This is a genomic window from Pedobacter sp. TM02 (assembly GCF_059705275.1).
In genome coordinates this window covers 2,996,124-3,053,794 of record NZ_AP046530.1, presented here as the reverse complement: position 1 = coordinate 3,053,794, position 57,671 = coordinate 2,996,124, and the positions used below count along the sequence as shown (strand labels likewise).

At 44.4% G+C, this 57,671-nt stretch carries 49 protein-coding genes (2 of these 49 cut by a window edge); 19 read left to right on the top strand and 30 right to left on the bottom strand.

Annotated elements, in window-relative coordinates; translation table 11 throughout:
- The 11 genes from pafA to pyrR form a co-directional block, all read right to left on the bottom strand.
- On the bottom strand, positions 1-233 hold the 5' end (the start) of the coding sequence (pafA, locus tag AC6H1S_RS13015) for an alkaline phosphatase PafA (protein ID WP_497563892.1). It extends 1,435 nt beyond the left edge of the window; 233 of the gene's 1,668 nt are visible here — the first part of the coding sequence; its start codon is at positions 231-233; its stop codon lies beyond the left edge, outside the window.
- 78 nt (positions 234-311) lie between these two features.
- On the bottom strand, positions 312-1,598 hold the full coding sequence (locus AC6H1S_RS13010; protein ID WP_497563891.1) for a bifunctional folylpolyglutamate synthase/dihydrofolate synthase: 1,287 nt from the start codon (positions 1,596-1,598) through the stop codon (positions 312-314).
- Positions 1,599-1,807: 209 nt separating this feature from the next.
- Positions 1,808-2,272 (bottom strand): hypothetical protein, encoded by a 465-nt coding sequence (locus AC6H1S_RS13005; RefSeq protein WP_497563890.1) that lies wholly within the window; start codon positions 2,270-2,272, stop codon positions 1,808-1,810.
- A 542-nt stretch (positions 2,273-2,814) separates the two neighbouring features.
- Positions 2,815-3,621 carry an energy transducer TonB gene (locus AC6H1S_RS13000; protein ID WP_497563889.1) on the bottom strand — a complete coding sequence of 269 codons (807 nt, stop codon included), beginning with the start codon at positions 3,619-3,621 and terminating at the stop codon, positions 2,815-2,817.
- The gene (locus AC6H1S_RS12995; RefSeq protein ID WP_497563888.1) at positions 3,621-4,022 is read right to left on the bottom strand and encodes an ExbD/TolR family protein; all 402 of its coding nucleotides are present in this window, start codon (positions 4,020-4,022) and stop codon (positions 3,621-3,623) included. Before AC6H1S_RS12995 ends, AC6H1S_RS13000 begins: the two co-directional genes overlap by 1 nt.
- Positions 4,022-4,732, bottom strand: a complete 711-nt coding sequence (locus AC6H1S_RS12990) for a MotA/TolQ/ExbB proton channel family protein (RefSeq protein WP_199141175.1) — start codon at positions 4,730-4,732, stop codon at positions 4,022-4,024. Before AC6H1S_RS12990 ends, AC6H1S_RS12995 begins: the two co-directional genes overlap by 1 nt.
- A 1-nt stretch (position 4,733) precedes the next feature.
- Entirely contained in the window at positions 4,734-6,053 is a 1,320-nt protein-coding gene (locus tag AC6H1S_RS12985; RefSeq protein WP_497563887.1) for an HU domain-containing protein, read from the bottom strand.
- A 125-nt stretch (positions 6,054-6,178) separates the two neighbouring features.
- Positions 6,179-7,882 (bottom strand): TonB-dependent receptor, encoded by a 1,704-nt coding sequence (locus AC6H1S_RS12980; protein WP_497563886.1) that lies wholly within the window; start codon positions 7,880-7,882, stop codon positions 6,179-6,181.
- Positions 7,883-7,891: 9 nt separating this feature from the next.
- Positions 7,892-10,909: a tetratricopeptide repeat protein gene (locus AC6H1S_RS12975; protein WP_497563885.1), complete on the bottom strand. Its 3,018-nt coding sequence runs from the start codon at positions 10,907-10,909 to the stop codon at positions 7,892-7,894.
- Positions 10,910-11,211: 302 nt separating this feature from the next.
- On the bottom strand, positions 11,212-12,144 hold the full coding sequence (locus tag AC6H1S_RS12970) for an aspartate carbamoyltransferase catalytic subunit (protein ID WP_199141171.1): 933 nt from the start codon (positions 12,142-12,144) through the stop codon (positions 11,212-11,214).
- A 7-nt stretch (positions 12,145-12,151) separates the two neighbouring features.
- Positions 12,152-12,697, bottom strand: coding sequence for a bifunctional pyr operon transcriptional regulator/uracil phosphoribosyltransferase PyrR (gene pyrR, locus AC6H1S_RS12965; protein ID WP_199141170.1), 546 nt, complete (start codon positions 12,695-12,697; stop codon positions 12,152-12,154).
- A 213-nt stretch (positions 12,698-12,910) separates the two neighbouring features.
- Here pyrR and AC6H1S_RS12960 point away from each other — a divergent pair, with 213 nt between their 5' ends.
- Positions 12,911-13,306: a thiol-disulfide oxidoreductase DCC family protein gene (locus AC6H1S_RS12960; RefSeq protein ID WP_497563884.1), complete on the top strand. Its 396-nt coding sequence runs from the start codon at positions 12,911-12,913 to the stop codon at positions 13,304-13,306.
- Here the strand turns inward: AC6H1S_RS12960 and AC6H1S_RS12955 are convergent.
- The 9 genes from AC6H1S_RS12955 to cmk form a co-directional block, all read right to left on the bottom strand.
- Positions 13,303-13,503, bottom strand: coding sequence for a hypothetical protein (locus AC6H1S_RS12955; RefSeq protein WP_199141168.1), 201 nt, complete (start codon positions 13,501-13,503; stop codon positions 13,303-13,305). The genes AC6H1S_RS12960 and AC6H1S_RS12955 overlap by 4 nt on opposite strands.
- Positions 13,504-13,518: 15 nt before the next feature.
- Positions 13,519-14,274, bottom strand: a complete 756-nt coding sequence (locus AC6H1S_RS12950) for a CPBP family glutamic-type intramembrane protease (protein ID WP_497563883.1) — start codon at positions 14,272-14,274, stop codon at positions 13,519-13,521.
- Positions 14,275-14,799, bottom strand: coding sequence for a hypothetical protein (locus AC6H1S_RS12945; protein WP_497563882.1), 525 nt, complete (start codon positions 14,797-14,799; stop codon positions 14,275-14,277).
- 71 nt (positions 14,800-14,870) lie between these two features.
- Positions 14,871-16,538 (bottom strand): beta-N-acetylhexosaminidase, encoded by a 1,668-nt coding sequence (locus AC6H1S_RS12940; protein WP_497563881.1) that lies wholly within the window; start codon positions 16,536-16,538, stop codon positions 14,871-14,873.
- Between the two features lie 5 nt (positions 16,539-16,543).
- Positions 16,544-17,536: a S41 family peptidase gene (locus tag AC6H1S_RS12935; RefSeq protein WP_497563880.1), complete on the bottom strand. Its 993-nt coding sequence runs from the start codon at positions 17,534-17,536 to the stop codon at positions 16,544-16,546.
- Positions 17,537-17,683: 147 nt separating this feature from the next.
- Positions 17,684-19,618 (bottom strand): 30S ribosomal protein S1, encoded by a 1,935-nt coding sequence (gene rpsA, locus AC6H1S_RS12930; RefSeq protein WP_497563879.1) that lies wholly within the window; start codon positions 19,616-19,618, stop codon positions 17,684-17,686.
- 227 nt (positions 19,619-19,845) lie between these two features.
- Positions 19,846-21,330, bottom strand: coding sequence for a TPM domain-containing protein (locus tag AC6H1S_RS12925; protein WP_497563878.1), 1,485 nt, complete (start codon positions 21,328-21,330; stop codon positions 19,846-19,848).
- Between the two features lie 26 nt (positions 21,331-21,356).
- Positions 21,357-22,193: a 3-keto-disaccharide hydrolase gene (locus AC6H1S_RS12920; RefSeq protein ID WP_497563877.1), complete on the bottom strand. Its 837-nt coding sequence runs from the start codon at positions 22,191-22,193 to the stop codon at positions 21,357-21,359.
- An 82-nt stretch (positions 22,194-22,275) separates the two neighbouring features.
- Positions 22,276-22,956 carry a (d)CMP kinase gene (cmk, locus tag AC6H1S_RS12915; RefSeq protein WP_199136388.1) on the bottom strand — a complete coding sequence of 227 codons (681 nt, stop codon included), beginning with the start codon at positions 22,954-22,956 and terminating at the stop codon, positions 22,276-22,278.
- 162 nt (positions 22,957-23,118) lie between these two features.
- Between cmk and arfB the strand changes: the two genes are divergently transcribed.
- The gene (gene arfB, locus AC6H1S_RS12910) at positions 23,119-23,526 is read left to right on the top strand and encodes an alternative ribosome rescue aminoacyl-tRNA hydrolase ArfB (RefSeq protein WP_199136390.1); all 408 of its coding nucleotides are present in this window, start codon (positions 23,119-23,121) and stop codon (positions 23,524-23,526) included.
- Between the two features lie 136 nt (positions 23,527-23,662).
- Positions 23,663-24,700: an MAC/perforin domain-containing protein gene (locus AC6H1S_RS12905; RefSeq protein ID WP_497563876.1), complete on the top strand. Its 1,038-nt coding sequence runs from the start codon at positions 23,663-23,665 to the stop codon at positions 24,698-24,700.
- A gap of 79 nt (positions 24,701-24,779) precedes the next feature.
- Here AC6H1S_RS12905 and AC6H1S_RS12900 read toward each other — a convergent pair whose 3' ends face one another.
- On the bottom strand, positions 24,780-25,745 hold the full coding sequence (locus AC6H1S_RS12900) for a lipid A deacylase LpxR family protein (RefSeq protein WP_497563875.1): 966 nt from the start codon (positions 25,743-25,745) through the stop codon (positions 24,780-24,782).
- On the bottom strand, positions 25,746-28,223 hold the full coding sequence (gene lon, locus AC6H1S_RS12895) for an endopeptidase La (protein ID WP_199136396.1): 2,478 nt from the start codon (positions 28,221-28,223) through the stop codon (positions 25,746-25,748).
- A gap of 304 nt (positions 28,224-28,527) precedes the next feature.
- Between lon and AC6H1S_RS12890 the strand changes: the two genes are divergently transcribed.
- Positions 28,528-29,151: a tetratricopeptide repeat protein gene (locus AC6H1S_RS12890; protein WP_497563874.1), complete on the top strand. Its 624-nt coding sequence runs from the start codon at positions 28,528-28,530 to the stop codon at positions 29,149-29,151.
- Between the two features lie 52 nt (positions 29,152-29,203).
- Here the strand turns inward: AC6H1S_RS12890 and AC6H1S_RS12885 are convergent, their stop codons facing one another.
- Entirely contained in the window at positions 29,204-29,728 is a 525-nt protein-coding gene (locus AC6H1S_RS12885) for a hypothetical protein (protein ID WP_233165611.1), read from the bottom strand.
- Positions 29,728-31,248, bottom strand: coding sequence for a 2,3-bisphosphoglycerate-independent phosphoglycerate mutase (gene gpmI / locus AC6H1S_RS12880; protein WP_497563873.1), 1,521 nt, complete (start codon positions 31,246-31,248; stop codon positions 29,728-29,730). The genes AC6H1S_RS12885 and gpmI overlap by 1 nt, the downstream gene beginning before the upstream one ends.
- A gap of 170 nt (positions 31,249-31,418) precedes the next feature.
- On the opposite strand from gpmI, the gene AC6H1S_RS12875 reads away from it, so the two are divergent.
- The 5 genes from AC6H1S_RS12875 (at position 31,419) to AC6H1S_RS12855 (ending at position 34,859) form a co-directional block, all read left to right on the top strand.
- On the top strand, positions 31,419-31,823 hold the full coding sequence (locus AC6H1S_RS12875; protein WP_233165612.1) for a DUF4783 domain-containing protein: 405 nt from the start codon (positions 31,419-31,421) through the stop codon (positions 31,821-31,823).
- 41 nt (positions 31,824-31,864) lie between these two features.
- Entirely contained in the window at positions 31,865-32,707 is an 843-nt protein-coding gene (gene nadC, locus AC6H1S_RS12870; protein ID WP_497563872.1) for a carboxylating nicotinate-nucleotide diphosphorylase, read from the top strand.
- 50 nt (positions 32,708-32,757) lie between these two features.
- Positions 32,758-33,405: a glycerol-3-phosphate 1-O-acyltransferase PlsY gene (gene plsY, locus AC6H1S_RS12865; protein WP_199136406.1), complete on the top strand. Its 648-nt coding sequence runs from the start codon at positions 32,758-32,760 to the stop codon at positions 33,403-33,405.
- A 100-nt stretch (positions 33,406-33,505) separates the two neighbouring features.
- Positions 33,506-34,321, top strand: coding sequence for a M48 family metallopeptidase (locus AC6H1S_RS12860; RefSeq protein ID WP_497563871.1), 816 nt, complete (start codon positions 33,506-33,508; stop codon positions 34,319-34,321).
- Between the two features lie 94 nt (positions 34,322-34,415).
- Positions 34,416-34,859 (top strand): DUF4844 domain-containing protein, encoded by a 444-nt coding sequence (locus AC6H1S_RS12855; RefSeq protein WP_497563870.1) that lies wholly within the window; start codon positions 34,416-34,418, stop codon positions 34,857-34,859.
- Positions 34,860-35,205: 346 nt separating this feature from the next.
- Here AC6H1S_RS12855 and AC6H1S_RS12850 read toward each other — a convergent pair whose 3' ends face one another.
- Positions 35,206-36,456: an anthranilate synthase component I family protein gene (locus tag AC6H1S_RS12850; RefSeq protein WP_497563869.1), complete on the bottom strand. Its 1,251-nt coding sequence runs from the start codon at positions 36,454-36,456 to the stop codon at positions 35,206-35,208.
- A 195-nt stretch (positions 36,457-36,651) separates the two neighbouring features.
- Here AC6H1S_RS12850 and AC6H1S_RS12845 point away from each other — a divergent pair, with 195 nt between their 5' ends.
- Both AC6H1S_RS12845 and AC6H1S_RS12840 read left to right on the top strand, forming a co-directional pair.
- Complete coding sequence (locus tag AC6H1S_RS12845; RefSeq protein WP_497563868.1) at positions 36,652-37,521, top strand: alpha/beta fold hydrolase; 870 nt, start codon at positions 36,652-36,654, stop codon at positions 37,519-37,521.
- Between the two features lie 61 nt (positions 37,522-37,582).
- Positions 37,583-38,185 (top strand): tetratricopeptide repeat protein, encoded by a 603-nt coding sequence (locus tag AC6H1S_RS12840; RefSeq protein ID WP_497563867.1) that lies wholly within the window; start codon positions 37,583-37,585, stop codon positions 38,183-38,185.
- A 39-nt stretch (positions 38,186-38,224) separates the two neighbouring features.
- On the opposite strand, the gene AC6H1S_RS12835 is transcribed toward AC6H1S_RS12840, so the two are convergent.
- From AC6H1S_RS12835 to AC6H1S_RS12825, 3 genes are all read right to left on the bottom strand, one after another.
- On the bottom strand, positions 38,225-39,502 hold the full coding sequence (locus AC6H1S_RS12835; RefSeq protein ID WP_199136418.1) for an adenylosuccinate synthase: 1,278 nt from the start codon (positions 39,500-39,502) through the stop codon (positions 38,225-38,227).
- Positions 39,503-39,543: 41 nt separating this feature from the next.
- On the bottom strand, positions 39,544-40,035 hold the full coding sequence (locus AC6H1S_RS12830; RefSeq protein ID WP_199136420.1) for a Fur family transcriptional regulator: 492 nt from the start codon (positions 40,033-40,035) through the stop codon (positions 39,544-39,546).
- A gap of 364 nt (positions 40,036-40,399) precedes the next feature.
- Positions 40,400-42,610, bottom strand: a complete 2,211-nt coding sequence (locus tag AC6H1S_RS12825) for a RelA/SpoT family protein (RefSeq protein WP_199136422.1) — start codon at positions 42,608-42,610, stop codon at positions 40,400-40,402.
- A 109-nt stretch (positions 42,611-42,719) separates the two neighbouring features.
- On the opposite strand from AC6H1S_RS12825, the gene AC6H1S_RS12820 reads away from it, so the two are divergent.
- The 3 genes from AC6H1S_RS12820 (at position 42,720) to bshB1 (ending at position 44,656) form a co-directional block, all read left to right on the top strand.
- Entirely contained in the window at positions 42,720-43,340 is a 621-nt protein-coding gene (locus tag AC6H1S_RS12820) for a DUF4294 domain-containing protein (RefSeq protein WP_199136424.1), read from the top strand.
- Between the two features lie 4 nt (positions 43,341-43,344).
- The gene (locus AC6H1S_RS12815; RefSeq protein ID WP_199136426.1) at positions 43,345-43,863 is read left to right on the top strand and encodes a glutathione peroxidase; all 519 of its coding nucleotides are present in this window, start codon (positions 43,345-43,347) and stop codon (positions 43,861-43,863) included.
- A 76-nt stretch (positions 43,864-43,939) separates the two neighbouring features.
- Positions 43,940-44,656 carry a bacillithiol biosynthesis deacetylase BshB1 gene (gene bshB1, locus AC6H1S_RS12810; RefSeq protein ID WP_497563866.1) on the top strand — a complete coding sequence of 239 codons (717 nt, stop codon included), beginning with the start codon at positions 43,940-43,942 and terminating at the stop codon, positions 44,654-44,656.
- Positions 44,657-44,728: 72 nt separating this feature from the next.
- Here the strand turns inward: bshB1 and AC6H1S_RS12805 are convergent, their stop codons facing one another.
- Complete coding sequence (locus AC6H1S_RS12805; protein ID WP_497563865.1) at positions 44,729-46,099, bottom strand: RagB/SusD family nutrient uptake outer membrane protein; 1,371 nt, start codon at positions 46,097-46,099, stop codon at positions 44,729-44,731.
- Between the two features lie 19 nt (positions 46,100-46,118).
- Positions 46,119-49,115 carry a SusC/RagA family TonB-linked outer membrane protein gene (locus AC6H1S_RS12800; protein ID WP_497563864.1) on the bottom strand — a complete coding sequence of 999 codons (2,997 nt, stop codon included), beginning with the start codon at positions 49,113-49,115 and terminating at the stop codon, positions 46,119-46,121.
- 151 nt (positions 49,116-49,266) lie between these two features.
- Between AC6H1S_RS12800 and AC6H1S_RS12795 the strand changes: the two genes are divergently transcribed.
- The 5 genes from AC6H1S_RS12795 to AC6H1S_RS12775 form a co-directional block, all read left to right on the top strand.
- Positions 49,267-50,628 (top strand): acyl-CoA dehydrogenase family protein, encoded by a 1,362-nt coding sequence (locus tag AC6H1S_RS12795; RefSeq protein WP_497563863.1) that lies wholly within the window; start codon positions 49,267-49,269, stop codon positions 50,626-50,628.
- A gap of 929 nt (positions 50,629-51,557) precedes the next feature.
- Positions 51,558-54,539: a SusC/RagA family TonB-linked outer membrane protein gene (locus AC6H1S_RS12790; protein WP_199136437.1), complete on the top strand. Its 2,982-nt coding sequence runs from the start codon at positions 51,558-51,560 to the stop codon at positions 54,537-54,539.
- A 106-nt stretch (positions 54,540-54,645) separates the two neighbouring features.
- The gene (locus AC6H1S_RS12785; RefSeq protein WP_497563862.1) at positions 54,646-56,196 is read left to right on the top strand and encodes a RagB/SusD family nutrient uptake outer membrane protein; all 1,551 of its coding nucleotides are present in this window, start codon (positions 54,646-54,648) and stop codon (positions 56,194-56,196) included.
- A gap of 24 nt (positions 56,197-56,220) precedes the next feature.
- Complete coding sequence (locus AC6H1S_RS12780; protein WP_199136441.1) at positions 56,221-56,895, top strand: hypothetical protein; 675 nt, start codon at positions 56,221-56,223, stop codon at positions 56,893-56,895.
- A 6-nt stretch (positions 56,896-56,901) separates the two neighbouring features.
- A protein-coding gene (locus AC6H1S_RS12775) for a DUF5007 domain-containing protein (RefSeq protein ID WP_497563861.1) crosses the window boundary here: on the top strand, positions 56,902-57,671 show its 5' portion. It continues 256 nt past the right edge of the window; the window shows 770 of its 1,026 coding nt (coding positions 1-770); the start codon lies at positions 56,902-56,904; its stop codon lies off the right edge, out of view.

Below are 57,671 nucleotides of genomic sequence, written 5' to 3'. Positions count from 1 at the left end.
GCCGAAAAACCCTCGTTGATCAGACGTTTAAATCCGCCTTTGCTGTAACGGTCGTAAAAACGGTAAAGGTAGTCCCAGCGCATCTGGTCTATTACGAGGCCCACTACCAGTTTGGGGCGGGCAACGGTTGCCGGATAGTTGGTTGTAGTTGTGCTTGGCTTAGTCCACTTTTGTGCGAAAACCTGCACATTGAGTAATGCTAAGCCCAAAATTAGGGAATATTTGAATTTCATATGAGTTAAGTTATGCCGTAAAAGTAGCAATTGATGTGTGAAGTATGAATGAATTTAAGGTAAATAATGTATCATTTGTTATATCATTTCTGCTACAACAAAGGTACTCCCGCCTACAAATACCAAGTCTTTTGGGCCTGCGTTTTGCTTGGCATCGGCCAGGGCCAGGGCAACGTTGTTATAGGCCTTTCCCTTTAAACCAAACACTGCAGCCTGTTGGGCCAGTTCGTTGGCAGCCAGCGCCCTTTCCAATTGCGGTTGGCAGAAATAATAAATGGCATCTTTTGGCAGTAGTGCCAGTACGCCCGAAATATCTTTGTCTTTTACCATCCCTATAACCAGGTGCAACCTTTGGTGAGGCGTGTTTTTGATATTTTGCATCACTTCGGTAATTCCGGCTTTGTTGTGGCCGGTATCGCAGATAACCAATGGATTTTTGCTGATGGTTTGCCACCTGCCCTGTAAGCCGGTAAGCTTTTTTACGTTTTTTAGCGCTTTGTAAACAGCAGCATCGCTTATGGTATAGCCCTGTTTTCGAAGCTGTATAACGGATTCGATAACATTGAGCACATTTTTGAGCTGATAGGTGCCCGTAAGATCGAGCGCTAATTGGGTAAAGATAACGTTGGCGCCTTCCAGTACATCAATAACCAAGTGCTGACCTTTTTGATGGCTATTGGCTACATGAAGATGAGTATCGGCAAAATAGATAGGTGCATTTTCGGCTGTTGCTTTTTGGATGAAAACAGGTTGGGTTTCAGGGTGGCTTTCGCCGATGACAACCGGAATGTTTTTTTTGATGATCCCTGCTTTTTCGAAAGCAATTTCCGGTAGGGTATCTCCCAAGATATTGGTATGGTCTAAACTGATATTGGTAATGACCGAAAGCTCTGGGGTAATGATATTGGTCGAATCCAGTCGGCCACCCAAGCCCACCTCAATAACAGCAATGTCTACTTGCTCTTGCGCAAAATAATCGAAGGCCATGGCTACGGTTACTTCAAAGAAAGAAGGCTCGATGGTTTCGATCAGTTGCTTTTGGCTTTTTACAAAGGCTTGCACAAAGGCTTTCGAAGCCATTTTGCCATTTACCCGGATACGTTCCCTAAAATCTTTGAGGTGTGGCGAAGTATATAGGCCTGTTTTGTAGCCGGCTTCTTGCAAAACGGCCGCCAGCATGTGCGAGGTAGAACCTTTGCCGTTGGTACCTGCTATATGGAGCGTTTTATATTTGTTTTGCGGATTGTTGAGTGCATTGCATAAAGCAATTGTGTTATGCAGGTCCTTTTTAAAAGCTACAGCGCCAACGCGGGTAAACATGGGCAGTTTGCTGTATAAAAAATCAAGGGTTTTTGGATAGGTCATTGTCTTGCGATGAAGAGCAAAAATAGAAATAATTTCTTTCCAGTTCCTGAAGGGGATAAAGATCAAAGTATAAAGCGCAAAGAAGACAGCTGATCTGAGTTAACGAAAAACCCTGTCCCCCTTTGGAGGGGAAGGGAGAGGTGAGATTAGCTTTTCTCCCGTCTGTGAGCTATAGGCCGAGGAACAAGAAGGGCCAACAGCCATTTCATTTACTTCACCTCTTCGATTATTTTTGAGTCGATCAGCTTTTGGTAGTGTTTGGCATAACGTTTTAGTACTTTCCAATCGCTTAGTTGGGTTTTATCCTTAAACGTTACACTGTTTACGACCATCACCTTGCGGAAAAAACTGATTTGAATTTGTGGGATGGTATCTTTCTCGAGGACCACGTTTTTGATCAGGTAATAGCTGATGCTGCTGTCGCGATCTTTTTTTGTAGCATTGCTATCGAGCGTAACGTTAAAGCCTCGTTTCTCCAGATTTCTAATGACGTCTGACTTGCTATTTTTAATGTGGTATATTTTACCGATCTGCACGTCGCCGCTGGGTTTGATGTAGTAGCTTAGCGGGGGCGAAGTAGCCATGAAAGCAAAGGAGGTGCAGAGTAAAATCAGTTGCGAACCCAGTTTGATGGCCCGAGAATGATTGACTTTTTGATGGTCTATTTGCCACAATAGTCTTTGTGAAAAAGGCAGGATAAGCAACGCCAGAAAATCGGAAAGATCTACAACGCGCGTAAGTGGTATCGGCGCGATTTGATTATAAAGGTCAATGACAGGCTGCGAAATGGGCAATTTCCAACAGACAAAGAAAAGCCCACTGATAAGCGGAGCCTTTGATCTAAGCTTCGGGAATAAAAATGCAACAAAGAGGGGCAGGATCAATAAGCCGGCAAAATCAGATAATTTTCCAGTGAGCCAATTTCCATATTGCCATTTTAGCCAATGGTCGTTAAGTATTAAAACAATGACTCCGATTCCAAAAAACGGATTAACTATGAATGATGGATTGCGATTGCTGTACATAGGGATTGCAAATGCTTAAAAATAAGCAATCTGGCAACATCAATCTGTTAATTTTTGTTAATAACCACAGTTTAATGGCTATGTTTTCGACCAGCTTAAATCCTGCATGTTATGGCAAATCGTTCTCAACTCATGGGTAAGGAAAATTGAGAAAACGTTATGAAAGGCTAGCCACAATGGCCAAAAATGGCCTACTTCACCTTAAAGTTGAAAACCACTAATGCGGTTCTTAATTCTGGACCGTTTTCGATGGCGTCAAGTCTTGCATTCATCACGGCGCTTTCACATTTGCGGAAAAGTTCGGCATCAGAAAAGGTGGTGCCTTTGGCGCCAGCCGTAGCCGAAACTACCCTACCTTGACGGTTGACCTGAATTTTTACGACAATTTTGCCCGTTTTTTGGCCATTGTCTTCAGGGGCCACCAAATTGGTGAATTTGCTTAACGGAATAGGGGTATTGCCATTTCCAGAGCCGCCTTCGCCATAGTTGGGTGCCAAGGGATCGCCATTGATGCTGCCCTGGTTGCCTGGCGTATTGCCGGTGCCGTCGCCCTGCCCGGTGCCATTGTTCTTTTTGCCGGTGTACAGCGCATTTGGATTAATGGCTGGTTTGGAAGGCTTTTCTTCCTTGGTAGCCGCGGCTACCGTGGTTTTTTCCGTTTTGGTATTCACGGCAATGGCATCTTCGGTATTTTGGGTCTGTATGTCCTTGCTGGTGGCTGTAGGCGTATTGGGTGTCACCTTGGTTTCGGGAGTTACTTTATCTGGTAGTTTTTGGTTGGCATTTGGATCCATTGAAGGCTCCTCGATACTGGTATAGTCATCGCCCATACCTTCAGCGGCTGTGCCATAGTTTACCACCATGCCGCCCATGCCAAATTCCTCTTTGGGCTGGAAGCTGCCGATTACGATAAAAAAGCTAATCAAAAGCAGAAAGCCCATGATCCCTACGGAAATGGCTATCGCTTTCGGATAATTATTTTCTTCTTTATGTACCATTATTTTTTAGGCTCAACTGCTACAACAAGCTTTAATTTCAATTTGTTTGCAATGTCGTTTACTACGAATCCATCCTGGTAGGTTACATTGCGCGCAACATATAAAAGAATGGTCAAATCAGGTGCCATTTTTTGATATTCCGCTATCACAGGCTCCAGCTGCTCGATGGTTACCGGTTTTTTCTCTACGAAATATTTTAGGTTTTCATCTATGGTTACCGTTACGGCTTTTTTGGCAGTTGATTGCTGTCCGCTAGACGATTGCGGCAAGAGCAATTTAACCACCGTTGGATTGACTACGGCAGAAGCCAATAAGAAGAACAGCATCAGGAAGAACATGATGTCGTTCAGCGCCGATGTATGTACTTCTACACTTCCTCTTGTTCTCTTGCGTAAGTTCATTATTTGCCCGGTTCTTCTAATAGGTCAATAAAATCAATGGCATCGGTTTCCATCTTCAAGATGATCTTCTCTACCATGATATTCAAAATGTGGTATAACACATAGGCAATGATACCAATGATCAAACCCGTAGCCGAGGTAATCATTTTGGTATATAAACCGCCAGAAATGGTGCCGATTTCGATAGCACCCTTGATAGATACCTGATGGAAGATGGTGATTACCCCCACAATGGTACCCACGAAACCCAGCATCGGTGCGATACCGGCTATGATGCCCAGGATGCCGATATTCTTTTCGAGCTTGGAAACCTCGAGCTTTCCGGTGTTTTCGATGGCGCCTTCAATATCCTTGATTGGTCGGCCGATACGTTTCAGGCCTTTTTCGAGCATGCGGGCCAAAGGCGATTTATTGTTTTTGCACAAGGCGATAGCTGCTTCCAGGCGTCCTTCGTGTATGTTCTGTCTGATTTGGAACAACAGGTTCGATTCGTCTTTTGACGATTTGCGGATGGTCAAATACCTTTCGGTAAAAATAACCAGCGCCAAAAAGGCCAGGAAAGCCAAGGGGATCATTACCCAGCCCCCTTTAAATAAAAGGTCGATAAAATGGAGTTCTTTTTCGGTAGGAACGGCATTGGCCGCTGTATTGTTTGCACTATCTAAAACTTTTTGTAAGGTGTCTTGTGCTGCTAGAAGCAATGTCATCATGTTACTGTTTTTCGTTTTTTAATTTGATCGACTGTGTATAAATTCCTGGGTCTTTGAGTGCCTTTTGTAAACTGTCTTCGTATTTTTTGGCCAGTACAGGATTGGTAAATGTACCTGCGCTGATATTGATTCTTGTCTTGGAGAGCCTTACTTTTTTGCCTGTGATTTTTCGGGTGGCCAGGTTGGCAATAATTTTATCGGCAACCTTGTCGGTTTTTACCGAAGCAATCAGTACCTCGTAAACCATTACATTGCTATCGATGGCCACGCTGTCTTTGCCTAAGGTTACCAAGGCATTGTTTTTGGCCAAGCTATCGGCTTTTGCCGTGTCTACTTGCTTCTTTAACGTATCGAGTGGCGCACTTGGTACATTTTGGTCGTGGGCGCCTTCAAAATTCTTCTTCAAATATCGGTTAAAGAATACCGGATTGATAAAATAGGCAATCGCCCCCAAGGCTACGATAACGAGCAGTATAATTAAAATCTTCATGAAGAAAGACATGCCTTTTTTGGGCTCTTCTTCTTCGGTATAAACTTCGGTGTGTTGGTTGGTGGCAAACTGTACTTCGGCTTGTTTATCGGCCACTTCAACGGTTTCGATTTTTGGTGCTTCATCAACCGTCACCGGCTCCCTTACCGTTTCTGTAGTTTGTTCTTCTTCCCGAATATAAGCAGGAGGCGTTACTGCTGTTATTTCCTCGTGAACGGATTGTTCGTCGCTTTCGGCTTCAATACTATTTTCTTGAACAGACGCTCCTGCTCCAACCTCGCTATCGTCAACTACGGTTTCGATATGGGCTAGGGGCTGATCTGTTGTTCCATCGCCGGGATTTTCTTCTTCCAGTCTGTTTTCTTCTTCAATCTGTGCCAGGTCATCAGCTTGGACTAGTGTTTCGGCGGGTGCAACATCCTGTTGCTTGAGGTCGGTTAGCGTGGGCAAGCCATAAAATTCAAATCCAAAGCTGCTTTCGGCTTCCGGTTCGAAAACAATTTCACCATTCACCAGCTTCAGCTTGCCTATGGGTTCCAGATCAGCTTCCTGATGGTCGTGCAGCTTGGCCTGGAGCTGCTCGGCAAACTCGCCAATAAAGTAGTTGCTCGATTCGATGCTGATGTTTCGTCGCTGACTGATAAAATTGGCCAGTTCTTCCTGTTCCTTTAGCTCGGTGGTAAAGGCCAGCGTGTAGCTAGGAGGTATGAAAGCATGCTGGGTGGCATCGTATTTACCAGGCGTCTTCTTTTTATACAGCGTACCCAAACCCACAATGCCCACGGTTTTGCGGGTTTGTAAAAGTTCGGTAAGGTATAATAGTATATCCATTCTGGTAAAAATAGACTTTAATATTTAATTTTCAATGAATGAATGAGTGAATGACTGAATTTGAATAAGTAAAAATAATTTATCACTCCTTCGTTCTCCCATTCAACTATTCTTTCATTCAATCATTATTTAAACGAATAGCTTACGCCGCCAAAAATGTTAAAGCCATTGGTGCGGTAATATAAAAACCTACTGTAATTGGTGTTCAAGATGTTATTGGCTTTTGCAAAAACCGACAACCTGTTGTTGATTTTGTAATCAGCACCCACGCCAAGGTCAACAAATCCCTTTACGTTAACCACGCTTTCTTTGGCCAGATCAGGAACTGGTGGATAAGTGCCGTCCGGATTTAGCGGATTAGCGTTGTATACTTTGGCTTTGCTGTCGTCTTGGATCACCACATTGGCGTTCAAGGTAAGCTTCTTGTTAAAGGTGTAGGCAAAGTTAGAGCTGATGCGCAGCTGTGGCTTAAAATAGCTGTCCTGCTCTGTAGCCGGTTTATAGTCTTCCATGTTCAGCTTTCCTGTCCATTTGAGCTCGTCGCTCACCTGTACCGAAATTTCGCCTTCCAAGCCCAACAGTTTCATGTTGCCAAAATCGTAGATGACATCGAATTTGTTGAAGTTGGCAAAGCTGTTCACGAACAAAGGCATATCGGTTATCTTTTTGCTATAAAACCTCGCTTTGTAGCCAAAGCCTGGTCCGCCAGTACCTTTGATGCCCCCACTGATGCTCAGTTTTTCTACACTATTGCGAATGGCGATATTGCTGTTCAGGAATGGGTTTTCGTCGCTAAAGTTTTTCAGGGTATTGCGGTTTACATCGCCTTTTACCTCTCCAAATACCTGCAAAAAGTCTGGAATTAAAGTGAAATCGGCAGTTACGGCAGGGAAGATGCGGGTATCTGAATAATCGCCAAACTCCTGTACAAAATTAATTCCGGCGGTAATCTTTACGCCTTTGGTTTGCAGTTTGATGTAAGGATTTAAGCGTAACAGGTTATTCGATACGCTGGTGTTGGCGTCTTTGGTATTGCCGATTTCCGTGTTGGCGGCCAAGCCCAGGTTAAAACCGCTGATCCTTTTGTTGAGGTAGCCGGTAATGCTTACTGCCTTTTCGTTGGCGTCAAACTTATCGTTTAGCAAATAGGCATTGACCTTGGCGGCATAGCTCAGGGCATTTTCGTCGCTGGTAAATTTGTTTACTACTTCGCCCTCGGCCTCGAAAAAGTTGAATACCTGTCTTTCGGGATTTGGATTTAAGCTAGGGTTGGCATTGTCGATGCCGTAGAAAAACAAACCATGCCTTTCATAGTTCAAGCGGCCACTCAAAGTAGCCTTGTCGCCAATGCTGCGGCCAAAAACGCTCAGTTGCTGGTTGTTTTCGTTTTGCTTGTTCAGTTTGCCTTCTTGACTGAAATGCCTGAAAAACGCGCCTGCCTGCAGGGCTTCATCGCGACCGATGTTGACATAGGCTTCGCCTAATAGCGTGGCCAGAGAACCTACCCCGCCTTTTACATAGCTATTCATCAGCTCGGCCTGGCGCTCATCTGCCAGTTGTTGTGCCTGTAGCTTTTGGATATCGGAATTCAATTCCAGCTTCCGGTCGGTTAAGCTGTAGTTGAATTTGGCCTTGTAGGTTTTAACGTTGCTCAAATCTGGGCTTCTTCTCAGTTTTACCGCTTCGGCCAATACAGGTTTGTAGGGTCTGATCACTTCAATTTCTTCGCTTACTGCTTTTTCTGGTGGCTTTACATCCTGTGCCATCAAAGTCGTAGCGCTTGCCGTTAAGAGTAGTAGGGTAGTATATAGGGTTTTATATGATCTCATCTTCATCTGCTAGTTTATTTTTGCTAATTTTTCTTTGGCGGTAGGCACAATGTCGTCCTTGCCTTCGTAATTGTCAATGATGCTTAAAAGCGTGCTTTTGGCCTGTAGCTTATCTTTAAGGGCCAAATAGTTGTCGGCCAATAAAATAAACGACTTGGCTACCCAATAATCATACGATGGCATGTTATTGATCAGGTCGAAACAGGTTTTCTGCGATGTTTTGTAGTCACCTTTGGCATATTGAACGGCAGCCAGGTTGTATTTGGCTTCGGCAGCGGCAACGGTTTTGGTTTTGGCCACTACGTTGTTGAAAGCCTTAACCGCTTGTACCGTATCGGCCTTGAGCAAGTAGGCCTTGCCGGCAAACAAATCTGAGCTGTTTTTTTCCTCTTCGGAAGCTTTATCTGCATTTTTGATGATGTCGGCATATTTGATCATATCGTCGGCCATGCCCAAAGCGTTGTAGGCTTTGATGAGGTTGTTGATGGCATAGTTGTAATGTACTTTGTAATCGGCCGTAGTTTCGAGCCTTTTCAGGTAAACGATGGCTTCGTTGTATTTTTTCTCGTCCATCAGCACCTTCGATACGCTCATGAGCGAACGCTCGGTGTAGTCGCTGGTCCAATCGTTCAGAATGTAATCGTAATCGGCAATGGCTTCTGATGAACGGCCCAACTTAACCAGCGATTCGGCTCGGATAAATTTGGCTTCTTTGTCGTGGATCGGCTTAGGGAATTTCTCTAAATAGGCATTGATGGCTTCGTAGGTGCCCTGTGCATCGCCTTTGAGGTACCTGTTGTTGGCCGCCTGGAACATGATGTTGTCTTGTTCGCTCATCGAATAGTTGCCCAGTGGCGTAGTGGCCGCATAGGCAATAAAGCCGTTGGCATCGCCTTTGTCTACATAAATATTCTTGATCGATTCTAGCGCCTGCTTGGCCTCTGGCACGCTTGGATAGTCACGGATTACCTTTTTGAAAGATTCGAGCGCCGAATCATCCTGGTCCTGATTGTACTGTACCAAGCCAATGGTTACCAAGGCACGCGGCACGTAACTGCTTCGCGGATATTTCGCTACCAAATCAACCAAGTCCGATTTCGATTTATCGAAGTCGCCTTTGTTGAAGTAAGTATAAGCGATTTCAAAACCGGCATCGTCGGCATAGTTCGAGTTGGGGAACTTGTTTAACAGGCTCTGCATGGTGGCGATTTTGGTATCATCTTGCTTTTGCAGGCCATAAATCATTCCTTTTTGGAACAAGGCATAATCTTCGCCGGTAAGCTTGCCGTTGATGATCTTATTGTAGTTGGCCATCGCTTCGCTGTAGTTTTTGTTCACGAAATACGAGTCGGCCAAGCGCAAGGTGGCGTCGTTAACGGTTTTGGCGTCTTTATCGTTGCCTTTTAAGAAACGCTCGAAATAAGTGGCTGCCTTCGGATATTTTTCATCTTCGAAAGCGGCATAGCCTAGGGCATAATTGGCGAAATTGTATACTTCGGTTTGGTCGGCGTCGGGTAGGGTCAGGAATTTCTCGAAAGTTTTAACGGCTTCGCCAAATTTGCGCAGCTCATACATCGATTCGGCCATCCAGTATACGCTTAGGGCATAGATTTCCTTGTCTTCGTTAAAATTGCCCGAACGTAAGAACATGGACAAGGCGTTAGGAAAGGCTCTTTCGTTATAAAACTCCAATCCACGGAAGTAAGTTACTTTTTGGTAAGCCGCTTTGGCCTCTGGAGTTTTGTTCTGGATAGGTTCCAGAATATCGATCGCGGCCTGGTAGTTCTTGCTGGTCAGTAAGATTTCGCCCAACAAGGTTTTGGCTTCGTTTATTTTTCTGGAATTGGGAAACTGTTTCAGGAAGTTTTGCGTAGCTTCTAAGGCTTGCGAGTTGAAATCCAGTTCATAGCTCAGCTTGGCATAATTGTACCAGGCTTCTTCTTGAATTACTTTGTCGAAATCCAATCGCGAAGCCCTAAAAAATGCGCTTCTTGCTTTTTCCTTGTTGTTCAGCTTTAGCGACGACTGGCCCAAGGTGTACATCCCGTTTTGCAGGTACACATCATCTGTATTGAGTTTTTCCAATACGCCTACCGATTCTTTGTATTTGCCGTTTTGAAATAAGGCATAGCCGTACTGGTAAATGAAAAGATTGTTTTTGGTTTGGTTCTTGTCTTTGGCGTAGAACTCGGCAAAGTATTTTTCGGCGTTTTTGAACTCCGATTTGGCAAAATAAGAAGCCGCTACCAAGCTGAGCATTTCTGGCTCATATTGTTGCTTGGTTTTGGCCATGGCCGGAATGGCATAGTCGATTACATCGTCATAGCGCTCGTCCAAATAATACATCGAAGTGATGTAGTACGGATAGCTAGCCTCGTAAGTTGGCGAGCCTTTGAGCTTTTCGAAATTGGCCAAAGCGGTTTTATACTCCTTGTTCAGGTAGTTGATGTAGGCAAAATAGTAGGTGGCACTTTCTTTAAAAGGCGAATCTTCTTTTTTTACGGTTTCGAACAAGGGCTCAGCCTTGTCGTAGTTTTTAAGCTCAAAATACGAATAGCCTTGTTTAAACTGGTATTCGACACGTTCTTTCTGCGAGAGGGAACCAGGTTCTGTTTTTTCGAACCACTCTAGAGCTTTTGCATAGTTTTTTTGCGCGAAATAAGATTTGCCTACATGGAAATAGGCCAGTTTGGTATTCGGATTGAGTGGGTATTCTCTGATGAACTCCTGAAATAAGGCTTCGGCATCGGCATTGCCCAGTTCTAGGGCGCAAACGGCGGTATAAAACTTGGCATTTTCTTTCAGCAAGCTCAGTTCGGCATTGCTTACCTGTTGGGTACTGCTTTTGCTCCTTACTTGTTCTACCAGCTTAAATTGTTGGGCAGCGGCAACGTATTTTTCGTTCTGCAACAGCTCCAGGCCGGTTTGGTAGTTCTTATTGAGGCTGACTAACGGACTGATTTGGGCAAAACCGGCGCTTATGCCGCCAACTAAAAAGAGGGGAACAAAGAGAAATTTCTTCTGCATAGATTTCAAATATGGTTGCTACTAAAGTAAGGCATCTAAAAGTACATATCAACATAAGAAATTAACATCTGTTGATAACACAGGTTTAACGAATGGTTTTTTGAAATGGTATAGCTAAGACGGCGTTGTGGAAAAATTTGGGGATTTTAGAGAGGCGGAAGGTAGATAGCATGAAGGCTGAAGGCTGAAGGTCGTGCTGGCAATTCAACAACGAAATCAAAGCATGGGATAAGTGAAGGCCAAACCCATTAACTACTCCGTATTACCTTATTTACTGTAAACCGCAGGCTATGAACTAATAACTAATCCTTCTGACTAGCCAGTAAATACAGCACTGCCATACGTACCGCTACGCCGTTTTCTACCTGGTCGAGGATGATCGATTGCTTGCTGTCGGCTACGTCGCTGGTAATCTCCACGCCACGGTTAATCGGGCCGGGGTGCATTACTACGATTTCTTTGTCGAGATTGTCGAGGATTTGTTTGTTGAGCCCATACATCATTGCATATTCGCGTTGCGAAGGGAAATACTTGATGTCTTGTCTTTCTAACTGGATGCGAAGCATATTGGCCACATCGCACCAATTGAGGGCTTTGATCAGGTCGTGTTCTACTTTTACGCCCAAACCCGCTATGTGTTTCGGAATTAAAGTGGTTGGTCCGCAAACCATTACTTCGGCGCCCAGCATTTGCAGGCACAAGATATTTGAAATGGCTACACGCGAGTGGAGGATATCGCCCACAATCACTACTTTTTTGCCGGCAACATCACCCAATTTCTGGCGGATGGAATAAGCATCGAGCAAGGCTTGCGTAGGATGCTCGTGTGCACCGTCGCCGGCATTTACAATTTGGGCCTTTACATGTTTGCTCAAAAACACGCCCGCACCGGCATAAGGATGGCGCATCACCACCATGTCGACCTTCATAGCCAAAATATTGTTTACGGTATCAATCAGGGTTTCTCCTTTGCTTACCGAAGAAGAAGAGGCCGCAAAATTCACCACATCGGCCGATAGCCTTTTCTCGGCCAGCTCAAACGAGAGCTTGGTACGGGTAGAGTTTTCGAAAAAGATGTTGGCAATGGTAATGTCTCTCAGCGAGGGAACTTTTTTGATGGGACGGTTAATCACATCCTTAAAATTATCGGCAGTTTCAAAAATCAATTCAATATCGTTCAGGTTAATATCTTTAATGCCTAAAAGATGTCGTGTTGATAGTTTTTCTGCTGCCATTTCTATGTTATTGCTTGTCTGATAATAAAATCACTTTGTCTTCGCCTTCGTTCTCCTTCCAGCTTACCTTTACTTTCTGCGAATCAACGCAGTCTACCTGTTGGCCAATATAGTTTGGCTCGATAGGCAGGTGTCGCGAAAACCGGCGGTCTATCAGCACCATGAGTTCTACTTTTTCAGGTCGGCCATAAGCTAAAAGCGCATCCATGGCGGCGCGAATGGTCCGGCCTGTCCATAAAACATCGTCAATTAAAATAACCTGTTTGCCTTCGATGATAAAGTCGATGGTATTGCTGCTTGCGGTAACCAATCCGTCTTTTCTCCTAAAATCGTCCCTAAAAAAGGTAATGTCCAGGTGGCCTTTTTTAATGGCATCTGTTTGAAGGATATCAGAAAGTTCTTGCTGTACGCGATCTGCAAAATAGGTGCCTCGGGGCTGGATACCAATTAAAACAGTATTCGAAAAATCGGTGTGATTCTCAATTAACTGATGGCAGAGACGCCTAATTGTGATTTGGAATTTTTGACCGTCGAGGAGGGTTTTCTTTTGCATTGCACAAGGATTGGGCAAATATAGCAAAGATTAGGAAAAAGTAGAAAGTAGAAAGTAAAAAGTGTTGGAGGGCTTTTGAGTTTGTGGAATTAAAGATGAGAAGGCCGAAATGTTTAGCATACAATTTTGCAGCTAAACCTGTTACCTAAAACTTATAACGCAGCGCTGACAACCGGCTACTGATAACTAAAAACTAAAAGGTAACTTTGGGCTATGGAAAGAGTAATCTTCTTTGATGGTTTTTGTAACCTGTGTAGCGGGGCGGTACAATTCGTGATCAAGAGAGACAGCCAAGGTCTTTTCAGATTTGCTTCTTTGCAAAGCGATTACGCCGCCAGTGCACTAAAGCAGTTTGATTTGGAGCCCGCCCAGGCCGACAGCATCGTGTTGCTGGAAAATGGCAAGGTCTATCAGCGCTCTACGGCCGCCTTAAGAGTGGCCAAAAAACTCAAGGGCTTATGGCCCTTGCTGTATGGGTTCATTGTCGTGCCCCGCTTTATCCGCGATGGGGTTTATAATTTCATCGCCAAAAACCGCTACAAATGGTTCGGCAGGCAAGAGAGCTGCTGGGTGCCAACACCTGAGCTTAAACAGCGATTTTTAGCTTAATCGGCCTGTTTGGGTTTGGGGCGCCACAACCAAAGGCTCAGCACGATTAGAGGGATAACAATGCTCAGGCTAACCAAAATAAGCTGGTTCCTTTGTTTGGCAATTTCGGCGTCTGCAGTGGTAAAGATGTAATAGGTTTCCTTAAGCACATAAAGCGTAAGCAGGCTGCAAAGTATGGCAAGTATTTTTCTGGTCATTGGGCTGTTGTTAAGCTAGCTAACGAAATAAATAGTAAATAGGCAACTGGTAAAATTAAAGAGAAAATGCATAACTATGCCATACCAAAGCGTATTTTCTTTGAGCCTCATCTTGGCCAGTACCAAAGCCAGGGGCAACATCCAAAAAAACGACAGCAAGCTGAGGTGCATCAGGAAAAAAAGAAAGGAAGTGATATAAATGGCTTCTTTCTGGTCTAAGATGCCCAACAGTTTTTGCATGAGGTAGCCCCTAAAGCCAAGCTCCTCAAAAATGGCGGGGAAAACGGCAATAGAAACCACCATGATGTAATTTCCATAAGGATGGGCGTTGTACAGGCTTTCATAGGAATAATGCGCCTCTAGGATATATTCATTGAGTAGTATGACCAGAATTTGGACAATCAGCGATGCGATGGGCGTAAGTACAACAACAAGCAGCAGCTTTTTGATAGAGAAATTTGGCCACCTTAGCAGGTGCTTATTCTCCTTCCAGGAAGCGGTAAAGAAAAGCAACGTCAAAATGGCAAAGGCTACATCGAGAAATATACTGAGTCCAAGGCTTGGTTGCTTAATGATTTGTGATAATAGGCAAAAAGCAAGGACGAAGCCTATAAAAAGGGCGCCCTGTTTAAGCGATTTCTTTTTGTTTGACGAGGCAAGCTGCTCTTGGTAATTTTGGGGCTGGCCACAATACTTACAGAAATTACTTGTAGCCACAATTTCAAGTTCGCAATGTGGGCAGGTTTTAAGTTCAGTGTTTGATAGCTCCAATTATTTGATGTTTAGCTCTTTTTTGATTTTTTCCACCTCAAATATGGCCATTATGCCCTTGACCAAAAAGATGATGACAAGGATTTTAAACACAAATGCCGAAAAAATAGAGCTTGGTTGTACAATGGCATCCACCAACAGGAGAACAACGAAAAGCGAAAGGCCCGAAATGATGGCGGCGGCAGGCTTTTGCTTGCTCCATGCACCAAGCGCTAGAAATGCACCTATAATGATAACAGCCGTGAGAAAAAATACGGTAGGATCTTCTTGGGTTGGTCCTACAAAATAAAGGAAAGTAAAAGAAACCGCCAAAATACCGGCTACCCAATAGAGCGATTCGCAGGCTCTTTCTATTTTTTTGTTCAGGGCTATCAAGTCTATTTCTTTGGTTGCCCGGTTGGCTATAAAATGCTTTTGTTCTTGGGGTTTACCTTGTAGCGGATAGCCACAGGTATTGCAAAAAGCGTCGGTTGGTTGATATTGGTGGGCACAATAGGCACAGAAGTTTTGTTCTTGATTTTCCATGGAAGCGTTATCTGACCATAAATATAAAGCAAGCGGCCAATCCAAACAAAATTTTTGCCCATTAAGGAAAATTAATTCTCTAGGTATTTCTTGCTGTAGGTAATGCCCATTAAATCGTAGCGCCTGTACTGGGTTTTCATGCGTCTTAAGAAATCGTTATAGTTCCTTTGTGCTTTAGGTGTCCACAGCATTTCGCTCAACGCATCCAGGCGCGGAAAGATCATGTACTCTACTTTTGCCGGATTGGCAATATACTCAGACCATAAATTGCCCTGCGCACCCCAAACATAAGCCGCTTGGGCAGGCGTAAGTACCGACGGCACCGGTTCATAATTGTAAACGCTTGCCAAAGGCAGGTATTTGTTGGCCGTTAAACTGTCTTCCTGCATAAATTGTTTGTGGTTGAAATAAAGCTTTTCTTCGGGCGTCATAATAACCTTATGGCTTTGTTGCGCTGCGGCGATGCCTCCTTTTTCGCCACGCCAGCTCATCACGATGGCATTAGGAGCCAAACCGCCGTCTAAGATTTCATCCCAGCCGATAATGGTTTTGCCTTTGCGGTTTACAAATTTTTCTATCCTGTGGATGAAATAGCTCTGCAGGGCGCTTTCGTCTTTCAAGTTGTTGTCTTTCATGAGTTGTTGCGAAACCTCCGAACTTCTCCACCAAACCTTCGAGCCTTCGTCGCCACCAATGTGGATGTAGGGCGAAGGAAACAAAGCCATCACTTCGGTTAAAACGTCTTCTAAAAATTTGAACGTTTTTTCGGTAGGTTGCAGCACATTGTTGTATTTGTTCATCATGCCCCAGGTTTGCGCCACTTCGTACTTTTTGCCAGGCTCGGTGCCCAATTCGGGGTAGGCGGCCAAAAGTGCCATGCTGTGCGCCGGCATTTCAATTTCCGGGATAATGGTGACGTAGCGTTTGGCCGCATAGGCAATCACTTCCTTGATTTGCTCTTGCGTGTAAAAGCCGCCATAACGGATGCCGTCGGTTTTGATCTTGGCGTCTTTTGGCGTGATTCTGATTTCTTTTGGCAATACTTCATACTTGATGTTTTCGTTGCCCACACCTGGCCACAAGCCAATGATGCTTCCGTCTCGCCAGGCACCGATTTCGGTGAGCTTTGGATATTTTTTGATTTCGATGCGCCAGCCATGATCGTCGGTTAAATGCCAATGGAAATAGTTCATTTTATGCAGGGCCAGGTAATCGATGTATTTTTTGATAAAGGCTGCATCGAAAAAGTGCCTGCTTACATCCAAATGCATGCCACGGTAATCGAAGCGAGGGTAATCGGTAATGGTAATAGCGGGTACTTTTATTTTGGTTTGGTCGGTTTGCGTAGGCAACAATTGTATCAATGTTTGCACTCCATAAAAAACAGCAGCATCAGAGTTCCCTGTAATGGTAATCCCTTTGCTATTGATGTCGAGCAGGTAAGTATCTTTTTGGGGACCTAAGTTTTGGTCTAAAATCAAGTTAATCGTATTTTCCTTTTGGGGCAGATCAGGGGTGACGAGATAAAGCTTAAAATACTTTTGAAGGTAATCTTTTAAGAAAATTGAGGCATCCATTAACGATGGGCTGCTATAGGTAATTTTAGAGTTGGCATCGATCTGGTAGGGCTTACTCGACAGCTTCAGATTGGTTGAAACCGGTTTTGGAATGATACTGATTTCCTGGGCAGAAAGATGATAAGAAAAGAAAAATAGGAATAGAATGCTCGCTGTTTTCATGGGTTTTACTTTTTGCCTAGTACCTCTAAGGCCTTTTTTATATAAAGATCATTGTTTTTAGTGCTCTTTTTGGCTTCGATTTTAAACTTAGGTATAAGGCCTTTTCCGATTTCGCTATATTCGTTTTGGAGCCTGTCTATGGTATTACCTTCGGTAAGCGCGATAAAAGCACCGTCGGCCAGCTTATGTTCTTGGTTTCCAGAAGTTAGGCCAGCGGTATTTTCTCCAATGAAGCTTACGTTTTGTTGACCGGCAAATGCAATGGCCGCAAATTCGCCAGAGCTGGCTGTTCCCTTATTGATTAATATAGAAATAGGCTCTTTCAAGGCCTTTAGTCTTAGTTTATTGATGCTGAAATGGTGCATCACCTTGTTGTTCTCGTATAGTTTTCCGTTTTTATAGCCAAAATAAAGCACCTTGCCAGCTCGGTCTTTCATGCCAATTACTCTTGTATGATCAAGAAAAGGCGATATGGCCGCATACATCGGATAAAACATACCACCTTCGTTGTCTCGAAGGTCGATGATCCATCCCTTTGGCTTTCTTTGTTGCAATTTGGCCACTTTGAGGTAAAAGGTATTTACATATTCATTCCAATCGTTAAAGTTGTAAGAAGCAATAGAGGGAAGCGAAATATATGCATACCGATTAGCTAAAAAAGCGGTATCTATTACTGGAAACTTTTGTCCTGTAGCCCTGTACCCCAATAAATAAGCCTTTACCATTTCTGGTGGGAAGAATTTAGAATGCGCATCTTTTAACTGTGCCATCGCGTTTCTAATGATAGGGTAGGTAGCCCTGATGGTTTTGGCGTTAGTGGCATCAGCTAAGGCAGTGGTGTATACTTTTTCCCAATCAACCTGATCTTTGTTAACCGAACGATTCTTCATTAGCTGAAGCGCGTCAAGTACATAAACTTTAATGCTGTCGGCTTGTGCAAAAGCGCTAGAAATGTAAATAGAAAAGACAAGAAATAAGAGGATCAGTGGTTTTTTCATACATGGGATTCCGGAGCGCTAAATATAGAAACACTTATTAAGTTTTAGAAACTTCGCCCGTGTTATTTCACAACGTCACAAATATTTGAGCAAAAAAAATCCCGATAACTTTCGCTATCGGGATGATATGATTAAGCTGGTTAAAAACTATTTAGATTTGTTTTTGCTTTCTTCGCCTTCCATTTGCTCTTTCAATTGAGCCAATACGCTAAGATCGCCTAAAGTAGATTTCTCTACAGAATCTTTTACTTTTTTAACTGCAGTACTAGCTGCTTTTGCTTCTTTTTTCTTGGTTGCTCTTTCTTCGGCAACTGCCTCAGCTTTAGCCTCTTCCCAAATGCGGGCATGAGAAACAACGATACGTTTGGCATCTTTGTTGAACTCAATGATTTTGAAATCGTTGGTTTCTTCAGCTTTGATTACAGAACCATCTTCTTTAGCCATGTGTTTGGTCGGTACGAAACCTTCAACACCGTAAGGCAAAGCGATAACGGCACCTTTGTCAGTTACTTTAACTACAGTACCTTGGTGGATTGAATCCAAAGTAAAGATCGTTTCGAAAGTATCCCATGGGTTTTCTTCCAATTGTTTGTGGCCTAGGCTCAACTTGCGGTTTTCAACGTCAAGTTCCAAAACAACTACGTCTAAAGTATCGCCAACTTTGGTGAATTCGTTAGGGTGGTTGATTTTTTTAGACCATGAAAGATCAGAAATGTGGATCAAACCATCAATTCCTTCTTCAATCTCAACGAACACGCCGAAGTTAGTCATGTTTTTAACAACAGCTTTGTGTTTGCTTCCGATTGGATATCTTTCAGCAACATTTTGCCAAGGATCTTGGGTCAATTGTTTGATACCCAAGCTCATTTTGCGCTCGTCTCTGTCTAAAGTCAAAACTTCAGCTTCGATCTCGTCGCCAACTTTCAAGAACTCTTGAGGCGAACGAAGGTTTTGCGACCAGCTCATTTCTGAAACGTGGATCAAGCCTTCAACACCTGGAATGATTTCCAAGAAAGCACCGTAGTCAGCTACAGTAACGATTTTGCCTTTAACTTTCGAACCAACGGTTAAATTGGCATCAAGGTTCTCCCAAGGGTGTGGAGTTAATTGTTTCAAGCCTAAAGCGATACGTTTTTTCTCGTCATCGAAATCTAAAACAACCACGTTGATTTTTTGATCCAATGCCAATACTTCTTTCGGATGCTCTATGCGGCCCCAAGAAATATCAGTGATGTGCAATAAGCCGTCTACACCGCCCAAATCGATGAACACACCGAAATCGGTAATGTTTTTAACCGTACCTTCAAGTACTTGTCCTTTTTCCAATTTAGAAACGATTTCAACTTTTTGGCTTTCTAGATCGTCTTCAATTAACACTTTGTGAGAAACAACTACGTTTTTAAACTCGTGGTTAATCTTAACAACTTTGAATTCCATGGTTTTACCCACGTATATATCGTAGTCGCGGATAGGTTTGATGTCGATTTGAGAACCTGGCAAGAACGCCTCAACTCCCATAATGTCGACAATTAAGCCACCTTTAGTACGGCTTTTTACGAAACCATTGATAATGGTGTCATTGTCAAGCGCAGCGTTGATGGTTTCCCAAGAACGTTGAGTTTTAGCTCTCTTGCGAGAAAGGATCAACTGACCGTTCGCATCTTCCGGAGCTTCAACGAATACGTCAACTGAGTCGCCGATTTTCAAATCCGGCATGTCGCGGAACTCTGAAGTAGATACCAAACCGTCAGATTTAAAGCCAACGTTTAATACGACGTCTTTGTTGTTGATAGAAACAACAGTACCGCTAATGATTTCACCTTGGGTGATTTGGTTGAAAGTATCGGTATACATGTCTTCAAACTTTTTACGGTCTTCGGCATTGTAATTACCAAATACTTTATCGTCTGCATCCCAGTCAAAATCTTGATCTGGAGTAGCCAACGATGATTTGATTTGTTCGATCGATACTGAATCAGCTTCTGATTCGATCGTCTCTTTTTCGGTTAGACGGGCGTCTGCACCTTGCAATTCGGCTGTTTTAGCCACTAGTTCTTTTTCTGCTACTTGTTTTTTAGCCATTAATTAATTATCTCCTTTGTTCCCTATTTAGGGACTGCAAAGGTAGAAAATTCTTTTTTAAAAGAAAAGAATTTTTTAATAAATGTAGCTGATTTTTAACCGATTGTAGTAGGGGTATGGGGTGTCAGTTGTGGGTTATGGGTTCCGCGTTCGAATGAAGAGCTATGGTATTAGCAATCCAAAGCCGGCATCCCACAGCTTGTAACTGGCAGCTCATCACTGTAAAACTACCAGCTGCCACCCGCACCGCCACCGCCGCTGCTGCCACCGCCCCAGCTGCCACTGCTGCTAGAGGAAGAACTGCTTGAGGAACTGCTACTGCCGCTTGACGATGAGCTTTCGCGGACCAGCATGGCCAGTGTAATCCATTTGATGAATTCCTCGTGCTTGCAATTTTCGCAGCGCTTGATTTCCTTGGCCTGGCCTTGGCTTGAATACGTAGCTGGCTTGGTGGTAATCTCCTGTGGTTCACTAAAAGTCCTAAAATGGCAGGCCGGACATTCGCTAAAATGGCTATATTTTTCGGCAGGCCATTGTTTAATGATATGCTCCTTTTTGTCGTCGCTCAGCCAAATGTCGTAATCGTAAACCTGGCTCAGCTCTTCCTCGCGCTGGCCTTTTGTTAAATATGGGCTGCCGGCTACGTTTACATCGCGATCCACGCGGCTCATTGGCCTGCCTTTGCTATCGTTGATAGGAGCAAAACGGTCTGTTGTGCGGCTGCGCAAACCGAGATGCTTGAGCCACATGATGACAATGAGCGGAGAAAAAAGCAACATCCACCAGTTTCTTCGCTGGAAGGATTTGGCTTCGTCCATAAAATTCTTGTCGTCGTTATGCAGTTTTCTCAAATTGCCCAACTGGTAGGTATAGCTAAAGAAAAAAACGATGGCAAAAACGATATAGAGCACCAAGGGCACTTCTTTCCATCCAAAATTGTCGAAAAAACCAGAAACGATGCCAAAAACAAATAAAAAGACAAGTGCAAAAGCGATAAAGACCATGCTTGCGCAGCCTTTTATAAAAATAGAATCGTAAGTGGTTTTCTTCTTTTTATCTTCCGAACTGAGTGTAGGTGCTTGTTTGTTCAAGATCTTAAATGCACCAAAGAAAAGTAAAATCACAAAGCCGCAATAAAGCAGGTTGGATTTCCAGCCGTTCTCTTTTTGCTTTTGCTGGGCAATCAGCGAATTGATTTCGTCTCTGCTGCGGCCGTCGGTGAGTACCTCATAAACTTTTTGCACAGCATGGAGGATGCCGTCGCTGTATTGGCCTTCCTTAAAGGCAGGCACCAGGCTGTTTTCGCCAATATGCTTGAGCGTTACATCGGGTAGGAGGCCTTCTACGCCATAACCACTAATGAAGCGGTACTTTCTCCTGTCGATAGCCACAAATAACAATAAGCCATTGTCGCTTCCCTTTTTGCCAATTCCCCATTTGTTAAACAGTGCGGTGGCAAACTCGGCATCTTCATGGTCTTGGTCGAAATCGCTCATCACAACCACGGCCATTTCTACCTTGGTCTGTTTTTCGAGTTGGGCAATCAGTCTGTTCAGGCTGTCTATATTGCTTAGGTAGCCGTCGGGATCGCTCACAAACTTATCTTGTCCGTTCTTTTTGGGATCGGGAATTTCGCCGAGCTTGTAGTGCTTTTGGGCGAGAGCGGTAAATGCGAATACCAAAAATAAGATTGCGAAGCTTAGTTTTTTCATTGGTTTACCGGTTTATTTGAATGGTACTACCCTTCTTTCTTGAGCTTTTCAACCATCTGCGCCAGCTTTTTCTGGTCTTTGGCATAAGGAGCCAAATCGAACAGCTTAACGGTTCTGAACTCGATGGGGTGACTTTCGCTTTGCAAGGAGATATAACCGGATGTTAGGCGCTTGCCATCTTCTTTCACTTTCGGATCGAAATTAGATACATTGCCGCCACCAATTTGAGGCCTGGTATATTCGAGTACTACTTCTTTGTCAATGATATGCTGGATCAGCGAATCGCCTAGCACCAAAAACTCTGCGGTTACCCATTGGTCGCCGTGGTAGGTCTTCGATTTCGAGTCGAGGCAGTGTGCTGTATACAGTTTGTTCTGGTAGTAAATGGTGGTGCCCGGTGTACAAACGTTGCTGGTATGGCGTTCGTTTACGCCATCGCCACCTAAAATCTGCCCTTCGATAGAAATAGGGAAGTCCTGGTCTTTGAGCATGGTTTCGGGGGCCTGGCCATGTAGCATGGCGCCGCTGTTTCGCAATGCCCAGCCTGCGCCGCCTTTAACTTGCTCGCCCACAAAACGGTATTCTACTTTAAGCAGGTAATAAGAGAATGGTTTTTTGTAGAAAATATGGCCATACTGATCGTCGAAGTTGGTATAGCCATCATAACTTACCTTCATCAGCCCATTTTCGACCCTAAAGGTATTGGCGAAATTGTCGTTGAGTTCGTGCTTGGAAATTTTTACTTTCCAGTCTTTAAGGTCTTTGCCGTTAAAGAGGTTGATCCAGCCTTTTTGGGCATGAACGGTTAAACTGCCTAACAGCAAGGCAAATACAGTAATTGATTTTAAATAGGTCGATCTCATGAGATATAGTATAGATAATTGACCTAAAATAGGAAAATATTTGATAACCTGACGAAAAGCTGCTGATTGGCAGTAGTGGAGGCTATTTAGGCAGAAACGGTTGTACCTTTTCCAAGGCAAAGGCTAACTGCTCTTCCTGGGTAAGTTCGGTATTGTCGAGGATAATGGCGTCGTCGGCCCGGGTTAGCGGACTTTCTGCGCGGGTGGTGTCGGCGTAATCGCGGTGGGCCAGGTTTTCGAATACCTCTTCGAGCGTAGTTGTGGTATCGCCTTTAGATTGGAGTTCCTTAAACCGACGTTCGGCCCTGATTTTTGGGTCGGCGGTCATAAAGAATTTCACCTGCGCATCTTCAAAAACAGCAGTGCCGATGTCGCGGCCATCCATCACGATGTTTTTTGATTTGCCCATCCGCTGCTGCTGCATAACCATATCGTGGCGCACCAATTTGTTGGCCGAAACTTCGCTTACTCTTTCCGAAACGGGCATCTGCCTGATTTCGTCGGAAACTTCTTCGCCGTTGAGCAAAATATGCGATTCGTAATCGCGCGAATGGAAATTGAGTTCAATGTGCTGCAGGGCATCTTTTACAGCGGCTTCATTATTGACGTCGACTTGCTTACGGATAAAGAAAAGGGTAACTGCACGATACATGGCGCCACTATCGATGTAAATAAAACCTAATTTCTTGGCCAATGCTTTGGCCAAGGTGCTTTTGCCGCAAGATGAGTAGCCATCAATTGCTATAACCACATTTTTTCTCATGCGCTACAAAGGTAATGTTTTAGGGGAGATATGGAAAGTTAGATTTAAGAAAGATTTGAGATGTGAGTATTGGGAGATGGGCTACCGAGACCGCTTTCTGCTTAGGGCTTTAATCTTTGGGCTACTAGCATGGGTTTACCTTAGAATTACTAGTTTTGCGTTATGGTACCCTCAAAAGAAGAACTGGTTAAGGAAGTGCTGATTAAAACCTCGCGTAGCGGTGGCAAGGGCGGTCAGCACGTCAACAAAGTGTCGAGCAAAGTAGAACTGGTTTTTAACATTGCCGCAAGTTCTTTTTTTACCGAAGAGGAGCAGGCCTTGTTGCAAGAACGCCTGGCTTCGCGCCTGGATGCCGAAGGCAATTTGCATATTGTAGCGCAAGAAGACCGGAGCCAATTGCTCAATAAGCAACGTGCGATCTTAAAACTGGGCAACCTGTTGTCTAAATCGCTGCAAGTACAGAAAAAACGCAAGCCAACCAAGGTGCCCAAAGCAGTAATCGAAAAAAGATTGCAAAATAAAGCGGCAAAATCTGAAAAAAAACGAAATAGGAAATCCCTTGATTTTTAACGGTTTGCTTATTTCGTCAAAGCTGAGTTTGTTTTCTGTATTCAAAATGTTGAGAAAACTAAAGCAAAAACCGGCTTTTTAGATACGAATGGCATTAAAATTGTCAAAGGTGTGTACACACAAATAAAACACACACATGAAAAAAACAATCCTAGCCCTGGCAGTACTTGCCACGCTTGCCTCGTGCAAAAAAAACACGGACCAAATCACTAAGCCTGAAGAGGAAAAATTCTCGCCCGACATTGCGGTTGCCATTGCCGATGGCCAATTGCTAAACGATCAGACCCAACAAGGGGATGCTACTTACAACCTTTTGGGTTTTGGTTATGATGTAACCGACCAGTACAATGATGTTCATTCGGTGAGGCCGGCAGTTATTAACGTAGCGGCTTATGTTTCAGCCAATCCCGGCAGGTTTAATCCAAACAAATCGACATCGGCATATTGGGTAAACTTTAGCGGGGAAAATGCTGCGGATTTGGCGGCGCAACTATCTAACAAGATAGACCAAACCAATGGCATAAAGGCTTTTGGCAATACCATCAGTGCCGCATTTCCAGGTGCCAATACCTTCGATGGCAAATATGTTTACGGCTATTATTCTCAAATTGCGGTCCGCGCACGATTAAGCATCACAGATGGAGCCAATAGTCCGTATACCAACTACCTGAGCACTGCCTTTGCACAAGATGTCAATACCTTGAGCGCTGCCGACCTGGTTAAGAAATATGGTACGCACGTGCTCAGCAAAATTGATCTGGGCGCTAAAATCAATGTAGTTTATCAGGCCGAAGCCCCTAAAACCGATAGAAAGAAAATAAGTGCGACCGGCTTGAGGTATGCCATGAAGAACATTTTCGGATTGGGTACTGGCGAATTGGACCCAATGGATTTAAAAGCTTTGAACGCCAATACAGGAGCCAAAATTTACTATGATGCCTTTGGTGGTGATCAGTCTAAGCTGAAAGTAACCAAAATCAACAATAAATCGGTTATTAACATCACCGACTGGCTTAACAGTGCTACCGAAGAAAAAGCAAGATTTATCGGCGTTTCTTCAGAGGGTGGATTAATTCCATTGTACGAACTCGTTGCCGATGCCACCAAGAAAGCCGAAGTAAAGAGCTATATCACAACCTATATCCAAACACGCGAAGTAAAAGTTCAGAACTAACAGGCTTTTCAATTTCACAACAAAAAAGGGGCAATTTTTAATTGCCCCTTTTTTGTTCCAAGTAAATATCGTTTATGGTTTAAGCGCCTGATTTGCCAAAGCGATAGTACATCGAAATGGTGCCATACTGATGGGCTTTTGCACTGCTTTTGATTTCCTTTGATTTAAACAGCAGGCCAAAATCGAAAGTAAAACGTGGCGAGCTGTAATTAAAACCCAGCTGCTGCGCAAAAACAAAGCGTTTTACGCCAAAAGTAACTGGGCTATCATGGTTAAACATACTGCCTTGTACGGTAGCATCATAGGCTACAAAGTTGAGTTGCGGTTTGGCATAGAAGAACAATTCATGCTTGGTCAGCTTTTCGGTCTTGCCTTTGTTGCCAATTACCGAACTGGTATAAGCCGAGTTGAACAGTTGGTTTATCCTGCCGGCCCTAAATAAAACTCCGGCACCTGCACCGCTAAAAGTTGTACCCACATTGGCATAGCCTTCAACAGAGAAATCGGTGGCCTTATCGGCTGCACGATGCAACAGCTGGGTATATTGCGCCGAAAGATTAACGGCCATTTCGTTCTTGATCTGGTATTGCCAGCCGTCAATTTCGTAAAAGCCTACAATTTTATGCAAAAGCTCTTGGGCATCTTCACCGAGTGCATGAGGCCCAACGGTTCCCACTTCTAAACCAGCTTTTAATACGCTTTCGTTCTTGTAGAATAGATTTACATTGCCACCAGCATACAAATAGCCCGCAAAAGGACGGTCTTGCGTAGCCGGATCGGGCCTGTAACCTGAAATGGGATTGTACATTTTTTGTCCTGCGCTCACCTCGTAGGTGAGTTTTTCGAGCTTACCACTTAATTTTTGCTGATCGGTAGCATGTCGAAAATAAATAAACAGTCCGTTGGTATAATAGCGGTCCTGGCCATAAAAAAGATAGGCGTCGTTGTCGCTTTTAAAACCGAACTCATTGCTGTAAGACTGGGCAAAGCTGCTTAGGCCACAAATGATGAGCAGGGTTAAAGCCAAAAAAAACTTTGATTTCATTTAGTTGGGATTGCTGGAAACGTTTTTCTTTATGGTTAAATCCTGTGCATTTTTTACCTTGTCTTTGGTCAATGCAATATCAATAACCTCTTTCATTTCGCTAACATAATGAAATTTAAGGTCTTTAATGTAGTCTTCCTTAATCTCTAAAATATCTTTGCGGTTTGATTGGCAAAGGATAATTTCTTTGATGTTTGCCCTTTTGGCCGCCAAAATCTTTTCTTTGATGCCACCCACAGGCAATACTTTGCCACGAAGCGTAATCTCGCCGGTCATGGCCAGATTTGGTTTGACCTTGCGTTGGGTAAACGCCGATGTAAGGGCCGTAAGCATGGTAATACCTGCCGATGGACCGTCTTTAGGCGTAGCGCCTGCCGGAACGTGTACATGCACATCGTACTGGTCGAAAAGTTCGTTTTCGATGCCGAACAACTGGGCATGTGCCCTGAGGTAAGCCATGGCAATAATGGCAGATTCCTTCATTACATCGCCCAGGTTGCCGGTTAGGGTTAGTTTGCCTTTACCCGGACTTAAACTGGCTTCGATAAAAAGGATATCGCCACCAACCTGCGTCCAGGCCAATCCGGTTACCACGCCGGCTACTTCGTTGCCTTCGTAAAGGTCTTTGTCGTAAATCGGGGCACCCAAAATGCGTTCTACATCTGCCAACTGTAGGGCCGGATCGTAGCTTTCTTCCATGGCAATTTTAGTGGCAATGCCACGCACTAACGAACCTATTTTCTTTTCGAGGCCACGTACACCGCTTTCGCGGGTGTAGTCTTCGATTACTTTTTCTATTAACGAATTTTTAAGCGTTATGTCTTTGCTGTTCAAGCCGTGCAGTTCTTTTTGCTTTGGCAACAGGTATTTCTTGGCAATTTCTATTTTTTCTTCAATGGTATAGCCGTTTACCTCGATAATTTCCATACGGTCGAGCAGGGCAGGCTGTATAGAGCTGAGCGAATTGGCTGTGGCGATAAACAAAACGTTGGAAAGATCGTAATCGGTTTCCACGTAATGATCGTTAAAGGCATTGTTTTGCTCGGGATCTAACACTTCCAGCAAGGCCGAAGAAGGATCGCCCCTAAAGTCAGATCCAACCTTGTCTATCTCGTCCAGTACAAAAACCGGGTTCGAGGCACCAGCTTTTTTAATGGATTGGATAATGCGGCCAGGCATGGCGCCGATATAGGTTTTTCGGTGGCCCCTGATTTCGGCTTCATCCCTTACGCCGCCTAAGGCCATACGAACATATTTACGGTTAAGCGCCTTGGCTATAGATTTGCCCAGGGAAGTTTTACCAACTCCCGGAGGGCCCACCAAGCACAGGATAGGCGCTTTCATGTCTTTTTTCAGCTTAAGCACAGCCAAATATTCAACAATGCGCTGCTTCACTTTTTCTAAGCCAAAATGGTCTTTGTCCAAAATGCGCTGGGCGCGTTTCAAGTCGAAGTTGTCTTTGGTAAAGTCATTCCAAGGCAGGTCGAGCAAAAGTTCCAAATAATTCATTTGGATTGAATAATCTGGTGCGGCAGGGTTCATGCGTCCCAGTTTTTCCAATTCTTTGTCGAAATGCTCGGCAACGGCTTTGGCCCATTTCTTTTTCTTGCCGCGAGCTTGCAAGGCTTCGTACTCCAGGTCTGAAGAGTTGCCACCCAACTCTTCCTGGATGGTTTTCAGTTGCTGGTTCAAGAAATAATCGCGTTGTTGCTTGTCGAGGTCGGTGCGCACCTTAGATTGGATCTGGTTTTTCAGTTCCAGCATCTGCAGTTCGGTGGTTAGCAGTTCCATCACCATTTCGGCACGTTTGCGCAGATTGCCCATTTCGAGCATTTTCTGTTTGTCGGCCACATCTGCATTCATGTTCGAAGAGATGAAGTTGATCAAGAAAGAAGTGCTTTCGATGTTTTTGAGGGCAATGCCGGCTTCGCTCGGAATGTTGGGCGACAGCTGGATAATCTGCGACGACATTTCCTTGATCGAAGCCACCAAAGTTTTGAACTCCTTATCAGCCTTGTGCTTGGTTTCGGCAAATTTTGCGATAATAACCTTGATGTAAGGTTCAGACTGCACTTCTTCAACCAGTTGGAAGCGTTGCTTGCCTTGGATGATTACCGTGGTATTGCCATCGGGCATCTGCAGCATTTTGATGATCTGCGCCACGGTGCCCACGCTGTTCAGCTGCTCAAAGGTAGGGTCTTCTATCGAAACATCGCGTTGCGAAACCACCCCGATGATCTTGTCGCCTTTGTAGGCTTCTTTAATCAACTTGATGGATTTATCGCGGCCTACGGTAATCGGAATAACCACACCCGGAAACAAAACGGTGTTTCTGAGGGGTAGTATCGGTAGGATTTCTGGCGTTTCTTCATTGTTCATGTCGTCTTCGTCTTGTTGAGACATCAACGGAAAGAACTCTGTGTCTTCGTTTATGATGGGTAGTGCTTGACTAAAATCGAATTGATCCTGTTTGCTCATTAAGTAAGGCCTTTAACTATATAAAACGACAAAGTGACAGCATGCCGTTAAAAAAATATTAATTTTATGTTACAAGCTATATTTTCAACTCTTGTGCCAAAAAGCCAAACGACCTGATTGCCTGTTAAAAAGTCAGCATTAAAAAAAATAGCAGACTTCATCATATTTCAACTAATTTAGCGTTTACCTTAATATTTGCAAATGATATAATTTTGTGTTTAATTGCCCCCTATTGCTTTACCCATGGAACAAACACTCTTATTTGAAAAGGGATTTGTAATTTTAACCTAAAACACAACGCTTAATGACTTACTTTAAAAAAACGGTTTTTTTATTTTTTGTACTTACAGGGTTTTCGACCGCTTTTGCGCAAGGCAATTACGAAAACATGGGCCGACAGGCTTTTGTGAAGAGTGATTTTAAGACCGCAGTTGCCCAGCTGGAGAAAGTAGAAAACAATGACAGCAATCCGAGCGTGCTCAAAATGCTGAGCTATTCTTATTTCCAGTGCGGAGATTATGAAAAAGCAACCGATGCCTATAGCCGTTTGATCACATTGAAGCCGAACGATTATTCTTCCTATTACTACCGTGGCAAAGCGAGGCTGAATATTGCCAATGCGCCTAAAGAATCGCTCAACAGCATGCGCGAAAACTTTTACCAAACCGCCATCAAGGATTTTACAAAGGCCATCGAAATCAATGGCGAAGACGATCCGCAGATTTTGCAGAATAGGGGCATTGCGTATAAGGATTATGCAATATTCAAATCCTATAAAATTAAAAAGGCGCCTGAAAAAGCAGCTTGCGTAGCCCAATTTAACAATGCCATTAACGATTTTCAGAAAGTACTGACTGTACAGCCGTTCAGAAAAGACATTATTGCTTTGGTTGATTATGTAAAGGCGCAGATTGCCAGCCTGAAATAATAGCCGGCAAAAGATATTGAAAAAAAAGGCCCCGAAATTTTCGGGGCCTTTTTTAGTTGAACTTTCCAGTAATCTCGTATTTCTTCTCGGCCCGGAGCCTGATTTGCTGTACTTTTTTAATTTGGTAAAGGCTATCGGGATAATAGCTGAGGCTGTCGTTAGACTTGTAAAGGTCGTTGGTGTTGCTCACAAAGATCCTGATGGCACTGACCTTGTTACCCTTAAAGCTAACTTCTAGTTTTTTGACAGGTACTTTAGCATTTTGGCTGGTATAAGTGCTCATGCCGTTGGCTAGGCTAGAACTAAAGGAACCACGCCACGCCGCCTTGTTGATGTCGGATTGGATAAAAAGGTCTAATTCTTTCTTCCAATCGGCAATTTTTACTTTATGGGTTTCGCTTTTTCCACCCACCACCACTGTTTTGTTAATCAAAGGCTTAGCCTTTTGCAAACGCAACGCCTCTTTTTTTAAATAGCCTTCCAGGTCGAAATAGGCTTTGGTATTCTTGTTTTCCTGCTCTTTCAACGTGCAGGAAGCCAACGCAAGCGCCAAACCAAACAAAAACAGCTTCTTCATTATACCAAACAATTGCCAGTCATGACTTCGGGAATGGCAATGCCCATCATTTTGAGGATGGTGGGAGCTATATCGCCCAATTTGCCGTCGGCAATGCTGTGGTAATCTTCGTCTATCAAAATGCAAGGTACCAGGTTGGTTGTATGCGCAGTATTGGCCGAGCCGTCGGGATTGATCATGAATTCCGAATTGCCATGGTCGGCTAGAATGATGAATGAATAACCATTGGCTTTGCCCACTTCTACCACCTTGGCAGCGCAGGCATCGGCTGTTTCTACGGCTTTAACTACGGCATCGAAAACGCCGGTATGGCCAACCATATCAGGATTGGCAAAGTTAAGACATACAAAATCTGCCCAGCCGGTAGCCAGTTCCTTGGTAATGGCCTCGGTAATACCGGTAGCACTCATCTCCGGCTGCAGATCGTAGGTGGCCACTTTTGGCGATGGAATTAAAATGCGTTTTTCGTTGTCGAATTCTTTTTCCCTGCCACCCGAAAAGAAGAAGGTAACGTGCGGGTATTTTTCTGTTTCGGCAATGCGGATCTGGTTTTTATGATTAGCGGCCAAAACCTCGCCCAAGGTATTGGAAAGGTCGTCTTTGGTAAAGATAACCTTTACGTCGGCAAAGCTTTCGTCGTAGGTGGTCATGGTTACGTAGTACAAAGGCAGCTTGTGCATGCCAAAGTCTGGGAAATCCTTTTGGCTCAAGGCCAGGGTAATTTCGCGGCCACGGTCGGTTCGGTAGTTGAAACAGATCACCACGTCGCCCGGCTTAATGGTCGCCACCGGACTGCCATCGGCTTGAGTTACCACAATCGGTTTAACAAATTCGTCGGTAATGTGGTTCTCGTACGATTTTTTAATAGCTTCTTCGGCATTGGTGGTTTTTTCGCCCAGGCCATTTACCATCAGATCGTAGGCTTGCTTCACCCTTTCCCAGCGGTTATCTCTATCCATGGCATAATAGCGTCCAATGAGACTGGCAATTTTGCCGGTAGAAGTTTTCAGGTGTGCATCGAGGCTCGAGATAAAGCCAAGTCCAGCATTGGGGTCGGTATCCCTGCCGTCTAAGAAAGCGTGTATAAAAACATCTTTCAGGCCTTTTTCGTTGGCGGCATCACACAAAGCCTTGAGGTGATTGATGTGCGCATGTACGCCACCGTCTGAAACGAGTCCGATAAAGTGTACAGCCTTGTTTTGTGCCTTGGCATAATCGAAGGCATTAACCAGTACTTCGTTGCTGTGCAGCGTTCTGTCGCTAATGGCCTTGTTAATGCGCCCCAGCTCTTGGTAAACCACTCTTCCGGCACCCAAGTTCATGTGGCCCACTTCAGAGTTGCCCATTTGGCCGGCCGGCAGGCCAACGGCTTCGCCAGAGGCTTCTAGTTTTGAATTAGGGTAGGTTTGGAGCGCAGAATCGAAAAACGGAGTGTTGGCCACATAAGCGGCATCTGATTTGTCTTTTTTTCCGTAGCCCCAGCCATCAAGAATAAGAAGTACTACTTTTTTTGCTTTCATTATTTGAAATTATATGTTTAAACAACAATATTTGCGGCATTAGTTGTTTACTGATCTGTTTATTGTTTACAAATATAAGCCTAATGATGCCTTTAAATGAAAGTTTTTGCACTTTGTGATTTAATTAATGGCATAATTTTGGCTTGTAATTCTGCAGTTTGATATCACACATGATGAAACCTTTGCTTGCGTTTTTGCTGTTGCTGTTGCATTTTCCTACGAATAAGGCATTTCAGGCCGATATTGTTGATGATTTGTCCAATAATTTCAAGGCCGGAAACTCTAAAGAAATTGCCAAGAGCTTTGCGGCGTCTGTAGAACTAATCATTATCGACCAGGAAGATGTATACAACAAAGCACAGGCCGAACAGATATTGAAGGATTTTTTTGTGAAGAATCCGCCCAATCGTGTTTCTATTATCCACCGCTTGAGCAATTATCCCAATTACCGCCTGGGTATTCTTTCGCTGGGCACCAAAAATGGGAAGTTTAGGGTAACCATTACCATGAGCCTTAAGAAACCGACTAATAATTTCTTAATCACCGAGTTAAGGATAGAGCCGGATAAAGAGTAGCATTTCAGCCAAAAATTGCTAATTTTGCAATAAAAAAAGTTTTGGATAAGCAATTAGTTGATCTATTTATCAAAAATGCCATTGCCGAAGATGTAGGCGATGGAGATCATACCTCACTTTCTACCATACCGGCAGGTACACAGGGAAAAGCCCAGTTAATTGTTAAGGAAGACGGCATATTGGCCGGCGTGGAGCTTGCGCTCGAAATCTTCCAGCAAATTGATCCTGCCCTGCAGGTTGAAGTCTTTTTAAAAGACGGCGATGCGGTTAAGGTAGGCGACATTGCTTTTGTGGTGGCCGGGAGTACGCATGCGATTTTGCTGGCCGAGCGCCTGGTGCTCAACTGTATGCAGCGCATGAGTGGCATCGCCACCAAAACCCACCGCATTGTAACTTTGTTAAAACCATATAAAACCCAGATTTTAGATACGCGCAAAACCACTCCTGGCCTGCGCTATTTAGAAAAATGGGCCGTAAAAATTGGCGGAGGAGTCAATCACCGCATCGGTTTGTACGATATGATCCTGATCAAAGACAACCACGTTGACTATGCTGGCGGCATTGCCAATGCCATTGAAGCGGCAAACAGCTACCTGGCGCAAAACCATAAGCAATTAGACATCGAAATAGAGGTAAGAAACCTCGCCGAGCTGCAGCAGGTATTGGCAACGGGCAAAGTAAACCGCATTATGCTGGATAATTTTGAGCCGAAGTTGCTTAAAGAAGCTGTAAAGCTGATCGATGGGCGTTTCATTACCGAAGCATCAGGTGGCATTGTGGAGGCCAATGTGGCCGATTATGCCGCCTGTGGTGTCGATTACATCTCGATGGGCGCCCTAACCCATTCGGTAAAAAGCCTGGACCTGAGTTTAAAAGCGTGCTAAGACCAAATTCTGCCGACGTGAATCTGAATTTTTTAGTATAATTGTAGGTCATGATTTCGATCTATTCCATTTCAGCGCTAATTGCGGCCTATCTTTTAGGATCTATCCCAACAGCGGTTTGGCTGGGGCAGGCCTTTTATGGCGTTGACGTGCGCGAATACGGAAGCGGCAATGCCGGAGCCACCAATACTTTTAGGGTTTTGGGCAAAAAGGCTGGTATCGCCGTTATGCTCATCGATATTTTTAAAGGCTACACAGCCACTCAATTGGCCCATTTTATAGGGCTTTCGGTTACGGGGCCACATAACTCTACTCAATTCGTCAATTACCAATTGGCGCTAGGCGTAATTGCCGTCATGGGCCATCTATTCCCTGTTTTTGCAGGTTTTAGAGGTGGCAAGGGCGTGGCTACGCTTTTTGGAATGGTTTTGGCTGTAAACTTTCAGGCTGCAATGCTTTGCGTGCTGGTTTTTGTAGTGGTGCTGCTGGTAAGCAAATACGTTTCCCTGAGTTCGATATGTGCGGGCTTTACTTTCCCGATCGGTATTGTGTTTGTTTTTCATTCTTCAATCAAATCGGAAGTGCTTTACGGAATCTGTGTATGCATCCTGATTTTGGTTACACACCAAAAAAACCTCGAAAGACTGCTCAAGGGCAAGGAATCGAAAGTTTACCTGTTCAAGAAAAAACAGGCTTAAAGTACCTTTGCACAAACTATTGGCTCCTTTATTTGTTAGGAGAAATGGTTAGGAACAAAACTAAACAGTTAGACAAATACACTGAATACAGATTTAATAGATGAAAAAATTAGCGATTTTGGGCTTGGCAACAGGGATGTTGGCAATTGCCGGATGTACCACGGTTCCTTTAACCGGCAGAAGCAGGTTGAGTTTGGTAGACGATAGCCAGCTGCAGCAACAGGCAGCCATTGGCTATGCCCAGTTGTTGAGCGATCCGAGCACCAAGGTAGTGGCAGCCAACTCTGCAGAAACGCAAAGAATTAAACGTATTGGAGCCAATATTGCTGCTGCGGTAACCAAATACATGAACGATAATGGCTTTGGCGACCAGATCAGGAACTACAAATGGGAGTTCAACCTTATTCAAAGCTCAGAAATCAACGCCTGGTGCATGCCGGGAGGTAAGGTAGCCGTTTATACAGGCATTTTGCCCATTACCAAAGACGATGCCGGTTTGGCCACTGTAATGGGTCATGAGATTGCACATGCCATAGCACAGCACTCGGCCGAGCGGGCTTCGCAAATGATGGCGGCGCAAGTAGGTGGTGCGGCGGTTGGCGTAGCTACCGGCAATAAATCGGAAACTACACAAGCCGTAGTTAACCAGTTGTACGGCATTGGCGCACAAGGCTTGTATATTTTGCCTAACTCGCGCAAGCAGGAATTGGAAGCCGATAAAATGGGCCTTTCATTCATGGCTATGGCAGGTTATAACCCGCAAAACGCCATTGCTTTTTGGCAAAGGATGGCCGCGGCCAGCAAGAACGGAAGCAAGCCACCGGTTTTTTTAAGTACCCACCCAACCGACGAAAGCCGTATTGCCCAGATACAAAGAGATTTGCCAGAGGCCATGAAATATTATAAAGGCAGATAAGGCCTAATAAGGTAGAAGGTCTTAAGGTGGAAGGCATAGGGTGTAAGGTTTAGGCTTTACACCTTTTTGTTTGTAAAAATTAATATCTTTCGACATGATAAACCGTAAATTTTCGCCCTCTATTATTGCGATATTTGGCGTATTGTTATTTTTGGCATGTGGACAAAATACCAAGAAAGCAGATCAAGTAACAATGACAAAATTTGAAGAATTTAAAAACAAGGAAAAATTTCTAAAAGACGAAAAAACGCATTATCCAGGGATAGGAAACCCAGCCCTAATACCCGCTTTAACTGAAAAAATCAATCTTGTTGCGGATGATTTTAAAAATCTAGCCCAAAAAGGTGATGCAAGCGATAAAGATTATCAAGATGCAATAAAGGCTGGGTTAGATAGGTTTTCAGCCATTTACAATGAACTTGATACAGAGGATAGAGAGCAGGTTTGCTCTTACTTTGAAGAATTAATGGACTTAGTAGGACTTGAAAGTTCTGGCGGACACTTAAATGATTTTATGTACGGTTTTAATCCATCTTAAGATCAAACGCTAAGCATTTGACTTATCTTTTTTTGAAAGCTGAGATAATTCCAGCTACTAACATCAATTCTGCTATCCTTACAAGTCCTCGGCTCCGGACTTTTCATCTGGGTACCAAGGCTGGCGTTGCTATTTCTGGTTGCACAGGCCTAGGTTAAATAGCCCTGATTGGAGCGGCATCCTTTTTTGCCACTGAGGCAAAAAGATACAGCGGAAAGCAGGACTGACTTCAATCCTGACTGCAGGCACTGAGCTCCATGTAATCAAAAACCTGCCAAATGCACAAGCCCGTTTGTGGACGCCAATCGCAATACCCCAATACGTACTACTCCATATATGCATAACGCTAATTGCCCAATACCTTCATAATCGCCGATGCTTTAAGCAGGCATTCCTCGTATTCGTCGGCTGCATTGGCCGCATAGGTAATGGCGCCGCCAACCTGAAAAGAAAGGTATTGCGTATTTTCATTATACAAGATGCTTCTGATGATGACATTAAAGTCGAAGTCGCCATTAGGACTGATACAACCAAAAGAGCCCGAGAAGGCCCCCCTTTTGCTTTTTTCGTACTGCTCAATCAGTTCCATGGCCTTGATTTTCGGCGCACCGGTCATCGAGCCCATCGGAAAGGTGTTTTTAATGGCATCCACCCAATGGATATTCGGATCAAGCTCACAGCTAATGGTCGAAATCATTTGGTGCACCTGCGGAAAGCTGTAGATGCCGAAAAGTTCTTCTACTTTTACACTGCCTTTAACGGCATTTCTGGTCAAATCGTTGCGCACCAGGTCTACAATCATCACGTTTTCGGCCTGCTCTTTAACGCTCGATTTCAATGTGGCTTTGATCTGCTCGTCGACTATCGGATCACCGTTTCTTTTGGCAGTGCCCTTAATGGGTTGCGAAATCAGCTTGTTGCCCCTTTTGCATAGAAAACGCTCTGGTGTGGCCGAAAGGATATAATGTTGGTTAAGCTTGAAAAATCCCGAAAACGGGGTAGGCGAAAGGGCATTGAGGGCTTCGTAAATCGACAGGGGATCAATTGAAGCATGTTGTGCAAAAAACTCCTGGCAAAAATTAACCTCGTAAATATCGCCCCGCTTGATGTGGCCTTGCAAAGCCTCAACCGTTTGGATATACGTTTCGCGATCGAAGCGTTTTTCGATAGCCAGTTTGGGATTGTCGTGCCTAATCAGCTCAATCTGCTCGATCTCGTGGATGATGGAAGCATTGCCTTTAAGCACTTTGACGGCGTTTTTTTGTATCGCCAACAAGTATTGTGGTACAAAGAAATAGAGGTCTGGAAAATGGAGGTCATCGCTGTGCGAACTGGTTAAATGCTCTACTTCGTTTTTGAGTTCATAGCTAAACAAGCCAAACAGCCAGTCGCGGTGCTGTTCGTAAAATGAGCGGAGCTGGGCAAAAGCAGTTCCGGCGTTAGCTTTTAATTGGTGTTGCTGTCCGATGGCGATGAGGCAGTCGTATTGCGCATAAGGATCAGTATATTGATTGGAATCCAGGTAGCAACAAACATCGAAATTCATGGCCCATTGTTTGGCCTTTTGCTTAAATAAGATAATTTCGTCCCCGTTCATTTTCGCCGTAAAGGTATTAAATGCCAACAAAATTGTAAAATAAGATTGGCCTAGGCGGAAAGTATGTTTAGCTTGCTGTTGACTGGTTTTGTTAAGGTGTTTTAAAATAACGAAGATGCACTTGCAACCAAATTCAAATTGGCACCGTCTTTCTCCTAACTAGCTTGAATTTATATGCTTAAATAAAACAACCTTATGAAACGAATTTTATCAACCCTCATCCTTTTCTTGTTTGCCCTGTCCTTACATGCGCAAACCACCCCGAAAGCCGATCAGCCAAAGATACCTTATGGCGATAACAAAGCTGCCGGCCATTACGCCAAGATACGAGGCATGAACATGTATTACGAGACTTATGGCGAAGGCCAACCTTTGCTCATTATCCATGGCAATAGTGGCTCTATTGGCGACTTTAGCAAGCAGATCCCTTATTTTGCCAAAAAATACAAAGTCATTGTGGCCGATAGCCGCGACCATGGCAAGACTTTAGATACCTTGAATATGGTTGATTCACTGTCTTATGAGCAGATGAGCGATGATTATGCAGCGTTGCTTACGCATTTAAAGATCGATTCGGCCCTGGTGTTGGGCTGGAGCGACGGAGGCATTAACGGTTTGTTGCTGGCCATGCGCCATCCAGAAAAGGTAAAAAAACTGGCCGTAACCGGCGCCAACCTTTGGCCCGATACGAACAGCGTGGAGCCGTTTATATTGAAATATTTTGATGGCATCAAAAAATACTACGACAAGCAAAAGCCATCGATAGCACGTACGGTATTGCTGAGGCATTTTAATTTGCTGTTGGCGCAACCACAAATCAAGCCCGCCTCACTGGCTCAAATCAAGTGCCCGACGTTGGTTATGGCCGGCGATCAGGATGTGATCAAGGCAGAACATACGCTGCTTATTGCCAAGTCTATTCCAAAAGCCAACTTATGGATAGTGCCCGATTCGGGCCACGGATACCTCGTACTGAGAAGCGTTGATAAATTCAATACCGAGGTTGATGAGTTTTTTCAGCGGAAGTACAAGAAAATAGCCGGAAGAGCGCTCTTGCAAAACTGATGATTTGTTGCCGCATGATTAAGCAGAATTGTTGTATTTTGTGCAAGGAATCAATTTAACTATGGCCAATAAAATCTTAATGCTCTTTGTACTGCTGATATTGGCTGGAGGGGCCGCTTTTTCTCAAGAGAAAAATATCGACGATGCTTATCAACAATTTATGTTTTCGAGAACGGCTAAGGGCAACGATGTACTGATTGAACAGACAAGTGGCTTGTTGGCCAGGGCTAAAGAATTGAACGCCAAGCGGCAGGCTAATGTGGCTTATCACTTGGGGCGTATGTACGAAGAAGTGGGCAAGCCCGATAGTGCGCTGGTTTACTACACGCAATCGCTTAAAGGCGAACCTAATTATTCGGTTATTCACAGGGCACTGGGCTTTATATACCTTAACCAAAGCAAGGTGTTTGTAGCTCAAATGAATGCAGCAAGTGCTTCTAAAAATGCGGATGCCAATGCGAAGGCCTACAATCAGTACAGGGCGGCTGTACTCAAGGCATTGCCACATTTGGAGAAATACCAAGCCTGTGAGCCCGATGACGAAACTTTGGATATGATTACGAACCTGTATAAAAGTATAAAAGACAGTGGGTCGGTGGCAACCCTGCCCACGCGTTTAAAAACTATGGCTGGAGCTTGCGTAAACCTGCTTGAAGATGAATAAAAAAATCCCTTGAAATTTTCAAGGGATTTTTTGTTATCGTTATCTCAACGTCAAGGTCTGTGTCCTGTCTGGTCCAACCGAAAGGAATTTGATGGGCACTTCCAGTTCTTTTTCCAGGAAGGCGATGTAAGCGCTCAGCTGGCTTGGAATCTGATCGGTTGAGGTAATCTTGGTCAAGTCGGTTTTCCATCCTGCTATAGCCGTTAAAACCGGTTTGGGTTGGATAGAAATGATGTCGTAAGGCATATAGTCGATCGTTTCGCCGTTGTATTCGTAGTGCGTACAGGCATAAATCGTGTCAAAACCATCTAAAACGTCGGCCTTCATCATGATGAGTTCGGTAACGCCGTTCAGCATGATGGCATATTTTAAGGCGGGCAGGTCGATCCAGCCACAACGACGCGCACGGCCTGTAGTTGCGCCAAACTCGTGGCCTACCTGGCGTAGGGTTTCGCCTATTTCGTTATCCAGTTCGGTAGGGAAGGGGCCACCGCCTACACGGGTGCAGTAAGCCTTGAAAATGCCATAAACATCGCCCACTTTGTTTGGTGCAATGCCCAAACCGGTACAAGCGCCAGCCGTAGTGGTGTTTGATGAAGTTACGAAAGGATAAGAACCAAAGTCTACGTCGAGCAAAGTGCCTTGCGCACCTTCGGCCAATACTTTTTTGCCGGCTTTGAGGTAGCCGTTTACAAAGTGTTCGCTGTCTACGTGAGGAATGGTTTTGATAAACTCGATGGCTTCGAAGAAGGCGGCTTCTTTTTCGGTTAAATCGTATTCGAACTCGTAGTGCGAAAGGATTTCTTTATGTTTTTCTACCAATTTGGCATAGCGGGCAGCAAAATCAGGCAAAGTGGTATCGCCTACGCGCAAACCGTTACGGCCGGTTTTGTCCATATACGTTGGGCCAATTCCTTTTAGGGTTGAACCGATCTTGCCGGCGCCCATTTTTTGCTCGTTGGCGGCATCCAATAACTGGTGGGTAGGCAAAATCAAGTGTGCCTTGCGCGCCAATACTAGTTTGCCGGCAGCAACCGGGTCGTGGCCTGCTTTTTTAAGGTTATCTAACTCTCTTTTTAAGATAATGGGATCGATTACTACGCCATTGCCGATCAGGTTCATGGTTTTTTCGTTAAAAATACCTGATGGAATGGTGTTGAGTACAAATTTTTTACCATCGAACTCTAACGTGTGACCAGCATTTGGACCGCCTTGAAAACGGGCTATCAAATCATATTGCGGACTTAAAACATCAACAATTTTTCCCTTGCCCTCGTCGCCCCATTGCAGGCCTAGTAGTACGTCTACTTGCGTCATTATTTTAAATTAAAGAATAGAAAGATTATAAAATTGGATAATTAGTTAGCGTGTTGTTTTTGCGTATGGTTGGCTTTGATGGCAGCGGCAGCGCTACAATCGAAACAAACCCCGTAAAGGTTCAAAGAATGGTGCTTGATGTCGAATTTCAATAATTCGCCTACCATGGTTTGGATTTGGTGGATACGTGGATCGCAGAATTCTACCACTTTGCCACAGTCGATGCAGATCACATGGTCATGTTGGTGGTAGCCATACGACTTTTCAAACTGCGCCATGTTCTTGCCAAACTGGTGTTTGGTTACCAAATCGCAAGATACCAAAAGCTCTAAGGTATTGTAAACCGTAGCCCGGCTTACCCGGTACTTTTGGTTTTTCATGTGGATATAGAGCGTTTCTACATCGAAATGGTCATTTCTAGAATAAATTTCTTCTAAAATGGCAAAACGCTCGGGGGTTTTTCTCAAGTTTTTGTTTTCGAGGTAGGCTTCGAAGATTTTTCTCACCAACTCGTTGGTATTCTGTGCAGACATAGTTTTAAACTCCTCCCAAAGGTATAGAAATGATTACAGACATTAAAGTGAATCGCGGATTATTTTAAAGATGATTACACTGTAGTTATATTCTGGTAGTTAATTGTTTATTGCTTGGATGGTTGTGAAAGCTGTAACGTTTGAGGGCTATTCTAAGCCGTTGCCTTAGCCATGGTCTTACCGTTATTCAAAATAGATTTCGAATAAAATGCAGGATACGGATGGCTTTAAAAGATTGCTTCGTCACTGGCATTCGCCAAAACGCCGGATTGTCAATGACCATCCAACCTTTCCTTACAAAGGATTTTCTTGAGTTTTTAACTTTTACCCTTCGCCTTTATGCCCTCATCCTTCCGTCAGGCTCTTAAGCATCAAACCTCGTTACGCCGGTTACGCCTTTTACTTCCAACAGGTTTTTGATCAGGTTGTCTAAATGATCGGTGTCGTTTACAAAAACCATAATCGAACCGTCGAAAATGCCGTCGTTGGTATCTACTGTAATCGAGCGCATGTTTACTTTGAAGTCGTTGGAAATTACTTTGGTAATGTTGTTGATCAAGCCTACGTCGTCAATCCCTACAATATGCAAGCCGGTTAGGAAGGTCAGTTCTTTTTGGCCGTTCCATTTGGCTTTTACAATGCGGTAGCCATAATTGGCCATCAGCTGGGCTGCATTCGGGCAATTGGTGCGGTGTATCTTAATGCCTTCGTTAACGGTTACAAAGCCAAAAACATCGTCGCCGGGAATAGGGTTGCAACAGGCGGCCAAAGTATAATCTATTTTTTGCAGGTCTTCGCCAATCAGTAAAATATCCGATTCCGGCCCTTTTACCTTGTTCAGTAACGCTTCTACCTGACGGCCATCGGTTTTAAAATCGTTGCCCCTATTTTCGATTTCCTTTTCGCTGCTTAAATATTCCTTCAGGTCTTTAAGCTCTATTTTGCCATTGGCCACGCCAATAAACAGGTCTTGGGTTGATTGCAGCTTAAAAAAATAGGTAAGCTTGTTCAGGTTGTCGGTATTGTAGGTGATTTTTAGCGATTTTAGCTTGCGCTCTAAAATTTCCTTGCCCGCTTCGGCAATTTTCCGCTTTTCTTCTTTAAGCGACGACTTGATTTTAGACTTGGCCTTGGCAGTTACTACGATATTGAGCCAATCTTCTTTTGGGACCTGCTTGCCCGATGTGATGATTTCTACCTGGTCGCCGTTTTGCAGTTTATGCGAAAGGGGAACAAGCTTGTGGTTTACCTTGGCGCCGATACATTTGGCGCCTACGTCGGTGTGGATTTCGAAGGCAAAATCGAGGGCTGTAGCACCCAGAGGCAATTGCAGCAGGGCGCCTTTTGGCGTAAAGATGAAGATCTCGTCGGAAAACAAATTCATCTTGAAATCGTCTAAGAAATCGAGGGCATTGGCCTCCGGATTGCTCAACATTTCCCTTACTTTTTGGATCCATTGGTCCAGTCCGTTGTCGTTGGTCGATTCTTTGTATTTCCAGTGTGCGGCAAAGCCTTTTTCGGCAATTTCATTCATGCGCTGGGTACGGATCTGTACCTCAACCCACTGGCCTTTTGGCCCCATTACCGTGGTGTGCAGCGATTCATAGCCATTGCCTTTTGGCGACGATACCCAGTCGCGCAGGCGGTCTGGATTTGGCCTGTAAAGGTCGGTTACAATCGAATAGGCTTTCCAACAATCTGCTTTTTCACGTTCGGGTGGACTATCCAAAATAATCCTGATGGCAAAAAGATCGTACACTTCCTCAAAAGGAATGTTTTTCTTTTTCATCTTATTCCAAATGGAGTGGATTGATTTGGGCCGGCCGTAAACGTTGGCGACCAGGCCTTGTTCGGCCAGAATTTCGTTGATCGGTTCTACGAAAGCCTTGATGAACGAGTTCCTTTCGGCTTTTTTCTCATTCAGTTGGGTCGCAATAAATTTATAAGTATCTGGCTCGAGGTACTTCATGGAGAGGTCTTCCAGCTCAGATTTGATGGCATACAAACCCAAGCGATGAGCCAGGGGGGCGTAGAGGTAAATGGTTTCGGAGGCAATTTTGAGCTGTTTTTGCCTTGGCATAAAATCCATCGTCCGCATGTTGTGCAGGCGGTCGGCCAGCTTGATCAAGATAACCCTTACATCGTCGGCCAGGGTGAGGAGCATTTTCCTGAAATTTTCGGCCTGCAACGAGCTGTTATAGTCGAAAACCCCAGATATTTTGGTCAGCCCGTCAATGATTTTGGCTGTTTTTTTGCCAAACTCGCGTTCGATATCATCGAGGGTAATGTCGGTATCTTCCACTACATCGTGCAGCAATGCACACACAATGGAAGTAGTGCCCAACCCAATTTCCTCGGCGGCAATCTGCGCCACGGCAATTGGGTGGTAGATGTAAGGTTCGCCCGATTTGCGGCGCATGTCTTTATGGCTGTCGAGCGCCATTTCAAATGCCTTGCGTATTTCTTTCTTGTCTCCCTTTTGTAAAGTTGATTTCGAAGCACGCAAAAGGGCACGATACCGCTTGAGGATTTCCTGTTTTTCTGCCTCTAAATCAATTACTAAAGTATTCTTCATTTGTATTTTCTAGGTAAAATTATCGTATTTTAAGCTATAAAAGATTATATTCGATTATCGTTGAAACGAATATATAAAATTAGCTTTAACTTTGTATAGGCATAAATTTATGAAATATTCACGTCTTTTTATTCTGATTATTGTCATGTTTCTTGGCACTGCCGTTAAAGCCCAGGAAACAGGAACGCCTCCAATTTGGCCAAAATTGGGTAAAAACGACACTATCCGCGTAGCGGCCACCAACGACAACGGCTACATGATACCTTGGATTGGCCTGCAGGAAGTAGTGATTTATGGCCAGCGCATCTGGAAGTCGGCGGCCGATCAGGCAGCCTACAACCGGTTAAAGTACAATGTTTTAAAAGTAATGCCTTACGCCTTGTTTGCCAAGCGTCGCTATGAGCAACTGGAACGTGATTTAGCAACGGTTGCTGATAAAAAGGAGCAGAAACGATTGGTAAAAGAATGCGATGCCGAAATCAAACAGATGTTCAACACCGAAATCAAGGAACTGACGATTACCCAAGGCCAAATCCTCACCAAGTTGATAGACCGCGAAGTAGGACGTACTACTTTCGACATTGTGAAGCAAACTAAAGGGGGCTTTGCGGCGTTTTCTTATCAGTTGATTGCAAGAGTGGTTGGACATAATCTAAAAAGTACCTACGATGTTTCGGTAGACCGGGATATTGAGTCAATTATTGTCAGCTCGGGCTATTACCAAAATTAAATCCATGAATCCTGACCAAACCATATACCCATTTAAAGTAAAGCTATTAAATGGGGCCGAAAAAACATTAGCTGATTATAAAGGAAAAGTACTGATGGTGGTTAACACCGCTTCGGGTTGCGGCTTTACGCCACAGCTCAAGGAACTGCAGGAATTGAGGGAAACGTATAAAGACAAGGGGTTTGAGATTTTAGGCTTTCCATCCAACGATTTCGGGAAGCAAGAACCGCTAGACGGCAATGCCATTGGCGAATTCTGCGAAGTCAACTATGGCGTTCAATTTCCTATTTTCGAAAAAATTATGGTCAGGGGAAGCCATGCGCATCCTTTGTTCAAGTTTTTGAGCGATAAAAAGCTCAATGGACAGCTGAGTTCTACTCCTAAGTGGAACTTCCACAAATACCTCATCAACAAAGAGGGCAAAGTGGTTGATTATTTTTATTCTTTTACCAAGCCAAATGCATCGAAGGTGAAAAAGAAAATCCAGCGTTTGCTGGAAGAGAAGGCAGAGGGCGGAAGGTAGCGGTTTTAAGGTGAAAGGTTTTGGATCTATTACTCATTCAAAATTCAATCATTCTCTCATTCAAAATCAATAATAGATGAAATTAGACATACTTGTTTTTGCCGTGCATCCCGACGATGCGGAATTAGGCTGTTCTGGAACAATTTTAAAACATATTGCCTTAGGGAAAAAAGTAGGGATCGTTGATTTTACCCGTGGCGAGCTAGGTACCCGTGGCTCGGCTGAAATACGTGATGAAGAGGCGGCCGAATCGGCCAAAATATTGGGATTGCATGCCCGGGAAAACCTCAGGCTGAAAGACGGCTTTTTCAGGAACGATGAAGCCCATCAGCTGGAAGTAATTAAAATGGTACGTAAATACCAGCCTGAAATTATCCTGACCAATGCCTTGCACGATCGCCACCCAGATCATGGCCGGGCAGGAGATTTGGCCAACGACGCCATATTTTTATCGGGCTTAAGGCGGATTGAAACTACGCTTGATGGGCAAAAGCAGGCGCCTTGGCGCCCCCGCCTGGTGCTGCAGTATATCCAAGACCGTTACATTGAGCCCGATATCCTGGTTGATATTACCGAGGTGATGGAGCAGAAAATTGCTTCGATCAGGGCGTTTAAAACCCAATTCGATAGTCCTGATAACAGCGAACCTCAAACCTATATCTCATCGCCCGAATTTTTGGAGGCGGTAATTTCGCGTGCCCGCGAGTTTGGCAAGAGCATTGGCGCCACTTATGCCGAAGGTTTTACCTCCAGAAAACTGCTGGGTGTAAACAATCTTTTTGATTTAAGATAAAATAACCTCGTTAACGAAAAGGCCCGACTTGCATTGCAGGTCGGGCCTTTTGGGTTTTGGTTGGCTAGGCTGTTAGTAGCCTGGGTTTTGTTGTAAACCTTTGTTAGCGCTCATTTCGCGGTCTGGAATTGGGAAAACCAATTTTGGACTGTTGTAAGGAAAGGCACCGATTGCACGTTTGGTGCGTTTGTAATCGTGCAGCCTGAAACCTTCGAAAGCCAGCTCTTTGTCGCGTTCGGTTAAAATAAGGTCTAAAGTAGGTACAATAGGACCTAGCCCTGCTCTAGTCCTTAAGGTGTTGATATCGTCGGCAGGCGTAGCGCCAACTGAAGTGCCCAACCTAAAATTGGTTTCGGCGCGGATCAGGTATTGCTCTGTAATTCTACACACGGGTATATTGTCAAAGAAATTATACCATTTTCTGGTAAACAAGCCCGATTTTGCACCGTTGCCATCGTAAATCATGTCGGTTCTGCGTTTGTCGGTGGTGCTGTACGAATTGTAAAAGGTGGTGTTGATGCTGGCATCTCCACGGCCAACCTTGCCACCTGTTGAGTTCAGATAGCTAGAATAGAAAGTAGCCAAGCCATCATTTGCCGAACCTGCATTACTTTGGTCGTTTTGCTGGATTTCGAAAATACCTTCGTTAGAGTTTTTTACCCTAAAAGGAGTTTCCAGCGAAGCGGTAATCAAGCTGTATGGGCTGTTGGTGATGATGTCGTTTGACAAGTCGCGAGCCAACTGGAATTTGCCTTCCTGCAAATAAACCCTCGCCAAAAATGCCATGGCGGCGTATTTGTCGTCTACCGCGCTTAATTTGGTGATGGCAGTTTTCAAATCGTTTTCAACGGCAGTATAAACATCGGCCACAGTACTGCGCGGAATGTTTTTAATCACATCGTCGGTTGTTTTGATAGCCTTGGTCATAATAGGCACGCCAAGATTGGTATTAGGTGTGGCCGGATCATAAGGCAAGCCCCATAGCCTTACCAATTCAAAGTGCATGATGCCACGGATAAACAGGGCCTTGCCTTCAATTACATTTTTGGTATTGGCATCGGTTACTACGTTTAATGCGCCAAGTACCGTGTTGGCCACGTTGATGGCTTTATAGGCCGCATTCCAGGTCCGGCCCACATCGGCGTTAGTTGAAATGATCGATTTGTTAGAGATATCCCTATAGGTGCTGAACGAGCCAGTCCAGTTTAGATAACCGTCGTTTGCGTAAAGATCGGGAATAAAAACAAGGTTGGTTCCGTATAAATCGCCAGTGGCCAGTACCGTATAGGCGCCTATCAGTGCATTTTGCACGTCGGCCGTAGTACTCAGCGCCACATCTGAAGAAATAGACTGCTTAGGCTGTATATCTAGTTCTTTTTTGCAGGACGTGATGCCAAGTAGGAACAGGCCTGCAATCAATATATTTTTATTAAAGCTTTTCATAATTCAAGTTTTTCATCAATTAAAATCCAACATTCAAACCAAAAGTAATGGTGCGTGCCTGAGGCGGGGTGTAGAAATCGTGACCAAGCTGTACGCTGCCTGCAAAAGTGGTATTGATTTCTGGATCGTAGCCTGTATAATGCGTGATGGTAAATGGATTTAAAGCAGAAACATATACCCTGAGGTTCTGCATTTTATATTTCTTGATTAAAGCCTTAGGTACGTTGTAGCCCAAAATGATGTTTTTTACCCTCAGGTATGAGCCCGATTGTACATAGCGCGAAGATGGCCTGGTACCGTTTGATTCGCCAAAGCGAGGCTGCGGAATCGAGGTAATCTGTCCAGGGGTTCTCCAATAGTCCATTTGATCGATGGTTTGGTTATCGAAATAATCGCCGTTTGCCGATTGGAAACCGCCTGCTGCATTATACAAATCGTTGCCGTATACAAACTGGGTTTGGACGTCGAGGTCGAAGTTTTTATAAGAGAACCTGTTGCCAAATCCACCAAAGAACTTCGGATTAGGATTGCCGATTTTCTGGTTTTGCGCGGCACTGTAATCATTGGTGGTGGCGGTACGGCTGGCATCTACATAGTAAAGCGCATCGCCATTGGCTGGGTCAACGCCGGCATAAGCCTTGCCATAAAAATAGCCGAACGGCTCGCCTTCCGAAATTCGGCCCAGATACCTGCCGCCCGGAAAAATAGGCTGGCCGGCCAATCGGGTAATCTTGTTTCTGTTGAACGAGATGTTAAAAGAGGTTGACCATTTAAACTCGCCAACAAAGTTTTTGCTGTTGAGGGAAATTTCCAAGCCTTTGTTTTCCAAGTCGCCAACGTTTTGGGTAATCGAAGTGAAGCCATTAGTGGCCGGAATAGGCACATTTAGCAAAAGGTCGGTGGTTTTTTTCTTATACACCTCGAACGAACCGCTTAAACGGTCGGCAAACAAACCAAAGTCTAAGCCAAAGTTAAGGTCGGAAGTATTTTCCCAGGTTAGGTTAGGGTCGCCCAGCTGATTAGGCAATGTGCCTGCAACACCGGCATAATTTACGCCTCCGTATAAAGTACGCGAAGCAAAGTTGCCGATTTCTGCATTACCCGTTAAGCCGTAGCTGGCTCTCAGTTTCAACATCGAGATCCATTTGGTGCCCTTCATAAAATCTTCTTCATTGATGATCCAGCCCAAAGAACCGGCAGGAAAAGTTCCGTATCTTTTGTTGCTGCCAAACCTCGAAGAGCCATCGGTTCTGATGGAAGCACCAACCAAGTATTTTTCTTTGTATTTGTAGTTGGCCCTAGCCAGGTAAGAAACAAAAGTATAGGCGGTTTCGAAAGAACTTCCGGCCGATATTTTGGCAGCACTCGCAATTTTTTCAAAACGGTCTGAAGGGAAGCCGGTACCGGTAACGGTTCCGTACCTGAACTTGGTGTCTTGGAAAGTAAAGCCCACCAAGGCATTCAGGCTATGGTTTTCATTAAATACCTTGTTGTAGCTTAGTGTATTGTTGGTGTTAAAGTTGATAGACTTGGCCAGGTAATTATAGCTGTAGCCCGCGGTACTGCCGCCGTCCTGGGTTTTGGCACCGAGGTACTGTTCTTCTTCCAAATTGTTGAAATCAAAGCCGTATTCGCTTTTGAACGTCAGATCGGGGGTGATTTTTAAACCGGCATAAGCCGTGGCCAACGTTCTGTAGGTGGTTGACAGGTTGCTGCCGTTTACCTGGTCTATCAAACCGTTGTAATATACGGTATTGTTGTTCAGCTCGCCGGTAGCTGGATCGTAGATAGGCTGAATAGGGGGCAAGGCATTCAATTGCAACGGGTTAGAAAAAAGGTTGTCGTTCGATACCCTGTTGTTGTCGGTTTTCGAAATGTTGATGCTTCCGCCCAAGTCGAGTATCTTAAAGGCCGTGTGGTCTATGGTGGCCCGGCCACCAGTACGTACAAAGCGGTTGCCAATAATAATACCATCGTTGTTGTTGTAGTTGCCCGATACCATAAAGCGGGTTTTGGCGTCACCGCCGCTTACATTGATGTTGTACTGCTGATTATGGCCACGCCTGAAGGCCGCGTTGGCCCAATCGGCATCGTAATTTGTATCCCAATCGTTTACGGCATTGTTGTCGCCCCAAAATTCGGAAGCATTGGCATAGCCATCGTAACCTACGTTTTTGAGTGATTCTTCAAGCAGTTGCCTATATTGTGCGGCATTAAGGAATTTGCCTTTTTTGGTAGGGTCGCTAAATCCTGCAAAATAGCTCAAATCTATCTTGGTCTCGCCCGCTTTTCCTTTTTTGGTGGTGATGATTACTACCCCATTTGATGCCCTGGCTCCATAAATGGCCGAAGCATAGGCGTCTTTCAGTACCTCCATCGATTCGATATCGTCTGGGTTGATGGCCGCCAAAGGATTGTCGGGTTCGGTATAGCTGCCTAAGGCATCGGTTACCACGGGTACGCCATCTATGACAAACAAAGGCTGGTTATTGGCCGAAATAGACGAAATGCCACGCACGCGGATTTGCAGGGCCTGACCCAGCTTGCCGCTGCTCGAGTTCACGAAGACGCCAGGCGCATTTCCCTGTAGTGCACTCTCGATGGTGGTTAAAGGTTTATCTTTGATGTCGGCTACGCCAAGCTTGGCAATAGAGCCGATTACATCTCTTCGGTTTTGCGTGCCATAGCCTACTACAACCACTTCGCTCAGGTCGGATGCCTTTTCCCTTAAGGCAACATTAATGGTGTTTGACGATCCGATAGGCTCTTCTTGGTCGGTAAAGCCTAGATATTTGAAGACCAGAAATTTTGCATTGGCATCAACCGAAATGCTGAAATTTCCATTGAAGTCTGTCTGAACGCTTTGGGCGTTGCCTTTTACCGATACAGTTACCCCAGGAATCGGATTTTTGTCGTTATCGCTGGTTACTTTACCGGTAATGGTTCGGTTTTGGGCCATGGCAATACTGCTCAGACTGCAGAGGATTGCGCATAGCAACAGTAGTCTTTTTTTCATAAAGGTTCAAGTTTTAGTTGATGATTCCATATAGTTTAGTTAATACAATTTACAAAAAAGTAGTGACAAGAATGTTACACTTGTCAAAATGAAAAGAAATTGAACAACAAAAAGGGGTGAAATCTGTTATGCCTTCTTAAAACCCTTCGTTATGTCCAGTTTTTTCTCTTCCCTAAAAAACGCCTACAAGTTGTTCAAATCCGTAGATCTCGACCAGCTCAATGCTTTATCAAAAAAAGTGAATTTGGCTCAAATGCTCGAAGCGGCTGGAAACCTGGACGAAGAACAATGGCAGGGGTTGATGAAATTAATGTCGACCAAAAGCAAAAATAAACCTCTGCCAGCCATCGAAGGCGATTTTTACCATTTGGGAGACGAGGCGCTCAAAGATTCGGACCGGGCCTTGCAGCTCGAAGTGCGCGCCTTTTTAGAAAAAGAAGTAAAACCCCTGGTAAACCCATATTGGCTTAAGGCCGAGTTTCCGTTCGAGCTGATTCCGAAAATAGCCGCCTTGAATATTTGCGGACTCACTTACCAAGGTTATGGCTGCGCTGGTAAGTCTAACCTGATGGAAGGTATTTTAGCCATGGAAATGGCCCGGATTGATACGTCGATGTCTACTTTTTTTGGCGTGCAAAGCGGCTTGAGCATGGGTTCAATCTATTTGCTGGGCTCTGAGGCGCAGAAACAGGAATGGTTGCCCGATATGCAACAGTTCAAAAAAATAGGCGCCTTCGGACTTACCGAACCCGAAGTAGGGTCTGGTGCTGCCGGAGGTTTGGGTACTACAGCCAAAAGGCAGGGCAATAAATGGATATTGAATGGCCAAAAGAAATGGATAGGCAACGCCACATTTGCCGATGTAACCATCATTTGGGCCAAGGATTTGGACGACCACCAGGTGAAAGGCTTTTTGTTGCGAAAAGGAACCCCAGGCTTTGCCGTAGAAAAAATAATGGATAAAATGGCCTTACGCATTGTGCAGAACGGCCTGATTACTTTAACCAACTGCGAAGTAGACGAATCAGACCGTTTGCAAAATGCCAATTCCTTTAAAGATACGGCCAAGGTGCTGCAAATGACGAGGGCAGGAGTGGCCTGGCAGGCGGTAGGTTGTGCCCGTGGCGCTTATGAAGCGGCCTTGGCCTACACCCAGAAACGCAAACAGTTTGGCCGGCCCATTGCCTCCTTTCAATTGATCCAAAATCACCTGGTTGAAATGCTTTCGAACCTAACAGCCATGCAAACACTATGTTTCCGTTTGTCGCAGTTGCAAGATCAGGGCATGTTGACCGATGAACATGCTTCGTTGGCTAAGGTTTTCTGTTCGATGCGTACCCGCGATATTGTGAGTCGGGCGCGCGAAGTAATGGGGGGCAACGGAATTTTGCTGGAGCATGATGTGGCCAGGTTTGTGGCCGATGCCGAAGCCATTTACTCGTACGAGGGCACCAAAGAAATCAATACTTTAATTGTAGGCCGTGCCATTACCGGTTTTTCTGCATTTGTTTAGCCTGTTAAAGGCATTGCAAATTAGGATGGTATGGTTAGGGTAGGCTCCTTGATAACAAATTGTGAAATTTAAAGCCTTTTGGAGCCCACAAATTGCAAATGGAACCTGATTGACGTTTTTTAACATGGCTTCTTTCTTCATAAATTTCGCTTAGCGATTTTTTTGTTGCTCATTTTCCTCTCCTGATTTCTCTAAAGTCACATAAAACGTTTTAATAGTTTTATTTAAAAGAATATTAATTGTTGTTAGTGGCCAATTGTGCAAATATTTTGGGGCATAAAAATAGATGTTCAGCATAAAATTTGCCTCAAATGCACATTTAAAAGGCATTTAACAAACGTTTGCGTTAACTGAATGATTAATTATATTTCCTTTTAACTAATTATGACTGTTTTATTTTCTCCAATGTAAACCATGCCGCTGCTAAAAAGCGACAGCTACCAAATACAGTCTGCAAAAAATGTAAAGACTAGTCATTGTCAAAAAATCGAACATATTTTTCTGTTTTCCTTACTAAGTTGTTCAGTGCCAATGTGGTAAAATAACAGGGGCAGGCTGGATATTGCTGAAGCTATTTTAGCCAAAACCGAATAAATATTAACAAACGTTTGCGTAGTGTACGATAGATATAAAATTGTTTTTAATAAACAAATTGCATTATCAAACGAAAGTAAAATAACTGTCGATTAAATATTAAATAACAGTTTATATACTTCCGCTTGAGCGCAGTACTACAAACCAACCAACCAACCACCAAACAACTTAAACTAACCAATATGAAGAGAAATCTACTTCCCTGCCTTGTGCGCCTTTTGATTGTACAACCTCGGTTGAGGCCCTTGTATAATTTCCAGCTCCTGTAGCCGCACTACCTTAAAAGAGCTGCTGGTTCTTTTTGATTACGATCCACTTATTAACCAACAATAAAAATGACTAAAATTTTTACGTGCATTTGCTGTTTCTTTTTAGTAGCTGTTTTTGGACCAAAGTCTGTGCGTGCCAATCGTTCAGACGACCGTGTTGCCAAGGCATTTCTTGCTTTCCAACAAGATACGTCCAAAAAGGTAAAAGCTACCTATTCGTCAACAGCCGATACCATCGGCCAAATGATCAGGACTTTACAGAAGTTCAAAACCAACCGCGACACCATCAATGTGCGCTCATCGGCAGCAGTTCCGAACTTGTCGTTGCAACAAGTAATTAAAGGAAATCTTGCTGGCGTATACGTACAAGAGCCAAACGGCGAGCCGGGAACCGAACAAAGCATGATTGTTCAGGGAGCCTCTGGTCTTTTGTTCTCTAAAAAAGATATTTATGCCCTGCAACCGGCTGTCTATTTAAATGGTGTACCATTGGTGCAAGACAATCCTTTTGCATTCGATATCCAAAAATATGATTACAATAGGGTTGGACCGGCTACCAACTTGCTTTCGCAAATAAGCATGGACAACATTCAATCGATTGTTGTGGTGAAAGACCCTTATGAATTGGCCAAATTGGGTCCGAATGCCGCAAACGGTGCTATCTATATTACCACCAAGAATGCCAGGGCTGGAGTTAGAGACATCAGCCTCAATTCTTATTTTGGCTACGTAGCGGCGCCAAGCGTAAATACGGTGAATGGTGTTTACGAAAACAACTTCAGAAAGCCATTTTACCAAAAATATGCCACAGCTAGCAATTATGCCAGCTATGCTTCTTATTTGAGGGATTCGACCAATACGGCCTACTATGGTCCTTCTAACTGGAACGACCTTTATTATCAAAGTACGCCTACCTTTTCGGCCGATTTGGGAATTACCGGCGGCAGCGACCGTGCCAACTTCAGGTTTTTTGGCTCGGGAACCAAAAATGCGGGCAATGCCGATGATACCAATATCGACAGGTACAACTTGTTTTTTGGCATCAATATGGCTCCGTTTAAATGGCTTACCGTATCTAGCACCGTAAACACAGCCCGTTTAGACCGAAACAGGAACAAAAGCTTAAGAGATCGTTTTGCAGAAACCCGATACATTCCCGATTTGAGCAGCCCGCTTTCGCCAAATGCCTCTATTTATTCGGGTTATTTGCAGGAGAGTGCGCGCAATGTTGACGACAACCGCTCTAATATTTTGAACGGCAACCTGAACCTGAGCGCAAAAATCAACAAGATTGTGATTTCTACCAGCTTGGCTTTTGATTATAACGAAGGCATCCGCGATTATTTTACCCCATCAACCTTAATGGATGGAGTAAGCTATGTATCTAACTATTTTGGCTACAGCCAACGCTTGCTGCTCAACAACTTTGCTACTTATAAATACGAAATCAATGCGAAGAATGCCATCGATTTCGAAATCGGACAAAGTTTTCAGGGCGATACTTATAAATACAATTATGCCAGGGCCTACAACGGACCGAACGACTATGTAAAACTGAACATTGTGGATGGTAACGCTGGCAGCGACGATTATTTGAATACCCTGGCCGCCAATGGTTTTTATGTATTCAGGTACATCGACAAAGAAAGAAACAACCTATTTTCTTTATATGCTTCGGCAAAATACAAATATAAAGATCTCTTAACCCTCAGTGCCTTGGTAAGAAGAGACGGTTCTTCTAACGGACAACCAAACAGCAGGTGGGTAACAACCCCAGCCTTTAACGCCGATTGGAACCTGAAAGAGCAGTTTTTGAAAGACAATGGCATTTTTGACAAGTTGCACCTAAGTGCAGGTTGGGGCCGTACGCTTCGCATTTTCCAAGACGACCGCTTCGCTGCCGGTCCGCAGTACCGTTCGGAAAACGGCTGGTTCGAAGAGCCTACCATTCCTGGCTACGGTGGCCGCTTAGGTATTAACAGACCTTACGACAGTGGCTTTATCGGCTACAACATCAGCCTTCCTTATGCAGAGCGGACCAATTTAACCATTGATGCAACTACCCTCAAAGGCAGGTTAAACGCAGCGCTTACCTTGTATAACCGCAACGACAAAAATCAGGTTATCGGAATGCCGGTGCCGCTTGAAACCGGTTACAGTGCCAATTACCAATCGGGTATGGACATTAACAACAAAGGCGTTGAGCTTTTGCTGAATGGTTTGGTGATCGATCAGCCTAAGTCGCTTAGCTGGAGCACCGGACTGAACATCAACTATAACCAAAACGAACTAAAAGCATTGCCTAACGGTGTAAAAGAACTGATTTATAACAACGACAATAAATTAGTAGTAGGCAAGCCTGTGGGCAGCTATTGGCTATACGCCAACAACGGCATTTACAATACCAATGCCGAAGTTCCAGCTGGAATGACTTTTAACGGCATCCCGATGAAAGCCGGTGATCCGAGGTGGGTTGACTACAACGGCGATAACAAAATAGACAGCAAGGATAAAATACTGACCGGAAACAGACAGCCCAAATTTGTTGGCGGATGGAACAATACCTTAAGCTATAAAAACTTCGACTTGAATTTCAATTTCATCTTTGCCTTGGGCCAAAAATCGATTAATCAATATGAAGCCACCAAATATGGTTTCGTAAACCGCGAAGCCGGCAACGACATCAACTCGGTAAAAGAGGTTTCGTCGTGGCAGACGTTCAGCAATGAAAAATCATACCCGATTTACAACCCTTGGAGCGATGTAGACGCTTACCGTACCGATCAGGATTTGTTTTTGGAGAATTCTTCATACGTCAAACTAAGGTCGGTAACCCTGGGTTACGATTTTGGCAAAACGGTGCTCTTTAACAAGGCTACCGGCAAAGGCGTTAGAAGAGCCTATTTATATGCTACGGCAATGAACTTATTCACCATCACCAAGTTTAGCGGAGTTGACCCTGAGCTGGTTAACTACAATGGTTACTACGATGGTGCCAATCTAACTATTCCAAGAACGTTTGTACTGGGCTTTAAATTGGATTTGTAAAATATTGACGGCGTGCCGATGGCTTCATCGGCGCTGTAAACAAAATGATAAACAGATGAAAAATATGATCAATAAAAGGAACGGTTTTTATCAAATCACTATCGGAATGATGTTATTCCTTATTGGTTTGGGCAATTTCTCCTGTAAGAAGATTGACGATGTACAGTCGACCCGGCTGGCCACCGAAGAAACCAATTGGAAAACCTTAGAAGATGCCAAGGCCAACTTGCTGTCGGTTTACGGTTTGATCCGTTCGGCCACCGTATCTGACAATACGCACTGGCTGATGGGCGATTTGAGGCAAGGCGATTTTGCCATCACCAACCGTGCCGATTTAAAGGCTATTGTAAACGGCCAGTTGAATGCTTCCTATCCGGTAATTAACAGAATTACCAATTGGAGAAGGTTTTACGCAGCGGTAAATGCCGCCAGCTTGTTCATTGAGCGGTCAAAAGAAATCCGTGCACTCGATCCGCGTTATACGCAACTGAACAACGACGTAGATGTTGCCCAAGCCCGAATGATCAGGGCCTTTGCGTACTTCTATATGGTAAGGATCTGGGGCGATGTGCCTTTGCTTACCTCGTCGCACGACGGCGATTTTGTAAAGGTGGGAAGAACCTCAAAAGACAAAGTATTGGCTTTTTGTACCAACGAGCTGTTGGCTGCCGCCCAGGTGGTGCCATTCAGGTATGGCGGTACCGATCCGATTATGCCGGGTTTATATTATGGTGCCAACTGGCCAAGCTGGAATGGTATTGTGTTTACCCGTTTGTCGGCCTACATTATTTTGGCGCACATTGCCGCATGGCAAGGCAACTATATCGATGCTGCCAACTATTCGAAGTTTGTATTAGACAACCAGTCGACCCAGTATTTTGTTGACGGTGCCAACCCGCTCGATTACATCGATATGGCCGCCTTAACCGAAAACCAGAACAACTACAGTCCGTTTGCCTACAAGAGGGCAACGCTGATGGTAGGTTTTCCATTCGAAGCAGGTAACGGATTGTCGACTTCCAACGGTCATATTGAACAGCTCACTTTGGCTGCGCCCTACATTCCGAAAGTACAGCCCGAAATGTTTGTGCCTAAAGACAGCATCCTTAAAATATTTACCGATCCGAAAGACCTTCGTTTCAGCATTGATCCGATCAGCGGACTTTATAGGAAAAACTATTTCACCAATTTCGAATCGGAGCAGCCTATTTTCAGCAAGATCAAGGTAATCTATCCAAGCAATACCTCGGGCAACGTAACCTTGTTCAGCTCGTCGATGGTGTTTAGCCGCATGGAAGAAATCACTTTGCTGCGGGCCGAAGCGCTGGCTGTACTGGGGCAACGCGAAGCAGCCATCAATGCTTTGAACAAAGCCGCCAATTTAAGAGGCCCTATCGTTTACTTGTCGGCTTCTTCTAAAGACCTCATCGATGCCATTTTCGAAGAGCGCAGAAGAGAATTGATGGGCGAGGGCTGGAGATGGTACGACATTGTGAGGTATAACAGGATCAAAAATAGCAATGGCGTTTTTGCAACCAAGAACGGCGTGCCCATGACCTTTAAGCAGTTTGAAACCGCCGGTGGCATTTACTGGCCGGTATCGCAGGATGTAATCAATGCCAATTCGCTTATTACCCAAAATCCTTATTGGCAATAGTTAACAGATTAAAAGAGATATCAGATGAGAAATACATTATATAGAAATTGTGCATTTGTTCTTTTGGGACTGTGCAGCCTGTACATGAGCGCCTGCAAAAAAAGCGAGTCGGAATATTACAACTATAAAAATACAGTTCAAACCTTCAACGGTTCGGCACTCGATTACCTTAAATCGCAACCCAATACCTTCGATTCGTTGCTGCTGGTTTTGAACCGCATTCCGATGCTGAGAGATTCTGTGGCCAGTGGCAAGATCACCTTGTTTGCACCGGTAAACAAAAACTTCGAAGCCTCCATCAAATACCTCAACATGCAGCGCAAAGCAGAGGGCAGGGCGCCGATTTACCTGAGCACAGCCGATATTAACGAATTAGGCTTCATGACCTGCAAATACATCATCAGAGGCAACAGAACCACCGATGCCTTTGCCAGCAGCGTAGATGGCTTGCTGCTCAACTCGATCATCATCAACTACCCGATGCAAATCAGGTATGTAAGGTTGAGCGCTTCGGGCTATCAGGGTGGCGGACCTGCCGTACTGAATTTCAGCGATACGCACGGTTCTAATTTCGAAGATTTCTGGACCACCACCACCACCAATGCAGTAAATATCAAAACCAACAATGCAACGATCAACATCCTTTCGCCAATGCACAACTTTGGTTTTAGCGAATTCACAGACAGATTAGACCAATAGCTTAAGATGATGAAAAATACGAGATACCTATTCCAAGTGTTGCTAACCTTAGCAGGAGGCAGCCTACTTTTTTTATCGTGTAAAAAAAATCTGCCAGATGCAAGATTATCGCTATCTAACGATACCCAGTTTACACAATACATTTATCAGCCGGTTTTAGGCAGGAATACCTTGTTCACCAATAACTTCCAGTATGGCAACTCAAGCAGGCCATTGGATTTCAAAATCGTGAACATGCGTACGTTTGCCGGCGAACCAGCTCCTGAGCTGACCAATTTTTATCCGGTAACGGTTTGGAAAACGGCTTACGACGGTACAGAGAAATCGTTGGCCGAAATAGAAGCCAAGCGTACAACAGAAAACCACCAGTTGTTTGAAATCAGGCCGCATTCTGGCGAGTTTTTGATGTGGGGAGCTGCCAATTCGAACATGATCAAGGCCCAGCCAGACTCAGGCTATGTGTTCGATGTTGAAATGTCGAACTCGGGTGGCAGGAAATATTTCCAGAAGTTTCGTTTAATGCCATTGCGCGAACGTCCGTACGAACCTTCCAACCTCGATCCGATTACTGGCCAGGCCACTTCGGTGTCGGTTAACCCTACCGGGATGAACATTACAGGTACCAGAAGCGGACAGCCACTGAGCTCTAACGACGTACAGGTGTTGTTTAACAAGGTTGGCAACGGTAACAGCGTGAAATTCAAATTTGTAGATACCTTGTTCAACCCAATCAGTCCCGACAAGTTTGCCGCTACCGACTGGAGCAATGTGGTGCA

Coding starts and splice junctions, on each gene's coding strand:
- AC6H1S_RS12940 (WP_497563881.1), bottom strand. CDS start 16,538: ATGAAAACAGCGAGCATTCTATTCCTATTTTTCTTTTCTTATCATCTT.
- AC6H1S_RS12835 (WP_199136418.1), bottom strand. CDS start 39,502: ATGACGCAAGTAGACGTACTACTAGGCCTGCAATGGGGCGACGAGGGC.
- AC6H1S_RS12820 (WP_199136424.1), top strand. CDS start 42,720: ATGAAATATTCACGTCTTTTTATTCTGATTATTGTCATGTTTCTTGGC.
- AC6H1S_RS12995 (WP_497563888.1), bottom strand. CDS start 4,022: ATGAACTTACGCAAGAGAACAAGAGGAAGTGTAGAAGTACATACATCG.
- rpsA (WP_497563879.1), bottom strand. CDS start 19,618: ATGGCTAAAAAACAAGTAGCAGAAAAAGAACTAGTGGCTAAAACAGCC.
- bshB1 (WP_497563866.1), top strand. CDS start 43,940: ATGAAATTAGACATACTTGTTTTTGCCGTGCATCCCGACGATGCGGAA.
- AC6H1S_RS12890 (WP_497563874.1), top strand. CDS start 28,528: ATGACTTACTTTAAAAAAACGGTTTTTTTATTTTTTGTACTTACAGGG.
- AC6H1S_RS12815 (WP_199136426.1), top strand. CDS start 43,345: ATGAATCCTGACCAAACCATATACCCATTTAAAGTAAAGCTATTAAAT.
- AC6H1S_RS12845 (WP_497563868.1), top strand. CDS start 36,652: ATGAAACGAATTTTATCAACCCTCATCCTTTTCTTGTTTGCCCTGTCC.
- AC6H1S_RS12975 (WP_497563885.1), bottom strand. CDS start 10,909: ATGCAGAAGAAATTTCTCTTTGTTCCCCTCTTTTTAGTTGGCGGCATA.
- cmk (WP_199136388.1), bottom strand. CDS start 22,956: ATGAGAAAAAATGTGGTTATAGCAATTGATGGCTACTCATCTTGCGGC.
- AC6H1S_RS12785 (WP_497563862.1), top strand. CDS start 54,646: ATGATGTTATTCCTTATTGGTTTGGGCAATTTCTCCTGTAAGAAGATT.
- AC6H1S_RS12840 (WP_497563867.1), top strand. CDS start 37,583: ATGGCCAATAAAATCTTAATGCTCTTTGTACTGCTGATATTGGCTGGA.
- AC6H1S_RS12830 (WP_199136420.1), bottom strand. CDS start 40,035: ATGTCTGCACAGAATACCAACGAGTTGGTGAGAAAAATCTTCGAAGCC.
- AC6H1S_RS12955 (WP_199141168.1), bottom strand. CDS start 13,503: ATGACCAGAAAAATACTTGCCATACTTTGCAGCCTGCTTACGCTTTAT.
- AC6H1S_RS12980 (WP_497563886.1), bottom strand. CDS start 7,882: ATGAGATCATATAAAACCCTATATACTACCCTACTACTCTTAACGGCA.
- AC6H1S_RS12905 (WP_497563876.1), top strand. CDS start 23,663: ATGAAAAAAACAATCCTAGCCCTGGCAGTACTTGCCACGCTTGCCTCG.
- AC6H1S_RS12925 (WP_497563878.1), bottom strand. CDS start 21,330: ATGAAAAAACTAAGCTTCGCAATCTTATTTTTGGTATTCGCATTTACC.
- AC6H1S_RS12855 (WP_497563870.1), top strand. CDS start 34,416: ATGATAAACCGTAAATTTTCGCCCTCTATTATTGCGATATTTGGCGTA.
- AC6H1S_RS12875 (WP_233165612.1), top strand. CDS start 31,419: ATGATGAAACCTTTGCTTGCGTTTTTGCTGTTGCTGTTGCATTTTCCT.
- plsY (WP_199136406.1), top strand. CDS start 32,758: ATGATTTCGATCTATTCCATTTCAGCGCTAATTGCGGCCTATCTTTTA.
- AC6H1S_RS12935 (WP_497563880.1), bottom strand. CDS start 17,536: ATGAAAAAACCACTGATCCTCTTATTTCTTGTCTTTTCTATTTACATT.
- gpmI (WP_497563873.1), bottom strand. CDS start 31,248: ATGAAAGCAAAAAAAGTAGTACTTCTTATTCTTGATGGCTGGGGCTAC.
- AC6H1S_RS12795 (WP_497563863.1), top strand. CDS start 49,267: ATGTCCAGTTTTTTCTCTTCCCTAAAAAACGCCTACAAGTTGTTCAAA.
- AC6H1S_RS12885 (WP_233165611.1), bottom strand. CDS start 29,728: ATGAAGAAGCTGTTTTTGTTTGGTTTGGCGCTTGCGTTGGCTTCCTGC.
- AC6H1S_RS12945 (WP_497563882.1), bottom strand. CDS start 14,799: ATGGAAAATCAAGAACAAAACTTCTGTGCCTATTGTGCCCACCAATAT.
- AC6H1S_RS12985 (WP_497563887.1), bottom strand. CDS start 6,053: ATGGATATACTATTATACCTTACCGAACTTTTACAAACCCGCAAAACC.
- AC6H1S_RS13000 (WP_497563889.1), bottom strand. CDS start 3,621: ATGGTACATAAAGAAGAAAATAATTATCCGAAAGCGATAGCCATTTCC.
- AC6H1S_RS12860 (WP_497563871.1), top strand. CDS start 33,506: ATGAAAAAATTAGCGATTTTGGGCTTGGCAACAGGGATGTTGGCAATT.
- AC6H1S_RS12825 (WP_199136422.1), bottom strand. CDS start 42,610: ATGAAGAATACTTTAGTAATTGATTTAGAGGCAGAAAAACAGGAAATC.
- AC6H1S_RS12800 (WP_497563864.1), bottom strand. CDS start 49,115: ATGAAAAAAAGACTACTGTTGCTATGCGCAATCCTCTGCAGTCTGAGC.
- AC6H1S_RS13010 (WP_497563891.1), bottom strand. CDS start 1,598: ATGACCTATCCAAAAACCCTTGATTTTTTATACAGCAAACTGCCCATG.
- lon (WP_199136396.1), bottom strand. CDS start 28,223: ATGAGCAAACAGGATCAATTCGATTTTAGTCAAGCACTACCCATCATA.
- AC6H1S_RS12805 (WP_497563865.1), bottom strand. CDS start 46,099: ATGAAAAGCTTTAATAAAAATATATTGATTGCAGGCCTGTTCCTACTT.
- arfB (WP_199136390.1), top strand. CDS start 23,119: ATGGTACCCTCAAAAGAAGAACTGGTTAAGGAAGTGCTGATTAAAACC.
- AC6H1S_RS12900 (WP_497563875.1), bottom strand. CDS start 25,745: ATGAAATCAAAGTTTTTTTTGGCTTTAACCCTGCTCATCATTTGTGGC.
- AC6H1S_RS12920 (WP_497563877.1), bottom strand. CDS start 22,193: ATGAGATCGACCTATTTAAAATCAATTACTGTATTTGCCTTGCTGTTA.
- pyrR (WP_199141170.1), bottom strand. CDS start 12,697: ATGCAAAAGAAAACCCTCCTCGACGGTCAAAAATTCCAAATCACAATT.
- AC6H1S_RS12990 (WP_199141175.1), bottom strand. CDS start 4,732: ATGATGACATTGCTTCTAGCAGCACAAGACACCTTACAAAAAGTTTTA.
- AC6H1S_RS12960 (WP_497563884.1), top strand. CDS start 12,911: ATGGAAAGAGTAATCTTCTTTGATGGTTTTTGTAACCTGTGTAGCGGG.
- AC6H1S_RS12790 (WP_199136437.1), top strand. CDS start 51,558: ATGACTAAAATTTTTACGTGCATTTGCTGTTTCTTTTTAGTAGCTGTT.
- AC6H1S_RS12850 (WP_497563869.1), bottom strand. CDS start 36,456: ATGAACGGGGACGAAATTATCTTATTTAAGCAAAAGGCCAAACAATGG.
- AC6H1S_RS12780 (WP_199136441.1), top strand. CDS start 56,221: ATGAGAAATACATTATATAGAAATTGTGCATTTGTTCTTTTGGGACTG.
- AC6H1S_RS12970 (WP_199141171.1), bottom strand. CDS start 12,144: ATGGCAGCAGAAAAACTATCAACACGACATCTTTTAGGCATTAAAGAT.